The organism is Aeromonas sp. 600886 (assembly GCF_049174935.1).
Classification (GTDB): domain Bacteria; phylum Pseudomonadota; class Gammaproteobacteria; order Enterobacterales; family Aeromonadaceae; genus Aeromonas; species Aeromonas veronii_A.
In genome coordinates this window covers 56,718-102,354 of record NZ_JAAKUB010000018.1, presented here as the reverse complement: position 1 = coordinate 102,354, position 45,637 = coordinate 56,718, and the positions used below count along the sequence as shown (strand labels likewise).

The following is a 45,637-nucleotide window of genomic DNA, read 5'->3' as shown; positions in this document are numbered from 1 at the left end:
TCCCATGCCGAACTCAGAAGTGAAACGCGGTAGCGCCGATGGTAGTGTGGCATTCGCCATGCGAGAGTAGGACACTGTCAGGCACCTATTTAGAAGAGGCCTCCCATTCGGGAGGCCTTTTTGCATTTCTGCAATTCAAAAAACTGCCCTGCCGCCGGCATTTTAGTAAAAGTGCTGGGCTATCAAGGGATTGCCCGTTACTCTTTAGCCGTTGCCGATTAACACGTGATGCTGCCAGCGAGGTATTGATGGCTACGTTGAAGGAAATTGCACAGGAAGCGGGGGTTTCTCTCGCCACGGTATCCCGGGTACTGAACGAGGATCCCAGCCTGAGCGTCAAGGAAGAGACCAAGCAGCGGATCTTCGAGATTGCCGAACGGCTGGAGTACAAGACCAGCAGCGCCCGCAAGGGGGTACACAAGAGCAAGCTGCACTTTCTGGTGGTCTATGCCTATCCCCAGAGTACCGAGGTCAACGACCCTTACTATCTCGCTATCCGCTATGGCATCGAGACCCAGAGTGCCCGCCTCAATATCGAACTGACTCATCTCTACAACTGCGGTGAAGGGCGCGAACTGAGCTCCGTGGATGGCATTCTGGTGGTCGGCACCCTCACAGCCGAGCGTCTCGTCCAGCTAAGGGCTTGTTCCAGCCAGCTGGTGTTTGTTGACTGCCGTTCACAGGGAGAGTTTGACTCGGTCGATGTGGATCTCGCTCTGATCAGCCAGCAGGTCGTCGACTACTTTATTGCGCAGGGGCACCAGCGCATCGGTTATATCGGTGGCCAGGATGAGAATCCGGATCTGCGCGAACTGGCCTTCCGGGATTATGGCCAGCGGTTGGGGGTGGTGCAGGAGAGCGACCTCTATCGTGGGGATTTCTCCAGTGCCTCCGGCTACCAGTTGGCGAAGGAGATGCTGGCGGGTGACTGGCCCAAGGCGCTGTTCGTTGCCTCCGATTCCATCGCCATTGGTGTGCTGCGTGCCATTCATGAGAAGGGATTGGCGATTCCCCAGCAGATCGAGCTTATCAGCGTCAACGATATTCCGACCGCCAAGTTCACCTTCCCGCCGCTCTCTACGGTGCGGATCCACTCCGAGTTGATGGGCTCCCAGGGGGTCAATCTGCTGGTTGAGCGGCTGCGAGACGAGCGGGATATTCCCCTTCGGGTGCTGGTACCGAGCAAGTTGACCCTGCGTGGTACCACTCGCTGATTTTAGTAAAACATTCTGCTTTTTAGTCGTGCCATCTTGCGGTGGTGCGACACCTCTCCCAAGCAAACCTCTTTCCCATATCATCCAACAACTTCATATCATATTGTTTTATAGTTGATTTTATTGCTAATCAGCCAGCTGCCATCAACATCCATGCCACTCATCCATATCTTGCCTTCCTTTATCTCCCGCTTCTGATCTCGCTCACAAAACCATCTGTTCATTGTGATCAGGTTAAAACTTTACCAATCCAAAGCTGATATTTAGTAAATTTTTATCTAGAGTTTACCCAGTCAAAGTTGCCTTGTTCCGGGAGGACATGTGAATAACTGGGAAAACGTCCAATTCGTTGGTGAAAACAGGCTGGCCCCGCGCGCCTACTTCTTCTCTTATGCCGACCACGCGCTGGCGGCCACCATGCAGCGCGAGCTGAGCCGCCGTTTTCTGAGCCTTGGCGGCCAGTGGCAGTTCCACTACTTCGACCACCCCCTGCAGGTGCCGGAGGCCTTCTATCACAGCCCCATGAGCGAGTGGGGCCAGATCACCGTGCCCAACATGTGGCAGATGGAAGGGCACGGCCAGCTGCAGTACACCGACGAAGGCTTTCCCTTCCCCATCGACGTGCCCTTCGTGCCGACCCACAACCCCACCGGCGCCTATCAGCGCAGCTTCACGCTGAGCCCGGCCTGGGATGGGGAGCAGGTGATCATCAAGTTTGACGGGGTGGAAACCTACTTCGAGGTCTATGTGAACGGCCACTATGTCGGCTTCAGCAAGGGGAGCCGCCTCACCGCCGAGTTCGATATCAGTGCCTACGCCAACATTGGCGAGAACCTGCTGTCAGTGCGGGTGATGCAGTGGGCTGACTCCACCTATATCGAAGATCAGGACATGTGGTGGATGGCTGGGATCTTCCGCGACGTCTATCTGGTGGGCAAACCGGCCGCCCATGTGCAGGACTTCTTTATCCGCACCGCGCTGGCTGATGACAATCAAAGCGCCACCCTGAGCTGCGATATCCAGTTGGAAAATCTGGGGGCTCCCGCCCGTGATCACCGTCTGGTCTGGTCCCTGCTGGATCAGGGCAGTGAGATCGCCAGCGGCTCGCTCGACCATCTCGCCATCGATGGCAAGTGTGATTGCCACTTCACGCTGGATCTGGCCAACCCCCATCTGTGGAGCGCCGAAGACCCTTACCTCTATCAGCTGCAACTCTCCCTCTACAACGGTCAGGGCGAGCTGCTGGAAGTGATCCCGCAGCGGGTCGGGGTGCGTGAAATCAAGGTCAAGGATGGCCTCTTCTACGTCAACGGCCACTACCTCAAGCTGCACGGGGTGAACCGTCACGACAACGACCACCTCAAGAGCCGTGCGGTCGGCATGGACCGTGTTGAACGCGATATCGTGCTGATGAAGCAGCACAACCTCAACTCGGTGCGCACCGCCCACTACCCGAACGACCCGCGCTTCTACGAGCTGTGCGACCAGTACGGTCTGTTTGTGATGGCGGAGACCGACGTGGAGACCCACGGTTTTGCCAACGTCGGCGATCTCAGCCGCATCACCGACGACCCCTTCTGGGAGCCGGTGTTCGTGGATCGCATAGAGCGCCACGTGCACGCCCAGAAGAACCACCCCTCCATCATCATCTGGTCGCTCGGCAACGAGTCCGGCTACGGCTGCAACATCAGAGCCATGTACCAGCGCTGCAAGGCGATCGACCCGACCCGGCTGGTGCACTACGAAGAGGATCGCGATGCCGAGGTGGTGGATGTGGTGAGTACCATGTATTCGCGCGTATCCCAGATGAACTGCTTCGGCGAGTTCCCGATGGAGAAGCCACGCATCCTCTGTGAATACGCCCACGCCATGGGCAACGGCCCGGGTGGCCTCAGCGAATACCAGCAGGTGTTCGACCGCCATCCCCACATTCAGGGTCACTACATCTGGGAGTGGTGCGATCACGGCATTCTGGATCAGGACGAGCAGGGGCGCCCCGTCTACAAGTACGGCGGCGACTACGGCGACTACCCCAACAACTATAACTTCTGCATGGATGGCCTCATCTATCCGGATCAAACCCCTGGGCCGGGCCTGCGCGAATACAAGCAGGTGATCTGCCCGGTCAAGGTGCGCGCGCTGGATCTGGCGAGCGGCAAGCTGGCGGTGGAAAACCGCTACTGGTTCTCCACTCTCGACGACATCCGCCTGCTGGTTGAAGTGAAGGCCGAGGGCGAACTGCTGGCCAGTCAGCAAATCCGGCTGGAAGGGGTGGCTCCCGGTGCCATCACAGAGCTGCAACTCGAATTGCCCACGCTTGATGGGCGGGAAACCTTCGTTCAGCTGCGGGTCATCAAGGCCAGTGCCACCCGTTACAGCGCGGCGGAGCACGAGCTGGGCCAGTACCAGTTCCAGCTGAAAGAGTCGACTCGCCAGCTGCGACCCTTTGCCAACCCCAACGCCACTCCGTTGCATATCGCCGACGAGCGCCTCGACCTGACCCTGAGCGGAAGCGGCTTTGCCCTGCGCTTCTCACGCCTCGACGGCAAGCTGGTGAGCTGGCAGCAGGATGGCAATGAGCTCATCGAGCGCTCGCCGCGCCTCACCTTCTTCAAGCCGATGATCGACAACCACAAGCAGGAGTACGAGAGCCTGTGGCACCCGAACCACCTGCAGATCATGCAGGAGCACTTCCGCACTCTGAGCTGGCGCCAGCTGGGTGAGGCGGTCGAGGTGACGGTGGAGAGCCTGATCGCGCCGCCGGTGTTCGACTTCGGTATGCGCTGCCGCTACGTCTACACCCTGAGCCCGAACGGTCAGCTGCACGTGGCACTGTCCGGTCAGCCCTACGGCGGTTATGACGACATCATCCCCAAGATCGGCTTCGAGCTGGGCATTCGTCAGGATCTCGACCGGGTGCATTACTACGGCATGGGGCCGGGCGAAAACTATCAGGACAGCCGCCAGAGCAACTGGATCGACAGCTTCCAGAGCACAGTCGGCGAGATGTGGGAGCACTACCCCTTCCCGCAGGACAACGGCAACCGCCAGCAGGTGCGCTGGGCGACCCTGACCAACCGCCACGGCGCCGGTCTCTACGTGCGGCCTGATGCCCCCATCAACCTGAGCGTCTGGCCCTACAGCTGGGAGCATATCCACGCGGCGCAGCACATCAACGAGCTGGAACCGAGCGGTTATCTCACCCTCAATCTGGATCACAAGGTACTGGGGCTCGGCTCCAACTCCTGGGGCTCCGAGGTGCTGGACTCCTGGCGGGTGCGCTTCGAGCCGTTCTGCTTCGGCCTGACCCTGCTGCCCATCGCCCGTGGCAACCTCAATCCGGCTGCGCTGGCCGGGCTCGACCTCACCATCAACGGCGGGAGGAACCTCGCATGATCACCCTGGACAACCTGACCCTGTTCAAAAACATCTACCGGGAGGGCAAGAAGTGGGGCCGCTGCGTGGAGGCCATCAACAACCTGCCGAACCTCAAGCCCGGCATCTGCCACTCCATCGGTGACTCCCTCACCTACCGCTTGCAGGAGGGGGCCAGCCCGGCCACCTCACTGTTCGAGGGGCAGCGCCGCTACTTCGACGTCCACTACTACCTGGAAGGGGAAGAGACGGTGGAGTGGGCTGCCAAGCCGGATCTGCGGGTCGAGCAGGCCTATGACGACACCACCGACCGCGAGTGGCTGGCCGGCGAGGTGCGTGAGCGCCAGAAAGTCGGCAACGGTCAGGTGGTGATCTTCGAGAACGATGAAGCCTACCGGTTCGTCGGCGACGGGCCGGTGCGCAAAGTGATCATCAAGGTCACCGTCGAAGGCGGCTACTTCAAGAACAAATAACAAGCCGCCGGTTCTGCACTGACAAAAGCCGGAAGGGCGGGGCTCACCCTACAAATCATGCCCCGCCCTTTCGCGAGATAACTACAGGTCTGGAGATGCACCATGTCTGATTCCAAACGCAATACGATAGGCAAGTTTGGTCTGCTGTCGCTCACCTTCGCGGCGGTATTCAGCTTCAACAACGTCATCAACAACAACATCGAAATCGGTCTGGCCTCGGCCCCGATGTTCTTTCTGGCCACCATTTTTTACTTCATTCCGTTTTGTCTGATCATTGCGGAATTTGTGTCACTGAATAAGAACTCCGAAGCGGGGGTTTATGCCTGGGTGAAGAGCTCCCTCGGCGGTCGCTGGGCCTTCATCTCCGCCTACACCTACTGGTTCGTGAACCTGTTCTTCTTCACCTCGCTGCTGCCGCGGGTTATCGCCTACGCCTCCTATGCCTTCCTCGGCTACGAGTACATTCTCACCCCGGTGGCGACCACGGCGTTGAGCATGGTGCTGTTTGCCTTTGCCACCTACGTCTCCACCAACGGCGCCAAGATGCTCGGCCCCATCACCTCGGTGACCTCGTCCCTGATGCTGCTGCTGACCCTCTCCTACATTCTGCTGGCAGGTGCGGCTCTGGTGGGCGGTGTGCAACCGGCTGACCCCATCACGGTAGAGGCCATGGTCCCCGATTTCAGCTGGGCCTTCCTCGGTATCACCACCTGGATCTTTATGGCAGCCGGTGGCGCCGAGTCGGTGGCGGTCTACGTCAATGACGTGAAGGGGGGCTCCAAGTCATTCGTGAAGGTGATCATCATCGCCGGGATCTTTATCGGCGTGCTCTACTCCATCGCCTCCCTGCTGATCAACGTGTTCGTGCCGAGCGGTACCCTGAAATATACCGGCGGCTCGGTGCAGGTGTTTGAAGGGCTGGCAGCCTACTTCGGCCTGCCGGAGATCCTGATGAACCGCTTTGTCGGGCTGGTCTCCTTCACCGCCATGTTCGGCTCCCTGCTGATGTGGACCGCGACCCCGGTGAAGATCTTCTTCTCCGAAATCCCGGCCGGCATCTTTGGCAAGAAAACCGTCGAGCTGAACGAGAACGGCGTGCCCGCCCGTGCTGCCTGGATCCAGTACCTCATCGTGCTGCCGCTGATGGTGATCCCGACCCTGGGCTCCAACACAGCGCAGGATCTGATGAACACCGTCATCAACATGACCGCCGCCGCCTCCATGCTGCCGCCGCTGTTCATCATGCTGGCCTACCTCAATCTGCGTTTGAAGCTCGACCACCTGCCGCGGGAGTTCAGGATGGGTTCGCGCACCACCGGCATCGCCGTGGTCTCGGTGCTGATCGCCATCTTCTCGGTGGGCTTCCTCGCCTCCACCTTCCCGACCGGCGCCGACATCATGACCATCATCTTCTACAACGTCGGCGGGATCGTGATTTTCCTCGGCTTCGCCTGGTGGAAATACAACAGATACGAGGCCTCCCTCAGTGCCGAAGCGCGTGCCAAAGAGGCCGAGCCGACAGCGCAGGTTGCCATGCAGACGCCATAGCCACTGCATTGAATCCCAATCAAACCGGGTGGCCGTTGGCCACCCGCAAACCGTTGAACCAGAAAAGGAAAAGAGCATGAGCGAGACGATCGAGTTTGCCGAATTCAAACGGGTCGAGATGAAGGTGGGCAAGGTGCTGGAGGTGGTGCGTCACCCCGGGGCCGACAAACTCTACATCGTCCAGATCGACGTGGGTGGCGAGCGGCCGCTGCAGACCGTCACCAGTCTGGTGCCTTACTACAGCGAAGAGGAGCTGATGGGCAGCGAGGTGGTGGTACTGACCAACCTTAAGCCCACCAAAATGCGCGGTGAGCGATCCGAGTGCATGTTGCTCTGCGCCGAGACCCCGGACGAGAGCCAGAGCGTGCTGCTGCAACCGCGGGTGCCGATGGCGCCGGGCACTCCGATCGTCTGAATGGTATTGCGAGCCGGTGCGGGAGACGGCACCGGTTCACCAACGAGGCCGTCCTCGCGGCCCGATCATAACAAGAGAGTAAAGCGCGGGGCCGACAGACCCTTGCCGAACACATCACAGAGTCACAGCGTTACCCGCAGGGAGCGCGAGTCCACTGGAGGACACCATGTCTGAATCCGTACGCGGCACCATAGGCAAGTTTGCCCTGTTGTCGATGACCTTTGCCGCCGTGTTCAACGTGCGCAACATCGTCAACAACAACATCGAGCTGGGGCTCAGCTCCGCCCCCATCTTCCTGCTGGCGACCATCGTCTACTTCATCCCGTTCGTCTTCATCATCGCCGAGTTCGTCTCGGCCAATAAAAACTCCGAGTCGGGGATGTACGACTGGCTGAAAAAGCCGCTCGGCACCCGGATGGCCTATCTGGGCTCGTTTCTCTACTGGTTCGTGAACCTGTTCTGGTTCGTCTCCCTGCTGCCCAACGTCATCGCCTACGCCTCTTACGCCATGCTGGGCTATGAGTACAGCTTCTCGCCCATGGTCACCTCGATCATCTCCATCGTGCTGTTTGCGGCGGCGACTCACATCTCCACCAAGGGGGCGAGCTGGCTTGGCAAGATTGCCGAGATCGTGGCCTACGGGGTGTTTGCCCTGTTCGCCATCTATGTGCTGGGCGCCCTGATGGCTCTGAGTGGCGATCATGTGCCGGCCCAGCCCATCACGCTGGAGGCAATGACTCCCACCGTCAACTGGGCGACCCTCGGCATCATGTGCTGGATCTTCCAGGCGGCGGGCGGTGCCGAAACGGCAGCGGCCTACCTCAATGATGTGAAGGGGGGCCAGAAGTCCTTCATCAAGGTGATCATCAGTGCCGGTATCGTCATCGGTGCCATGTATGCGGTAGGTTCTCTGCTGGTGAACGTGTTCGTGCCGCGCGAGAGCCTCACCTATGCCGGCGGCATGGTGGAGATCTTCACCGGCATGGCCCAGTACTTCGGGCTCTCCGCGGCGCTGGTGGGCCGCTTCGTCGGCGTGGTGCTGTTTATCGCCATGTTCGGATCCATGATGATGTGGACCTCGGCACCGGTGAAGATCCACTTCTCCGAGATCCCGCAGGGGGTTTACGGCGAGAAGACCACCCAGCTCAACGAGCACGGCGTGCCGGTGCGCGCCGCCTGGTGGCAGTTTGTCTTCGTGTTCGCGATGCTGGTGGTCAACGGCTTCGGCTCCGAGTCGGTGCAGCAGATGATGAACACCGCCATCAACCTCACCGCCGGCACAGCCATGCTGCCGCCGATCTTCATCATGGTGGCCTACTTCGTGTTCCGCTGGAAACATGACGACACCCCCCGCGACTTCCGCATGGGGTCGCGCAAGTTCGGGATGGGCGTGGTGTCGGTGCTGATCGCCATCTTCGTGGTGAGCATGAGCGCCTCCGCCTTCCCGGCCGGGGTGGATCTGGTGCGCGCCTTCTTCATCAACGTCTTTATGACCGCGGTCTTTTCGGCGCTGGCCTACTGGTGGATCTCCCGCTTCGAGAAGCGGCAGGCTCGCAAGCTCGCCGGCAATGAGAAGAAAACCGGCAACGGCAAGCTGGCCAGCCAGCGCTGATCGGCTGAGCGAAAAAACGAGACGGGCGGCCTGGGTCGCCCGTTTTTTTATCCATTTCGCGCCGGTTTGGCGCTATCTGGCCGCGGCTCATCAACTTCCGCTATTCGACAAAGCAAAGGCGTTAAGCATTGATGAACAATTAACCGCTGCACAACGTTGCGCCTCTCCGTTATCGGGGTAAGCTGGAGGTTCGTTTTAGCGGGAGGTGCCAGACATCTCCCGCTCTGTTTCTTGTCCTCCCCAATCCTGACTGTCGCCACGGCAGCAGGATGCCCTTCTGATGGAGACCTTTCGTGCGTCTGGATCCCTTTACTGTTGTGTTGATTGCGGTGGTCACCCTGGCCTCCCTCTTTCCCTGCGAGGGGCAGGTGGCCGTCTGGTTCGGTCTGCTGACCAAGCTGGCGGTGGCGCTGCTGTTCTTCATGCATGGCGCCAAGCTGTCGCGCCAGAACCTGCTGGCGGGCCTCGGCCACTGGCGGCTCCATCTGGTGGTGATGCTCAGCACCTTCGTGCTGTTTCCGCTGCTCGGGCTGCTGCTCACCCCGCTGGTACCGGGCTGGCTGAGCCCGGCTATCAACCTCGGTTTCCTCTATCTCTGCGCTCTGCCTGCCACCGTGCAGTCGGCCATCGCCTTCACCTCGATGGCGGGGGGCAATGTGTCGGCGGCGGTGTGCAGCGCCTCGGCCTCTAGCATCCTCGGTATCTTTCTCTCACCGGTGCTGGTGGGGATGATGATCCATGTACAGGGGGAGGGGATCGACACCTGGCACTCCATCCAGTCCATCATGATGCAGCTGATGCTGCCGTTCGTGGTCGGCCACCTGTCGCGTCCGCTGATCGGTCGCTGGGTCGACAGCCACCGTCCGCTCATCGGCAAGCTGGATCAGAGCTCCATCCTGCTGGTGGTCTATGTCGCCTTCAGCGAGGCGGTGGTGCAGGGGATTTGGCACCAGGTCGGTTGGTACGATCTGGCCAGTATCGTGCTGCTGAGCTGCGTCTTGCTGGCGCTGGTGCTCTGCTGGAACGTCTGGATCAGCCGTCGCCTCGGCTTCGACAAGGCGGACGAGATCACCATCGTCTTCTGCGGCTCCAAGAAGAGTCTGGCCAACGGGGTGCCGATGGCCAACGTCATGTTCCCGGCCGCCAGCGTCGGGGTGATGGTGCTGCCGCTGATGATCTTCCACCAGATCCAGCTGATGGTCTGCGCCGTGCTGGCGCGCCGCTATCACGAGCAGGGGCATTGATACTCGCGCCGTTTTGACAGCCATAACAAGAGGGAGGCCCGTTGGCCTCCCTCTTCTCATCTGCATGTCGACCGGCGTGCTAGCGTTTGCGCCAGACGGTCAGCTGCGCCACCGTGTGCTGGTACTTGCGGGCGGTCTCGCGGATGACGAAAGGCACATCCCGGGGCGGGCAGTGCTCCTCGAACTCCGCCGCCAGCAGCCGTTGCAGCGCCTGATAGGTGGTGAGCGCCTCGCCGTTTTCGCGAATGCCGCCGAGCCAGTTGGCGGGCGGGGTATATTCCGCCAGCCAGGTATAGGGGCTGGTGAGCACCAGCAGGCCACCGCTGCGCAGCCGCGGGGCGATATCCCGCAGGAAGCGGGCGGGCTCCCGCAGCCGGTCGATCAGGTTGGAGGCGAGCACCAGATCGTAGTGGTCATATTTGGGCTTGAGGTTGCAGGCATCCCCCTGACTGAAGTGGATGCGCTCAGCCTGACTCGCCCCCAGCCCGTGGCTCGACAGGCGCGCCTCGCAATACTCCACCAGTTCACCCTCCAGCGGAATGGCGTAGCGGAAGCTGTCCTGGCTGGCGAGGGCCAGCGCCACATCGATGAAGCGGGCCGAGTAGTCCACCCCGTCCACATGCTGGAAGTAGCGGGCCAGTTCGAAGCTGGCGCGGCCGGTGGCGCAGCCGATATCCAGCGCCCGCTGGTGGTTGCTGCACAGCTCGCCAGCAAGATCAGCAAGCGTCTTGGCGTAGTTGGCGACCCCGAAGTGGCTCGGGCCGTACTGGAAGTCGAGGTACTGAGCGACCAGCGTGTCGGTTTCATAGGGATTCACGATAACGGGTTCCTGATAACGGGAGACCAGATAGCGGAAACCCGCATGCTGGAAGAAGTGACGCCGGAAGGCGTAACGGGATGATTTGAGCGCTTCGTTACCTGTGCTGATCCAGCTGCCGCCCTTGATCAGGGTGTGCTTGCCATCAAAGGTGGGGGTAGAGAAGTCGTCGTAGAGCGGGTGGATTTTAAAGCCGTCGAAACCATCGATGGCGGTGCTGGTCCACTGCCAGACATTGCCTACCAGATCGAAGAACTCCCCTTGCGGGCAGGCATCCACCGGGCAGGAGGAGGCAAAACGGGCCAGATTGATATTGCCGGGGGCTTGTGTCCAGTCCGGCTGATCGCCGGGTAGCTGCTCGCGCAGCAGCATCCACTCCGCCTCGCTCGGCAGCTGGATGGGGAGTCCGGTCCGGGCCGCCTTCCAGCGGCAGAAGGCAGCCGCCTCCAGCTGGTTTACCTCGACTGGCCAGTCCCAAGGCATGGCGACCAGCTCGGTCATCAGCCGCAGTTGCAATTGTTCGGGCTCGGCGGGGTCACCCACCCAGAAGGTGGGCATCTGCGCCTTGGCGTACTGGCACCAGCCCCACCCCTCCTCATCCCACCACTGTTGCTGGCCATAGCCCCCCGCCTGGACGAAGGCGAGGTACTCGGCATTGCTCACCAGCATGCGGCTGGCCTGAAACGGGGCCAGCTCGATGTTGCGCTCGCCATATTCGTTGTCCCAGCCGTAGGTGGCGTCCTGCTTGCCAAGGCTCACCTTGCCGCCAGCCACCGGCAGCAGGCTGTTGGCGGGCACCTGATCAATACGGTGGCGGGCTTCGGTACAGGCGGGCCAATAAGGCTGCGGCCGCACCCAGGCGAGCGGCAACTGGCGGATCAGCACGCTGGAGGTCTCGAGGTGGATGCGCTCGTGCTCTATCCCCATCAGGATCACCCAGGCCGGGCTCTGCCAGTCGATGGGCAGAGTGAGCGGCATCTGGCGAATAAAATCGCACACCAGCGAACGGACTTTGGCTCGATAGCTGCGCAGCTCGGTGACTTTTGGCCAGTCGTAGTGGGTCTCGTCCAGATCATCCCAGCTCATCTCGTCCACCCCGATGGCGACCATGGCCTCGATGCGGGCATCCAGCCGCTGATCGATCAGGCGTGCCGCTAGCAGCTTGTTGATAAAGAAGGCGGCGGTGTGGCCGTAGTAGAAGATGAGCGGGTGGCGCAGCGGGATCGCCTTGTTGAACCAGGCCCGCTCATCGATCAGACAGTCGAACAGCGAGTCGTAGAGATCGAAGGTCTGGCAGAAGTAGGCGAGCAGTTCGCGCCGTTTCTGCTCGGGATCGCTGCCGGTCAGCAGCGGGGTGCGAGTCGGTTCCGGCAGACCGGTGGCGGTGGCATAGAGAGGGCTTGCTTGGGTCACGCTCTGGCTCCTTGTTGGCAGTGAAGACTGACAAGACAGTGGTAATGACATTACCGCAATGGAGAGCTTGGTACGCACGAAGTACCACTATTGGCTCAACAGACCGGCAGGGCAATTAAAAACTTCCACGGGCTGTCAGCATAGTGACCGGCAAGGCGACCCGCCAATCAGCCACAATCATATCCGTTCGAGAATGGTTATTTTCACCAAAATATGGTCTAAATGGCTCTCCGAATTCTTCGGTTTGTTCTGGGTTTAATGGTTATTTCCTTTTGAATCATTAAGTTAATTTTTGGCTCACGCTTTGCAAAGCATGAAAACCAATTGGCCCTGGATGGCCAACACATAAGGAGGAGAGTAGCGATGAAATGGATGATGGTTGTCATGTTGATGGCGGGGCTCAGTGGGTGTCACTGGCTGGATCAGACCAGAGTGACCGGAACGGGGGCTGTGGTCGAGCGCCAGCAGGTGCTCGGTGACGGGGTGACCCGGGTGCTGGCGGGTGTGCCTGCCACCCTCCATCTGGTAGCGGGGGAGCCGCGCGGCATCCTGATCAAGGGGCAGGAGAACCTGCTGCCCTATCTGGTGCTGACCGAGAGCGGCGACAAGCTGGAGATCGAGGTGAAGGAGGGTTACCGGCTCGAGCCTACCGAGCCGCTGGAGCTGACCATCACCTTGCCGGTGTTGAACGAACTGGCATTGGCCGGGACCGGCAACGGCGATCTGAGCGGCTTCAAGGGGGATTCGCTGGTGCTGTCGGTGGCCGGTACCGGTGACATCGTCGCCAGTCAGCTGGAGCTGAAACGGCTGGAAGGGAATATCGCAGGCACCGGCAGTCTGGAGCTGGGCAGCGGTTCGGCACAGGCCATCGAGCTGAACATTGCCGGTGCTGGCGATGTGCTCGGGAGCGAGATGCGCGGCAAGGAGGTAGAGGTCAATATCGCCGGCAGCGGTGATGTGGCGGTGCGGGCGCAGGAGACGCTGAAAGTCGGCATCGCCGGCTCAGGTAACATCGCTTATTGGGGCGATCCCAAGGTGGAGCAGCAGATCGCAGGCTCCGGCGGCGTGACCCGAGCGGGCAGCTGATATCAACCGATCACCACAACTGAAACAGGCCCGCAACGGGCCTGTTTTGATCAGAGGTGGCGGGCGTGAAAGCGCAGGTGCGCCTCGATAAAGCTCGCCACGAAGTAGTAGCTGTGGTCATAGCCCTCGTGGCGGTTGAGCTCCAGCGGCCACTCCTTGCTGGCGGCCACTTCGGCCAGCGCATCGATATGCAGCTGCTCGGCGAGGAAGGGATCATCCAGCCCCACATCCACCAACGTTGGTAGCGGTGTAACCGGCTGGTGGCGCAGCAGCTGGCAGGCATCCCACTCCTGCCACAGCAGAGGATTGCTGCCGAGGTAGGCACCGAGCGCCTTCTGGCCCCAGGGGCAGCGGCTTGGATGGCAGATCGGGCTGAACGCCGACACCGAGCGGTAGCGACCGGGCTCTCGCAACGCGGCGATCAGCGCACCGTGACCGCCCATGGAGTGGCCGCTGATGGCGCGCCGGGTCGAGACCGGGAAGTGAGTCTCTATCAAGTCAGGCAGCTCGCGGGTGACGTAGTCATACATCTGGTAGTGCGCCTGCCAGGGGCTCTGGCTGGCATTGACGTAAAAACCTGCCCCCATGCCGAGGTCATAACCGGGATCGTCTGCCACCCCGTCGCCGCGGGGGCTGGTGTCCGGCGCCACCAGGGCGATGCCGAGCTCGGCGGCGATACGCTGGGCACCCGCCTTCTGCATGAAGTTCTCATCGGTGCAGGTGAGGCCGCTGAGCCAGTAGAGCACGGGCACCTTCTGGCCGGTGAGGGCCTGAGGCGGCAGATAGATGGCAAAATTCATCTCGCAGCCGAGCACGCTGGCGTGGTGGCGATAACGCTTGTGCCAGCCGCCGAAGCTCTTGTTGCTGCTGATAATCTCCAGATTCATCGAAGGACTCCTGCACCCCGCCCACGATGGCGGGCGGGGTGATCATGCTCAGTAGTGGATGACGGTGCGGATGCTCTTGCCTTCGTGCATCAGATCGAACGCCTCGTTGATCTGCTCAAGCCCCATGGTGTGGGTGATGAAGTCATCGAGGCGGAACTCACCCTGCATATAGCGCTGCACATAGCTCGGTAGCTCGCTGCGACCGCGAACCCCGCCGAAGGCGCTGCCGCGCCAGACCCGACCGGTCACCAGTTGGAACGGACGGGTGCTGATCTCCTGACCCGCTCCGGCGACGCCGATGATGACCGACTCGCCCCACCCCTTGTGGCAGCACTCCAGCGCCGCACGCATCACCTTGACGTTGCCGATGCACTCGAAGGAGAAGTCGACGCCGCCGTCGGTCAGCTCGACGATCACCTCCTGAATCGGTTTGTCGTAGTCGTTCGGGTTGATGCAGTCGGTGGCGCCCAGCTTGCGGGCCAGTTCGAACTTGCTCTCGTTGATGTCGATGGCGATGATGCGACCGGCCTTGGCCAGACGAGCCCCGATCACCGCCGAGAGGCCGATGCCACCCAGTCCGAAGATGGCTACGCTCTCACCCTCTTTCACCTTGGCGGTGTTCATCACGGCGCCTATGCCGGTGGTGACGCCGCAGCCGAGCAGGCAGACCTCTTCCAGCGGGGCGGCCGGGTCTACCTTGGCGATGGAGATCTCCGGCAGCACCGTGTATTCGCTGAAGGTGGAGGTGCCCATGTAGTGATAGATGGGCTGGCCATCTTTCGAGAAACGGGTGGTACCGTCCGGCATCAGCCCCTTGCCCTGGGTGGCGCGGATCTTCTGGCAGAGGTTGGTCTTGCCGGATTTGCAGAACTTGCACTCGCCGCACTCGGGGGTGTAGAGCGGGATTACATGATCCCCCACCTTGACGCTGGTGACGCCCTCGCCGACCGATTCGACGATGCCGCCCCCCTCGTGGCCGAGAATGCAGGGGAAGACCCCTTCCGGATCCTCACCGGAGAGGGTGAAGGCATCGGTGTGGCAGACGCCGGTCGCGACGATGCGCACCCGCACCTCGCCCGCTTGTGGCGGCATGACCTCGACCTCTTCGATAGAGAGGGGCTGACCCGGACCCCAGGCGATGGCGGCTTTACACTTGATGCTTTGAACCTGTGCCATGAATGACATCCTTCTTGTTGAGCAGGGTGAACAGAGATGAGTTCGGACAGTCAGTGTAGTTTCCCGCCGATTTGGTGATAATGAGGGCAAATCTCAAATCACTTTTACACATAGGTAATAATGTTCGGCTGGGAAGGGATCTGTGAATTTGTCAGCGTGGCGGAGCAGGGGGGCTTTACCCCGGCGGCGCGCAAGCTGGGAGTGTCGGTGGCGCAAGTGAGCCGTCAGGTGGCACAGCTGGAAGATCGGCTGCAGGCCAAGCTGCTGCTGCGCACCACCCGTCAGGTGCGGCTCACCGAGCTTGGCGAGATCTACTATCGCCACTGCCGTCAGCTGCTCGACAACCTCTATGAGGCGGAACTGGCGGTGGGGCGCCATCAGGCGGTACCGCAAGGCTCGCTGCGCATCACTCCGTCTCCTATGGCGAGAGCCGCATCGCCCCGCTGGTGAATGACTTCATGGTGCGTTTCCCCCAGCTGGAGGTGACCCTCAACCTCACCAACCAGCTGCTGGATCTGGTGCACGAAGGCTACGATCTGGCGCTGCGGCTCGGTCATCTCAAGGACTCGACGCTGGTAGCGCGCAAGCTGGCGCAGCGGGTGCCCTATGTCTGCGCCTCACCGGCTTACACCGCCCGCCACGGCATGCCCAACAGCCTCTCCGAGCTGACCCGCCACACCTGTCTGGTGGGCAACAGCGACGAGTGGCACTTCACCCTGGATGGCCGCCCCCACAGCGTGCGGGTGCGCGGCTTGCTGCAGTGCAACAGCGGCCACGCCCTGCTGGACGCGGCGCTCAAGGGGATCGGCATCATCCAGCTGCCGGACTACTACGTGAGCGACCATCTGGCCCGAGGGGAGCTGATCGAGTTGCTGCCTGAACTGCGGGCCCCGGCGGAGGGAATCTGGGCCCTCTATCCCCACAACCGCCACCTCTCCCCCAAGGTGCGGCTGCTGGTGGACTATCTGGCCGAGCGGCTGAGCGACCCTCACCAACCGGCGCTGGTGATGCCCATAGGCTAGGGCTCTCCCCAGCCGTTGACTCACCGGCGGCGGGCGACAGGTGCGATGGCCTGAAAATAAAAGAGCCCTTGAGGAATCAAGGGCTCTTTTGCAGGTAACAACCGGATAGTCAGCGACCCATCATTCGATGTTCTGGATTTGCTCGCGCATCTGCTCGATGAGGACTTTCAGCTCGACGGCGGACTGGGTCACTTCGGCGTTGATCGACTTTGAACCAAGCGTGTTCGACTCGCGGTTGAACTCCTGCATCATAAAGTCGAGACGACGGCCGCAGGCGCCACCCTTCTTCATGATCTTGTTGGTCTCGCTGATGTGCATCTCCAGACGATCCAGCTCTTCGGCTACGTCGATCTTCTGGGCCAGCAGCACGATCTCCTGCTCGATGCGGGCCGGATCCAGCTCCACCTTGGCTTCGGCCAGACGGTCGGTGAGCTTCTGGCGCTGCCACTCGATGATCTGCGGCAGGTGGACGCGCACCTTCTTCACTTCCACCTGAATACCGGCCAGACGCTGTTCGATCAGCGCCTTGAGGTTGGCCCCTTCGCTGGCGCGGGAGGCGAGAAAATCTTCCATGGTCTGGTCAAAACCGCCGAGCAGCTCGGTGGCGACCGCGTCCATGTCCTGCTCGGCGGCAGCCATGACGCCCGGCCAACGCAGTACGTCGACCGGATTGAGCTGGCCCTGACCCGCCTCTTTCATTACCCAGCTGGCGCTGTCGATGATGAGCTTGGCCAGCTCTTCATTGATATGGAGCTGGCTGGCTGCGGCCTGAGCGGCCTCGAAGCGCAGGTTGCACTCCACCTTGCCGCGCTGCAGTTTGGCGCGGAAACGCTCACGCAGAACCGGCTCCAGGCTGCGCAGTTGCTCCGGCAGGCGAATGTAGGTCTCCAGATAACGCTGGTTGACCGAACGGATTTCCCAAACGGCTGTGCCCCAGTCGCCCTTGAGTTCCTTGCGGGCGTAGGCGGTCATGCTGTGAATCATTGATTGTTCCGGGCTTGATGAAGTGTGCGGCCAGTATACTCAGCCCGGCCCTGCTCGTCAGCCGATGCCGTGGTTTTAGCGGCTGATATTTGGGGCGGGATCACTTATAATCCCCCGCCAATTTGAGCCAGCCCAGAGGTCCGTTCCATGTCACGTCCAAGCGATCGCAGTGCCGCGCAACTTCGCCCGGTTACCATTACCCGCAATTTCACCAAACATGCAGAAGGCTCAGTGCTGGTGGAGTTCGGTAACACTCGCGTGCTCTGCACCGCCAGCGTCGACACCAGCGTGCCGCGCTTCCTGAAAGGGAAGAATCAGGGCTGGGTCACCGCCGAGTACGGCATGCTGCCGCGCTCCACTCACTCCCGGATGAACCGCGAAGCGGCCTCCGGCAAGCAGAGTGGCCGCACTCTGGAGATCTCCCGTCTGATCGCCCGCTCCCTGCGCGCGGCGGTAGACCTGACTGCGCTGGGCGAGCACTCCATCACAGTTGACTGTGACGTGCTGCAAGCCGATGGCGGCACCCGCACCGCCTCCATTACCGGTGCCTGTGTGGCGCTGGTGGATGCGCTGAACTGGATGGTGGAGAAGGGCATGATCAAGCAGAGTCCGCTCAAGCAGATGATCGCCGCCGTTTCCGTCGGCATGTATCAGGGCGAAGCCATCTGCGATCTGGAGTACATCGAAGACTCCGCCGCCGAGACCGACATGAACGTGGTGATGACCGAAGATGGTCGCATCATCGAGGTGCAGGGCACCGCGGAGGCCGAGCCCTTCACCCATGAAGAGCTGCTGGAGATGCTGGCGCTCGCCAAGGGCGGCATCGCCGACATCATTGCGCTGCAGAAGCAGTCGCTCTCCTGATTTTAAAAACGCGGCATTGACCGCGTTTTTTTATACCCCCACACAAGACAACGACAAGCCAAGCAAGGAGCCAGAATGAAAGCCTACCAGCGTCAATTTATCGAGTTCGCCCTGGAGAAACAGGTCCTCAAATTCGGTGAATTTACCCTGAAATCCGGTCGTAAAAGCCCCTACTTCTTCAACGCCGGTCTGTTCAACAGCGGCCGCGATCTGGCCCGTCTCGGCCGCTTCTATGCCGCTGCTCTGATGGATGCCGGCATCGAGTTTGATGTGCTGTTTGGCCCGGCCTACAAGGGGATCCCCATCGCCTCCGCCACCGCCGTACAGCTGGTGGAGCAGCACGATGTGGATGTGCCCTGGTGCTTCAACCGCAAGGAGGCCAAGGATCACGGCGAGGGCGGCAATCTGGTGGGCAGCCCGCTCAAGGGGCGCATCATGCTGGTGGACGACGTTATCACCGCCGGCACCGCCATCCGTGAATCCATGGATCTGATCCAGGCCAACGGCGCCTCGCTGGCGGGCGTGCTGATCGCGCTGGACCGTCAGGAGAAGGGCAAGGGCGAGCTCTCCGCCATTCAGGAGGTGGAGCGTGACTACGGCGCCCACATCATCGCCATCATTCAGATGAGCGACCTGATTGCCTATCTGGAAGAGAAGCAGGCCGAGCAGCCGGAGCTGGCGGCGCAACTGGCTGCCATGAAGGCTTACCGCGCCCAGTACGGTATCTGAGTCGCAGTTCACACCGCACAATAGTTGAAGGCGGCGCCCGTTGGCTCTCTGGCAGCAAACGGGCGCCGTTTTTTTCATCTGCAAAAAGTGGATCATGTGGCTTGAGTTTACCCTTGCAGTAAAGGTTAGGGTTTGCCAGTCGGCGTTTTGTGGTGCCGACGGGTTCCGGGGAGGAACAACATGACCACTCATCTTCAATCACCCATTCATCTGCAATTGCCGCTCAGCGGCATGAGCTGCGCCAACTGCGCAGGCCGCATCGCAGCCAGTCTCAACAAACTCGACGGGGTATCGGCCACCGTCAACTTCGCGCTGGAGCAGGCTGCCATCGAGCTGGCCAGCCCCGATCGCCTGCCTGCGGTGCTCGACAGCATCAAGAGTCAGGGTTACGACTACGGAAGCGAGACCATCCAGTTTCAAATCACCGGCATGACCTGTGCCGGTTGCTCGGCTCGGCTGAACAAGATGCTGGCCGCGCTGCCCGGCGTTATCTCGGCCGAGGTCAACTTCTCTATCGAGCAGGCCCGGATCGTACTGGTCCCCGGGATGCAGACGCCCGCCGCTTTGCGCGAGCAGATCGAGGCGCTCGGCTTTGGCGCCCAGCTGGCACAAGGCTCGGCCAGCGGCCGCCGCCAACAGTTGCTGGAGCGGGAAGCGCAGGAAGCCGCCACAGCCCGTCAGGCGCAGACCCGGGTCATCATCTCGGCGCTGCTGACTCTGCCGCTGCTGGTGGGGATGCTGGCCATGGCCGGACTGTTCCCCTGGCATCTACCCGCCTGGCTGGAGCTGGTGCTCGCCACCCCGGTGCAGTTCTGGATCGGGGCCCGTTTCTATCGCGGCGCCTGGCTCGCCATCAAGAACCGCGCAGCCAATATGGATGTGCTGGTGGCCACCGGCACCAGTGCGGCCTACTTCTACAGCCTCTATCTGTTGTTGACGCTGGGGATGGCTGCCAGCGGCAAGCTCTATTTCGAGGCGAGCGCCATCATCATCACCCTGATTTCTCTCGGCAAGTTGCTGGAGGCACGGGCCAGACGCAGCACCCAGTCCGCCATTCGCGAACTGATGGCGCTGCGACCGGAAACTGCCACCGTCTGGCGTGGCGAGAGTTGGCAGAGCGTCGCTATCGACGAGGTGCTACGTGGCGATCGGCTGCGGGTGCTGGTGGGTGAGCGGGTGCCGGTGGATGGCAGAATCGTGAGCGGCGCCAGCGAACTGGACGAATCGATCCTCACCGGCGAGAGCCTGCCGGTGCCGCGCAGTGTGGGCGGCAAGGTGCTGGGCGGTGCCATCAACCGCTCCGGCGTGCTGGAGATCGAAGCCACGACAGTGGGGGAGGACTCCAGCCTCAACAAGATCATCGCGCTGGTGGAGAGCGCCCAGATGGGCAAGGCCCCGCTGCAACAGCTGGTGGACAAGGTCTCTGCCGTGTTCGTACCGGTGGTGATGGCCATCGCCTTTTTCACCCTGCTGGTGTGGTACGCCATCAGCAACGACTTTGCTCAGGCGCTGCTGGCAGCGGTGGCGGTGCTGGTGATCGCCTGTCCCTGCGCGCTGGGGCTGGCGACCCCTGCCGCCATCGTCACCGGCACCGGGGTGGCGGCCCGTCACGGCATCCTGATCAAGGATGTGGATACCCTGCAGAAGGCCCACGCCATCAAGGCGCTGATCTTCGACAAGACAGGCACTTTGACCCAAGGCAAGCCCGTGCTAGCCAGCTGGAGCGGCAACGACGAGCAACTGCGCCTCGCTGCCGCCCTGCAGCAGGCGAGCGAACACCCGCTGGCGCTGGCGATGCGCGAGGCAGTCGGCAAGGAGGCGATACTGCCTCAGCCCGATGAGGTAGAGGTGCGGGTCGGTGCCGGCATAGTCGGTCAGGTGGCGGGCCACAGGGTCGCCATCGGCAATGGTTCCCTGCTGGCCCAGCTCGGCATTGAACCGCCGCAACAGGATGAACAAGCCGCCGATGGGGCGACCCGGGTTTGGGTCGCCATCGACGGCGTGGTGGCCGGTATCGCGGCGCTGGCTGATACCCTGCGACCCGAGAGTCCGGAAGCCATCGCCACCCTGCGCCAGCGTGGCATTGCCAGCTGGCTGGTGAGTGGCGATGCACCGGCGCCGGTGGCCCATATCGCCGCCAAGCTGGGGCTGGACGGGGCCTTTGACTCCGTGTTGCCAGCGGGCAAGGTGGAGAAGGTCGCGGCGCTGCGGGCGCAAACCCGCGGGCTGGTGGCCATGGTGGGGGACGGGGTGAACGACGCCCCGGCGCTGGCGGCGGCGGATGTCGGTATTGCCATGGGCTCCGGCTCCGACGTGGCGATGGAGACCGCTTCCATCACCCTGATGCGATCTGACCCGCGGCTGGTGGCCGATGCCATCGACATCTCGGCGGCCACTTGGCGCACCATACAGCAGAATCTGTTCTGGGCCTTCGTGTTCAATATCATCGGCATTCCGCTGGCGGCGCTGGGCTACCTCAGCCCCGAGCTGGCGGGGGCGGCCATGGCCCTGAGCAGCATTACCGTTTTGAGCAATTCCCTGTTATTGAAACGCTGGCAGCCCAGGGCGGCGCACGGGCCAGCATCCAACCCGATCAGTAAGGAGGCATAAATGAACATCAGCAAGGTTGCCAAGGCCACTGGGCTGACCGCCAAGACCATCCGTTATTACGAGAGCATTGGCCTCATCACCGCCCCGGTACGCAGTGACAACGGCTATCGCAGTTACACCGAGGGGGCGTTGCGCGAGCTGCGTTTCGTCAAACGGGCGCGGGAGACCGGCTTCAATCTGGAGGAGTGTCAGGAGCTGCTGGCACTCTATCGGGACGAGCACAGAACCAGTGCCCAAGTGAAGAAGCTGGCGCAGGAGAAGATCGTCGATCTGCGCGCCCGCATTGCCGGCTTGCAGGCCATGCTTACCTCCCTGGAAGGGCTGGTCTGCTGCTGCCACGGGGATGAAAATCCAGAGTGCCCGATCCTCGACGAATTAGAGAAGGGGTGAGCAAGGACTCACCTGCCAGCGCAGAAGAAATCGTTGTTGATTGATTAACTTCTTAATAAGCGGCGCTTTATTGTTGCGGGTCAGGGGGTAATGGTAGACTGCTCGGCTCTTGTACAGGAGTACTCAGTTGACCCAGAGTGTGACACGCCAGGTTAAGCAGGCCATTATGGCCCAGCTCTATACCCATGCATCGTTCAGTCTCCCCTGTTTGGGCGTGTTGGCATTTGGCTGGAGTCTGCTGTTTCACGACTATCTACCCGCCATCGAAGCGCTCGGTTGGCTGGCTGGCACTTTCCTGTGGCTGCTGGGTCGGGGCTGGCACCTGCGCTGGCGCCGAACCCGCCTGCACCAGACGCCGTTGCCGGTGCTGGAGCGGGAGCTCTTTATCGGAGCCACTATCACCTCCATCATCTGGGCCCTCGGGGTGCTGCTCTACATGGACAAGCTGCCCGATACCTACCGGGCCGCCATGATGATGCTCTCCAGCCTCATTCTGACCGGCAGCGCCATCATGCTGTTTGGCAGCCGCCGTACCCTCTATGGTTCCGCCCTGCCGCTGGGCATGGCGATGCTGTTCGAGCTGGGCAATGGCAACGAGCAGGAGCGGATCGTCTCCTGCATGCTGGCGGGCTATCTGTTTGTCTTTCTGCCGACCCTGTTGCGCCGGATGCGGCGGGATCAGATCGCCTCGCTCCACCACCGTTTCTCCAACGCCGAGCTGGTGGCCGAGCTGAAGGCGGTCTCCGAGCATTTGCGTCTCACCTCTCGCCTCGACGGCCTGACCGGCATCGCCAACCGCGCCCATCTCGACGACTCTCTGGAGCGGGCCTGGCGGCGCTGTCACCGAGCCCGGGCGCCGTTGTCGCTGGTGCTGGTGGATGTGGATTACTTCAAGCAGTTCAACGATCTCTACGGTCATCAGCTGGGGGATGACTGCCTGCAACAGGTGGCGGGCTTGCTGGCCGAGGTGGAGCGGCGCGAGGATGATCTGGCGGCCCGTTACGGGGGCGAAGAGTTTGCCCTGCTGCTGCCCTGCACCGGCATGCAGGGGGCATTGCAGGTGGCCGACAATGTGCGGCAGGCACTCAAGGAGCTGGCCATCCCGCACCAGAAGTCACTGGTCTCCGGTCGGGTCACATGTAGTTTTGGTGTTGCGACACTGATACCGGACAACAGCATGAAAATCGCCGATTTGATCCAAAAAGCGGATGCGGCCCTGTATCAGGCCAAGCATAATGGGCGGGATCGAATCGAAGTAGCCTTGATGGGTAAGGTTGCCTGAATTTAACGTGACAGATTAAAGAGGTTGTCTATGCAATGTCATCGTATCGAAGAGCTGCTGGAGTTGTTGCAGCCTGCCTGGATCAAGGAACAGGATCTCAGCCTGGTGCAGTTTGTTGCCAAACTGGCCCAAGAAGCGGGATTTGAAGGGCCTCTGTCCGAGCTGACCGACGACATGCTGATCTATCACCTCAAGATGCGGGAATCCGATAAGCAGGCGATGATCCCCGGTCTGGCCAAGGATCATGTGCCCGATTTCAAAGAGGCACTGCTCAAGGCCCGCGGAATCAAGTGAATCTTTAGCGGAAGCGCATCACCTCGGGGTGATGCGCTTTTTTGTTGCCGAAAATTGCGATCCAACCCCAATATTAGATACATCTAATCCACACAATTAGCATGCTGTTTAAGATATAATCCGCTCCATAACAAATAAGGGAGCGATGTCTTGCAATGGCCGACCACGATAAAATCGATATCAAGGACGTCACCGACAAGGGCGTAACCGGGACCTTCAACCCCAATACGTTCAAAGCCAGCGACGACAGATTCAACCCGGGCAACCGCATCTATGTGCGGGCCCAGAAAGGGTATTGGCAGCGGATGCGCAAGGCCATGGGCTGGTTCTTTGTGGCGCTGTTCGTGCTGTTGCCCTGGCTGCGTTACGACGGGCGACAGGCGGTGCTGTTCGACCTCGGTCATCAGCAGTTCCATATCTTTGGCGCCACCATCTGGCCGCAGGATCTGACCCTGCTCGCCTGGCTCTTCATGATCGCCGCCTTCGGACTCTTCTTTATTACCACCTTCCTCGGTCGGGTCTGGTGTGGCTATCTCTGCCCGCAGACGGTCTGGACCTTCATGTTCATCTGGTTTGAAGAGAAGCTGGAAGGGCCCGCCAACAAACGGCGCAAGCTGGACGAGGCGCCCTGGAGCGGCGAGAAGCTGGCCCGCAAGGGGGCCAAGCATCTGGCCTGGCTGGCGATCTCGCTGGTAACCGGCCTGACCTTCGTCGCCTACTTCCAGGATGTAACTGAACTGGTGCCGGACCTCTTCACTCTGCAGGCCAGCGGATGGGTGCTGTTCTGGGTGATCTTCTTCACCATCATCACCTACGGCAACGCGGGCTGGATGCGTGCCATCATGTGTATCCACATGTGCCCCTATGCCCGCTTCCAGTCCGCCATGTTCGACAAGGACACCTTCATCGTCGGCTATGACACCAAGCGTGGCGAGACCCGTGGCGCCCGCTCCCGCAAGGCGGATCCCAAGGCGATGGGATTGGGTGACTGTATCGACTGCGATCTCTGCGTGCAGGTTTGCCCGACCGGTATCGATATCCGCGATGGCCTGCAGTATGAGTGCATCAACTGCGGTGCCTGCGTCGATGCCTGCGACCAGACCATGGAGCGGATGGGCTACCCGAAAGGGCTCATCAGTTACACCACCGAGCACAAGCTGGCCAACGACTCCACCCATGTGGCTCGGCCCAAGTTGATTGGTTACGGGCTGGTGATGGCGGTGATGCTGGGGGTCTTTGTCTACAACGCCATGTCCATCATGCCGATGGGGCTCGATATCCTGCGGGATCGCAACCAGCTGTTCCGCGAAAACAGCGAGGGGCTGATTGAGAACACCTACACCCTCAAGATCCTCAACAAGACCCTGCAGTCCCAGACCTACCAGCTGGATGTGGAGGGCTTGCCCGAGTATCAGTGGTTCGGCCCCCGTGAAGTGACCCTGAAGGCGGGCGAGATCTATACCCTGCCGGTCAGTCTGGCGGTCGACCCCTACAACCTGAAACGACCAACGCTGGATATCCAGTTCGTGCTGAAGCGGGAGGGAGCTGCCCCTGATGACAGCAAGGGCAACCTGCGCCAGGGCAGCAAGTTTATCAGTCGGCTGTAACTGCATGTGGTGGTGTGCCGGATGTGACACCAGTCCGGTCACCAGCGAGCACGGCAATGGCGGTCAGTAGTGATAGAATGGGGCGCAACGGCGCCCCTTTCTTATGGTGGATGACATGCGTTTCAACTATTCCGACCTCAATCCCGACCTCATCATGGATGCGCTCGATCTCAGTGGCCTGCGACTCGACTCCGGCCTTATCGAGCTCAACAGCTACGAAAACCGGGTCTATCAGTTTCAGGATGAGGATCGTCGCCGCTATGTGGTGAAGTTCTACCGTCCCGGCCGCTGGAGCCGGGCCCAGATCCTCGAAGAGCACGAGTTTGCCACCCGTCTCGCAGAGGCTGAGATCCCGGTCGCCGCGCCGCTCGCCTTCGCGGGCGAGACCCTGCTGGAGCACGAGGGTTACCCCTTTGCCATCTGGCAGAGCGTCGGTGGCCGCCAGTTCGAGGTGGATAATCTCGACCAGCTTGAGTGGGTGGGGCGTTTCCTCGGTCGCATTCATCAGATCGGCGCCAGCAAGCCGTTTCACCATCGGGTGCGGCTCGATGTGGAGAGCATGCTGCATGAACCGCGTCAGCTGCTGGCGTCTGGCGAGTGGCTGCCAAGCGGACTGGCGAAACAATTTTTCGGGGTGCTCGATGAGCTGATCAAACATGTCAGCGACGCCATGACCCTTGATGTGGCGCAGATCTCCCTGCATGGCGACTGCCACCCGGGCAACATCCTGTGGCGCGACGGCCCCATGTTTGTCGACCTCGATGATTGCCGAACCGGCCCAGCGATTCAGGATCTCTGGATGATGCTGAGCGGCGAGCGCCACGAGCAGCAGATCCAGCTTGACACTCTGCTGGCGGGTTACGAGGAGTTTATGGAGTTCGACTCGCGGGAGCTGGCGCTGATCGAGCCGCTGCGGGCGATGCGCATCGTTCACTACATGGCGTGGCTGGCGCGGCGCTGGGAAGATCCCGCCTTCCCCCGTCACTTCCCTTGGTTCAATACCGATCACTACTGGCGTCAACAGATTGCGACCCTGCACGATCAGCTGGAAACGCTGAAGGCACCGCCGTTGACCCTGATGCCGGGGTGGTAACTTATCCGGCGGCCAGCAGATAGCCCCACCTTTGGCACGATTAGCCGGAGGCACTCAAGGCACCACCGTTGAGCCTGATGCCAAACTGGTGAAATAGAAGGGATCTTGCGCGGCAAGGGGGACTCGATCTCCGGCCCTGACCATTGACGTCAGCATGGCGAAACAATAGGCTTGGCACTGCTTCGGTTCGCCGGGCGTGCCTCACAGTGATCCCTTAACAGGAAACATCATGAAAAAAGTTCTATTTTTCCTTGCTGCCATGCTGATGATCCCCATGGTTCACGCCGCCCCCGAGTTCAAGGAAGGCGTCAACTACGATGTGGTCAAACAGACTGGCAGTGCCCAGCCGGAAGTGATGGAGTTCTTCTCCTACTATTGCCCGCACTGCGCTACCTTCGAACCGATCGTTGAACAGTTGAAGGCCGGGTTGCCAGAGGGTGTGCCCCTCAAGAAGAACCCGGTTGCTTTCCTCGGTCGCGAGATGGGCCCCGAGATGCAGCGTGCCTATGCCGTTGCCAGCCTGCTCAATGCCGAAGCCAAGCTGACTCCGGCCATCTTCACCAAGATCCACACCCAGCGTCAGCCGCCGATGAGCCGAGACGATGTGAAGCAGATCTTCGTGGACAATGGCGTACCGGCTGAAGAGTTTGACGGCGCCGTCGACAGCTTCGCCGTCTCCGGCATGGTTTCCCAGTTCGATCGCAACACCGAGAGCTACAACATTCGCGGTGTACCGGCCTTCCTGGTGAACGGCAAGTACATGGTGAAGATTGAATCCATCACCTCTCAAGAGCAGTTCAACCAGCTGGTGCAGTTCCTGCTGGCCAAGAAAGACTGATACCTTTTGAGTCAATAAAAAAGCCCGCCAGTGCGAACCGGCGGGCTTTTTGTTTTCTGGCGATCTCGAAGATCAGACCCCGACGTGGAATGCCTGCTTGAGGTTGCGGATAAACTCCGCATCCCGGCAGAGGGTCTTGCCCGGGCTGTCGGAGATCTTGGCGACCGGGCCGCCATTGCACTCGATCAGCTTGAAGACGATGTTCATCGGGCTGACACCGGGCAGATCGCAGGTGAGCTTGGTGCCGATGCCGAAGCTGGTATTGATGCGGCCGCGGAAGTGACGGAACAGCTGCACCGCCTTGTCGAGGTTGAGCCCGTCGGAGAAGACCAGGGTCTTGTCGGTGGGGTCGATGCCGAGCCGCTGATAGTGGCTGATCGCCTTCTCGCCCCACACTACGGGATCGCCGGAGTCGTGGCGCAAGCCCTGATAGCTGCTGGCCAGCTCGAAGTCGAAGTCGCGCAGGAAGGCATCCATGGTGATGCAGTCGGTCAGGGCGATGCCGAGATGGTCGGTGAACTCGTCCAGCCAGCTGGTGAGGGCGGCGCGCTGGCTGTGTTCCAGCGGGAAACCGAGCTGCTGGTGCGCCTGGAACCACTCATGGGCCTGGGTGCCGACCGCGGGCAGCTTGTACTTCTGGGCCAGCATGTAGTTGCTGGTGCCGCGAAATGCCGGCAGCCGCTCCTTGAGGCGACCCACTACCGCATCCTGCACCGTGTGGGAGAAGCGGCGGCGGGTGCCGAAGTCGATGAGGTTGAACTCGCTCATCTCGTCGCTGCTCAGCTCCCGTTCCAGCTTGTCGATCTTCTGATCGAGCCGCTCCAGTGCGTGGCTGACGCCGAACTGGGGGTAGCGGAAGCGGTTGCGCATCTCGCTGATGATGGCGAGCACCGGGATCTCCCACAGGATCACATCCTGCCAGGGGCCCTCGACCCGCACATTGATGCGGCCATCCTGCTCGAACACCTTGAGCAGGGAGGCGTCGAGCGGCTTGCGGCGCAGGTGGTCGAGGTAGTCAGGGGTGAAGAAGGGGCGCTCGGCCAGAAAATCCAGTTCTGGCTTTGTCAGTCGCAGGGAGCCAGCGAGGCGCAGTTGCTCCTCGATCTGCCCCATCATGGGCAGCAGATCCTCTTCATTGCGGCTGTGAAACTCGGCCACCACCTCGGCATCCGGATAGCGATGGAACACCGCCTGCTGCATATGCAGCTTGTAGGCGTCGGTGTCGAGCAGGCTGGTAAGAATTGGAGGCATATCAGGCTCCCCGCAGACTGGTGAGCACGATGGAGCTCCCCTGCCGCATATGTAACGTGCAGGCGTCGGTGTCGAGCAGGCTGGTAAGAATCGGTGGCATATCAGGCGTCCAGCAGGCGTTGTACATCGATCAGGGTCTGGGCCAGTTCGGCGCCAGCCTCAATCATCTGGGTGTGGGCGCTGGCAACCGTCGCGGGGGCGATGCCACGGCAGGCATCGAGATGGACGATCACCCGGAAACCGGCGCGGCGCAGTTGCAGCACGCTGGTTTTGACACAGTAGTCGGTGGCGAGGCCGCCGACCAGTACGGTATCGACCTGGCGGGCTTGCAGGAATTCGATGAGTCCGGTGCTGCGCCGTTCAGCCAGGTCGTGGAAGCAGGTGCCGTAGGGATGGAGATCCGGCTCGACCCCCTTCCAGACGAAGAAGTCATAGTCGATGGGGGCGGGCAGGCCGTCGAGCAGCTCGAAGCCCTTGCTGCCCGGTACGCAGTGCACCGGCCAGGTGAGGTCGGCGTTGGGCAGATCCAGCGACAGCAGCATGCCTGCGGGGTCAGAAACGGCCCAGTCGGCATTGGCAGGGTGAGAGTCTTTGCTGCCGATCCGCAGCGTGGCGAGGGTGGCCTGAGCGTTTAGCGCAGCCACAATATCATCACCGCCCGCAACGGGCAGTTCGTTCGGGCAGAGGGGGGTAAAGCCCTTCTGCGCATCAATATCCAGGCTGGCGACGGTTCCCATGATTGGCTCCTGCACATACTATTCGTGTGATATTATCTACCAAACATTAATGGAAGGCGAGCAGGGCGATCGGCATGCTGAGAATGAGTCTGGATATGGTGGTGCTGCGGTTGCATGAGGAGCGGCTCGAGCTACTGCTCGAGACCCGCGATCGCCCCCCCTTTGCCCACTGCTGGCAACTGCCGGCGCTGCGCATCGACGAGACCCAGGATCGGGATCTGGATGCCGCCCAGCGCCGTCTGCTGGCGGAGTGGGGGCTCGGTCACTGCTACAGCGAGCAGGTCTGCACCCTCGGCAATCTGGAGCGGGATCCCCGCGGCTGGTCCACGACCCTGGTCTATCTCTGTCTGGTCGATCCGGAAGTGGAAGCGATCCACGGTTGCTGGCATCCGCTCGCCAACCTGCCGGGGCTGAGCCTCGCCTTCGACCATGTTCAGCTCATCGCCAAGGGGTTGGAGCGGCTGCGGATCAAGAGCCGCTACAGCACCCTGCCGCTGCAACTGCTGGGGCCCGAGTTCACCCTCTCCGAGGTGCAGCGCGCCTTCGAAATCATCCTGCAAACACCCATGAATACGGCGGCATTTCGCAAGCGGATCCATCGCGCCGACATTCTGGTTGATACCGGCCGCAAGCGCACCGGCAAACAGCGCCCCGCCATCCTCTACCGGCTGGAGAGCCCCTGCTGCGTGATGTTCGATCAGGTGATGCACGGAGCGGAAGCATGAGTGAGACCGGTGTGCACAAGGTGCTGGTGAGTGCCTGCCTGCTGGGTCAGCCGGTGCGCTACGATGGTCAATGCAAGGGGATTGTCAGCGACTGGCTGAGTGCGCTGGGAGCCGAAGGACGGGTGCTGGCCTTCTGCCCCGAAGTGGCTGGCGGTTTGCCGACCCCGCGCCCCCCTGCCGAGCGACAGGGCGAGCGCGTAGTGACGGCGAGCGGGATGGATGTGACCGCCGAGTTTGATCGCGGCGCCGAGCTGGCCCTCGCGCTCTGTCAGGCGCAGGGCATTCGCTTCGCCTTGCTGAAAGAGGGGAGCCCCTCATGTGGCAGCGGCCGTATCTATAACGGCCGCTTCGAAGGTGTTTCTGTGGCGGGCGAGGGCAAGACCACTGCTCTGCTGCGCCGCCACGGGATTGCAGTCTTTTCCGAAGATCAGTTGGCCGAGTTGGCTTCTGCGCTCTCTTTGGATTCCTCCCCGGATTTGGCGGCAACCGGCAGCGGTGACTGACCGCTCTGCCACCCCTCCAGCACCTCGTCCTTCTCCTGCCAGCGCTGGTTTAGCCACTCCTGAAAGCCGCGTTTGAACTGCTTGTCGTTGAAGTAATCTCCTATCAGCTGTTCATTCACCGGCAGCTCCTCAATCCGCACCTGAATGCGTTTTACCCGCCCCATCAGGAAGTCCTTGAACGGAGTCTCGGCGTTGTCCGGATAGCGGATGGTGACGTTGATCAGGCTGTCGAACTGTTCGCCCATGGCGGCCAGCGTGAAGGCCAGCCCCGCCGCCTTGGGCGGCATCAGGTGACGATAGCGGGAGCGTGATGCGTCCCGTTTCTGCTCGGTGAAGCGGGTCCCTTCCACAAAGTTGATGACGGTAGTGGGGATGTGGCGAAACTTCTCGCAGGCGTTGCGGGTGGTCTCGATATCCTTGCCGCGCAGGTGCGGGTTCTTCAGCAAAAACTCCCGTGAGTAGCGGCGCATAAAGGGCATATCGAGCCCCCAGCAGGCGAGCCCCAGCAGCGGGATGTAGATGAGCTCGTGCTTCATAAAGAACTTGGGCACCGGCAGCCGGTCGCGGAACAGGTGGCCGAGCACCACGATATCGGTCCAGCTCATGTGGTTGCTGATGATGAGATACCAGCCATCCTTGCGCAGCTTGGTATTGTCCTCCACCTGCCAGTCAATACGGGTGGTGAGGCGGATCACCAGCGCATTGCAGGCCAGCCACAGTCTCATGAAGCGGTTGTTGAGGCGGCTGCAGGCGCGGCCAAAGGCCGGGATCGGCAGTACTAGTTTGGCCAGCGACACCAGCAGGATCAGGCTGGCGCACAAGGCGGTGAAAAGGATGGTCAGGCCCGCGCTGATGATCAGCACCAGCGGGCCGGGAAGCAGGGATAGCATGAATGTTTACTGCGCCTTGGTTGCCAGCAGTTGGCTCAGGGTCTGGTCCTTTTCGTGCCAGATCCCGTTCAACCACTGTTGAAACTCTTGTTGGAACTCGGGGTCATTGAAGTAATCCCCCACCAGCTTGCGGTCGATCGGCAAATAGCGGACCTGAACCTTGATTTGCCCGACCCGGCCACACATGAAATCCCAGTAGCTGGGGATGCCGTCCGGATAGGCGATGGTGACATCCACCAGTTGATGCAACTGATCACCCATGGCGGCCAGAGTAAAGGCGATGCCCCCTGCTTTCGGGTGGAGCAGGTGACGATAGGGCGAACCCTGCTTCTGATGTTTGCCCTTGGTGAAGCGGGTGCCTTCGACGAAGTTCATCACACTCACCGGAATGTGGCGGAACCTGGCACAGGCTTTACGGGTTGTCTCTATGTCTTTTCCCTTCAGATGGGGATGCTTTTCCAGAAATTTCCTGGAATATCGCCGCATGAAGGGGAAGTCGAGCGCCCACCATGCCAGACCGAGAAAAGGTACCCAAATCAGCTCTTTCTTGAGGAAAAACTTCAGGAAGGGGATTTTTTGGTTAAAAACCCGCTGCAGTACCAGTATGTCGACCCAGGATTGATGGTTGGCAATCACCATATACCACTCATTCCGGCGCCCTTTGTCCACTCCGACCACCTCGAAAGGGGTTTTGATGATGGTTTTCTGGATCAGATTGTTGAAACCGATCCAGCAGCTGGCACAGCCATCGAGCAGCCAGTTGCAGAGGGTGCGCCACCCCTTGAGGGGGAGCAGGAGCTTGAGCAGACCCAGCGAGAAGATGGGGACAAACCAGAAGAGGGTGTTGAAAAAATAGAGCAGGGTGGAGAGGCTGCCGCGCAGTCGCTCTGTCAGCTTGTTGGGCATGAGTCGGGTCCGTCTTGCTGTCGATAAAGGGCCATCAAGTGGTCAGATCTGTGGCCATAATATCAGCCGATTGCCCGTGAGACCATTCAGAGCCGTTACGGGGTTGGACTCACCCTTTCCCTTCTGTCAGCTGCTGCGCAATCGCGACAGCAGCCTGTCCATGGCCCTGTAACCGAGTGCCTCGATAAGATGCTCCTTGCCGATGGCGGGTTGTCCGGCCAGATCGGCGATGGTGCGTGACACCCGCAGGATGCGATGCCAGGCCCGGATGCTGAGCCCCAGCTTCTGGATAGCATTCTCCAAAAATTCGGCATCTTGCGCTGATAAGCGGCAAATATCCTCTATCTCACGGCTATCCAGCAGGTTGTTGAGCTTGCCGTTACGGCTCAGCATGCGCTCTCGCGCCGCCAGTACCCGATCGCGGATCTGTTGACTAGACTCCCCCCGCTCCGCCTTGCCGGTCAGGCTCCCCTTGGGCAGCAGTGGCACCTCCACCGTCAGGTCAAAGCGGTCGAGAAAGGGGCCGGAGAGTTTGCCGAGGTAGCGCAGGATCTGATCCGGGCTGGAGCGGGTCTGGCCATCGCCATAGTGGCCGCAGGGGCTAGGATTCATTGCGCCCACCAGCTGGAAGCGGGCGGGGAAATCCACCTGACGGGCGGCCCGGCTGATGGTGATGTGGCCCGTCTCCAGCGGCTCGCGCAAGGAGTCGAGCACCTTGCGCTCGAATTCGGGCAGCTCGTCGAGAAACAGCACCCCGTTGTGGGCCAACGATATTTCGCCGGGCCTTGGGTGGCTGCCGCCGCCCACCAGCGCCACTGCCGAGGCGCTGTGGTGGGGTGTGCGATAGGGTCTGTGATGCCAGTGACCGGCGCGCGGAGTGAGGCCACCGATGGAGTGGATGGCGGCGGTCTGCTGCGCTTCCTGCTCGCTCAGCGGCGGCAGGATACCGGGCAGACGGCTCGCCAGCATGCTCTTGCCGGTGCCGGGCGGGCCGATGAACAACAGGTTGTGGCTGCCGGCGGCGGCAATCTCCAGCGCCCGTTTGGCCTGTGACTGGCCGATCACATCCTGCAGATCCGGTACATCGGGCAGGCTCTCTGCGCTTTGTTGATCCGGCAGTGGCAGCTCGTACTGGCCGGCCAGCCAGGCGGTGACGGCCAGCAGTTGGTGAGCGGTGCGCACCTCGGCATCCTGAATAAGGGAAGCTTCGGGGCCGTTCTCCCGCGGTACCAGCAGGGTGCGTCCCGCATCCCGGCAGGCGAGCACGGCGGGCAACACGCCGAGCACGGGGCGAATTTCGCCGGTCAGGGCCAATTCGCCTAAAAATTCGTGATCGAGCAGGTATTTTGCAGGTATTTGTTTTGAAGCTGCGAGAATTCCGATGGCGATGGCCAGATCGAAACGGCCCCCCTCCTTGGGCAGATCGGCGGGGGCCAGATTGACTGTGATGTGTTTGCTCGGGAACTCGAAATTGCCGTTGAGCAGAGCGCTGCGCACCCGATCCCGCGACTCCTTCACCGAGGTTTCCGGCAGGCCGACCATGTTGAAGGCGGGCAGGCCGTTGGAGAGGTGAACTTCCACTGTAACTTGCGGGGCCGCGATCCCGAGGCTGGCACGGCTATAAACCACAGCTAATGACATAAATCCCGTCCTTGAGTTGATATATGTTCTGACTAACTGCTTGTTGTTGGTTTTTTATTCCAGAGTTCCGGCTGGGGAATAGCCAAAATCAGTGGGTTGTCACAGAAAAAAGGCTTGCCCAATAAAAATCACCGTGCTAGTTCTAATAGCCATTCGCGGTAGAAACCGCCCCAATTTCACAGGATTTCCGGTTGTAACTATGAACATGGCCTCCCGTTTCGTCAGCATTATTGTGGTCCTAGTGGTGATTATTATCTCACCGCTCGGGGCTCGTTTAGCTGCACGGAACAAGGGATAGACCCACCACCGGACAGAACGAAACAAGCGACCCCCGAGCCTCACAGCTCGGGGGTTTTTTTTCGACCAAAGGACAGGATTTTCCACATGAACGGCGCGCAGTTTTTGGTACAGGCTCTCAAGAAACAGGGTGTGACCCAGGTGTTTGGTTACCCGGGCGGGGCCATCATGCCGGTCTACGATGCCCTGTATGACGGTGGTCTGGCCCATCAGCTCTGTCGCCACGAGCAGGGCGCCGCCATGGCGGCTGTGGGTTATGCCCGCGCCTCCGGTCAGGTGGGGGTCTGCATCGCCACCTCCGGCCCCGGCGCCACCAATCTGGTGACTGGTCTGGCGGAGGCGCTGCTCGATTCGGTGCCGCTGGTGGCCATCAGCGGTCAGGTGCCCTGTTCCGCCATCGGTACCGATGCGTTTCAGGAGGTCGACGTGCTCGGCATGTCCCTCTCCTGCACCAAGCACTCCTTCATGGTGACCGATGCCGCCGATCTGGGGCGCGTGCTGGCAGAAGCTTTCGCCATCGCCACCGAAGGGCGCCCCGGCCCTGTGCTGATCGATCTCCCCAAGGATGTGCAGTTGGCCGCGGTGCCTGCCCAGAGCCCGCTGTTTGCAGTGGAAGAGCCGGAGGTGCTCAACCCCTCGGAGTTGACTGCTGCCCGCTCCCTGCTAGCCGCCGCCGAGCGCCCGGTGCTCTACGTCGGTGGCGGAGTGGGCATGGCCAATGCCGAGCAGCAGCTGCGTGACTTTGCTGCCGCAACCGGCATGCCTGCGGTCACCACCCTCAAGGGGATCGGCGCACTCGACCCCGACAGCCCCGTTTATCTCGGCATGCTCGGCATGCACGGCACCAAGGCTGCCAACTATGCGGTGCAGCAGTGCGACTTGCTGCTGGTGGTGGGCGCCCGTTTCGACGACAGGGTGACCGGCAAGCTGGAAGAGTTCGCCCCCGAGGCCAAGGTGATCCATCTCGATGTGGACGCCGCCGAATTCGGCAAGCGCCGCGCCGCCGAGGTGGGGATTTCCACGGATCTCAAACAGGTGCTGCCGCGCCTCGCTATGTCCCTCTCCATCGACCCCTGGCGTGAACACTGCGAGAACATGGCCCGCGAGTATGCGTTCCGCTACGACCATCCCGGCCAGCCCATCTACGCCCCGGCCCTGCTCAAGCAGCTCTCTGCCCGGCTGCCGGAGAGCAGCGTGGTGGCCTGCGACGTGGGTCAGCATCAGATGTGGGTGGCCCAGCACATGCGTTTCACCAGCCCGCGCAACCACCTCTCCAGCGCCGGTCTCGGCACCATGGGTTTCGGCCTGCCTGCCGCCATCGGGGCCAAGATGTCGCGCCCGGAGGATGAAGTGGTACTGGTGAGCGGTGATGGCTCCTTCATGATGAACGTGCAGGAACTCGGCACCATCCGCCGCGCCCAGCTCAAGGTGAAGATGGTGCTGCTGGATAACCAGCGCCTCGGTATGGTGCGCCAGTGGCAGGAGCTGTTCTTCGACGGCCGCTACAGCGAGACCATCCTCTCCGACAACCCCGATTTCGTCGCCCTGGCTGCCGCTTTCGGCATTCCGGGCGAGACCATCACATGCAAGGAACAGATAGCCGGCTCCCTCGATCGCCTGCTGGCAAGCGAGAGTGCCTACCTGTTGCATGTGGCCATTTCAGAGGAAGAAAACGTCTGGCCCCTGGTTCCGCCGGGAGTCGCCAACCACCAGATGATGGAGCAACGCCCATGAACCAGCACACCCTTGCCCAGCCAGCATTTGCACAACACACCCTGCATATCCACGCCCAGCCCAGACCGGAAGTGATGGAGCGGGTGCTGCGGGTGGTACGTCACCGCGGCTTCAATCTCTGTGCCTTGAATATGGAGCAGGATTGCCAACAGCTGCGGATCACGGTTACTGTCGAGTCGGTGCGTCCCATCCAGCAGTTGTGGAGCCAGCTGGTGAAGCTGGTGGACGTCTCCCGGGTCGATGCACTGGAACAGCAACCCCGGATCAGAGCTTAAGGAGCCAAGCCAATGTCACAGTCTTCCCAATCCGCCACTCACCCCCAATACATCTGGTTCAACGGCAAACTGGTGCCCTGGCTGGATGCCCAGGTGCACGTGATGAGCCACGCCCTGCACTACGGCTCCTCGGTGTTTGAGGGGGTGCGCGCCTACGATACCCCCAAAGGCACCTGCATCTTCCGTCTGCAGGAGCACACCCGCCGCCTGTTTGACTCCGCCAAGATCTACTGGATGGACGTCCCCTACAGCGAGTCCGAAGTGAATGAAGCCTGTCGCACCGTGGTGCGCGAGAACGGCCTGAAGAGCGGCTACCTGCGCCCGCTGGCCTTTGTCGGCAACGTGGGGCTGGGGCTGCATCCGCCGCTGGATGCCAAGGCTGATCTGATGGTGGCTGCCCTGCCTTGGGGCGCTTATCTGGGGGAAGAGGGGCTGAAAAACGGGGTGGATGTGTGCGTCACCTCATGGAACCGGCTCGCGCCCAACACCATTCCCACTGGCGCCAAGGCGGGCGGCAACTATTTGTCATCCCAGCTGATCAGCCGCGAAGCCAAGCGCAACGGCTTCGCCGAGGGGCTGGCGCTGGATGTGAACGGCTACCTGAGCGAAGGGGCGGGGGAGAACCTGTTCCTGGTGAAGAACGGCGTGCTGTTCACCCCGCCTGCTACCGCCGCCATCCTGCCCGGCATTACCCGTGACACCATCATGACGCTCGCGCGTGACTTGGGTTACGAGGTACGCGAGCAGGCGCTGCCCCGAGAGGCGCTCTATGTTGCAGACGAGATCTTCATGACCGGCACCGCCGCCGAGGTGACCCCGGTGCGCTCCGTTGATCGGATGAAGGTGGGCGCTGGCAGCCGTGGCCCGGTGACCGAGCAGCTGCAGAACGCCTTCTTCGGCCTGTTCAATGGCCAGACCGAGGACAAGTGGGGTTGGCTGACGCCCGTCAACGACTGATGAGAGAGGGGAGGCGCTGTGCCTCCCCGAGTCGCTTCCGGTGAGCGCTTCCCAGAGGAGTGCTCACCAGGATCGATTCCGATCCACTCGTATCATCACCGCATAACGCATCGAGCCCATATGGGCATTCAGGGAGTAGAGACAATGCCGAAGTTGAGATCCGCCACCACCACCCACGGACGTAACATGGCCGGGGCCCGTGCCCTGTGGCGTGCCACCGGAATGACCGATCAGGATTTCGGCAAACCCATCATCGCCGTGGTCAACTCCTTCACCCAGTTCGTACCGGGCCACGTCCACCTCAAGGATCTGGGGCAACTGGTGGCCCGCGAGATCGAAGCCGCGGGCGGCGTCGCCAAGGAGTTCAACACTATCGCCGTGGATGACGGCATCGCCATGGGCCATGGCGGCATGCTCTACTCCCTGCCGTCGCGCGAACTCATCGCCGACTCGGTGGAGTACATGGTCAACGCCCACTGCGCCGACGCCATGGTCTGCATCTCCAACTGCGACAAGATCACCCCGGGGATGCTGATGGCCGCCCTGCGCATCAACATCCCAGTAATCTTCGTCTCCGGCGGCCCGATGGAAGCGGGCAAGACCAAGCTCTCCGACCAGATCATCAAGCTGGATCTGGTGGACGCCATGATCCAGGGGGCCGATCCCAAGGTGTCGGACGCCCAGAGCGAACAGGTGGAGCGCAGCGCCTGCCCCACCTGCGGCTCCTGTTCCGGCATGTTTACCGCCAACTCCATGAACTGCCTGACCGAGGCGCTCGGCCTCTCCCAGCCGGGCAACGGCTCCATGCTGGCGACCCACGCCGATCGCGAGCAGCTGTTCAAGCTGGCGGGCCAGCGCATCGTGACTTTGGCCAAGCGCTGGTATGAGCAGGACGATGCCTCGGCACTGCCGCGCAATATCGCCACCAAGGCGGCGTTCGAGAACGCCATGGCCCTCGATATCGCCATGGGCGGCTCTACCAATACCGTGCTGCACCTGCTGGCGGCGGCGCAGGAGGCCGGGGTGGACTTCACCATGGCCGATATCGACCGCATGTCCCGCAAGGTGCCGCAGCTCTGCAAGGTGGCGCCCTCCACTCAGAAGTACCATATGGAAGATGTGCACCGCGCCGGTGGCGTGGTCGCCATTCTGGGCCAGCTGGAAAAAGCGGGTCTGGTGCATGGAGATACCCGTACCGTGCTGGGTTGCTCCCTTGTCGAACAGCTCAATGAATATGACGTCAGCCGCCAGCCGAGTCAGGAGGTGGTGGACTTCTACCGCGCCGGCCCTGCCGGCATCCGCACCACCAAGGCGTTCAGTCAGGATTGCCGCTGGCCGGAGCTGGATCTGGACCGCGCCGAAGGGTGCATCCGCTCGCTGGATAACGCCTACAGCCAGGAGGGCGGTCTGGCGGTGCTCTCAGGCAACCTCGCGGTTAATGGTGCCATCGTCAAGACTGCCGGGGTGGATGAGGAGAACCTCACCTTCCGTGGCCCGGCCCGGGTATTCGAGAGTCAGGAGAGCGCGGTGAGCGGCATCCTCGACGGTACCGTGAAAGCAGGCGAGGTAGTGGTGATCCGCTACGAAGGGCCGAAAGGGGGTCCGGGCATGCAGGAGATGCTCTACCCCACCACTTATCTCAAGTCCATGGGGCTCGGCAAGGCGTGCGCCCTCATCACCGACGGCCGCTTCTCCGGCGGCACTTCAGGTCTCTCCATCGGCCACGTCTCGCCGGAGGCAGCTTCTGGCGGCACCATAGGTCTGGTGGAGGATGGCGACATCATCAGCATCAACATCCCGGCCCGCAGCATGGTGCTGGAGGTGGCCGACAGCGTGCTGGCTGCCCGCCGCGTTGCCGTCGAGGCTCGGGGCTGGAAGCCGCTCGATCGTCAGCGTCAGGTCTCCTTTGCCCTGCGCGCCTACGCCATGTTCGCCACCAGCGCCGATAAAGGCGCGGTGCGAGATCGCTCAATGCTGGGGGAATAAATCATGGTCTCTGCGGCGGATTATCTACGCAAGGTGCTGCTCTCACCCGTCTACGAGGCGGCGCGGGTGACCCCCTTGCAAACCCTGAAGAAACTTTCCGAGCGGCTCGGTAACCATGTCAGCCTGAAGCGGGAGGATCTGCAACCGGTCCACTCCTTCAAGCTGCGCGGCGCCTACCACAAGATTGCCACCCTGACCGAGGAGCAGAAGGCGCGCGGCGTCATCGCCGCCTCTGCTGGCAACCACGCGCAGGGGGTCGCCCTGTCGGCCGCCAAGCTCGGCATCAAGGCGATCATCGTGATGCCCAAGACCACGCCGGATATCAAGATCGATGCGGTACGCCGTCAGGGCGGCAACGTCATGCTGTTCGGCAACAGCTTCGACGAGGCCTATGGCGAGAGTCGCCGTCTCGCCACGCTTGAGGGCTACACCCTGATCCCGCCGTTTGACGACGTCGAGGTGATCGCCGGGCAGGGCACTATCGGCAAGGAGCTGCTGGAGCAGGATACCCACCTCACCCACGTGTTCGTGCCGGTGGGCGGTGGCGGTCTGGCCGCCGGGGTGGCGGTCTATATCAAGCAGCTGCTGCCGGATGTGAAGGTGATCGGGGTGGAGGCGGAGGGTTCTGCCTGCCTCAAGGCGGCCATGGCGGCTGGCGAGCCGGTCAATCTGGAGCGAGTCTCCCTGTTTGCCGACGGGGTGGCGGTCAAGCGCATCGGCGAGGAGACCTTCCGCCTCTGCAACCAGTATCTGGACGAGGTAGTGACCGTCTCCAACGACCAGATCTGCGCCGCGCTGAAAGATATCTTCGACGACTGCCGCGCCATTGCCGAGCCGTCAGGCGCCCTGTCGTTGGCGGGCCTCAAGGCCTACAGCGAGCGGGAGCAGGTCAAGGGTGGCCGGATGGCGGCCATTTTGTCCGGTGCCAACGTCAACTTCCACAGCCTGCGCTACGTGTCGGAGCGCTGCGAGATTGGCGAGAAGCGCGAGGGCATGCTGGCGGTGACTATCCCCGAGCGCAAAGGGGCCTTCCTCGACTTCTGCCGTCAGCTGGGGCCCCGTATGGTGACCGAGTTCAACTATCGCTACGCCGATGCCGAGCAGGCGTCGCTGTTCGTCTCGGTGCGCCTCACCGGCGGTGACGAGGAACTGGGCCAGATCATCGATCAGCTCGGCGGCAACGGCTATCCGGTGGTCAACATGACCGAGAGCGAGCTGGCCAAGAACCACGTGCGCTATATGATTGGCGGCCGCCCGGCCCGGCCCCTCGGTGAACGGCTCTACAGCTTCAAGTTTCCGGAGCAGCCGGGCGCCCTGATGCGCTTTCTGGAGACCCTCGGCTGTCGCTGGAACATCAGCCTGTTCCACTACCGCAACCACGGCGCCGACTACGGCCGGGTGCTCTGTGCGTTCGAGCTGCCGGACGAGGACGTGGCCGCCTTCCACGACTACCTGCGCGAGATTGGCTACGGCTGGAAAGAGGTGAGCGACGACCCCGCCTACCGGTTGTTCCTGGCCAGTTGATGCTGCGATGAGGAGAGAGGGAGGCGTTGGCCTCCCTCTGTTTTTAGGCTGTAATTGGCCACTTCTGTCTGAGCCATTGAAATCCGTAGGCCAGCGCCATCAACAGCAGAGTGCCGGGTAGCACCGTTTGCCACAGGAAGGCTGGCTCTTGTCCTGTCATCAGGATCAGCAAGGGATTGGCGCCCGCTGGAGGGTGGAGGATATTTAGTCCCTGCATCAGGGCGATGGCCAGCCCGGTTGCCAGCGCCATCTGCACTTCTGCGGGGAGGGGAAGCAGGCCGATCACCAGTCCGACGCAGGCCGTCAGCAGGTGTCCACCCAGCACGTTTTTGGGGCGCGCCAGCGGACTATCTGGCAGGGAAAACAACAACACACAGCTGGCCCCGAAAGGTGCCATGACTAGCGCGACATGCCAGCTCAGATTGAGCCATCCCAATATGCCGATGGTGAGTGCGGCGCCCACACCTGCCCATAACGGGCCATACCATTTTGTCATCATGCTTTCCTCTTGGTTTGCCAGAACTGATTAGGCACATTAGGTAGACAGATCGGTGTACTTCAAGAGGCAAATCATGAGTGAGAAGCGTCAACAACTGGTGGCGACGGCCTACCGTCTGTTCAACCGTCATGGCTTTCATGCCACCGGCATAGATCGCATCTGGGCCGAGGCGGGGAGTACCAAGCGCACCCTCTATCGCCACTTCCCGACCAAGGATGCCTTGATTGAGGAGGTGCTGCTCGCTCGTGACCGGGAGTTCTTCGCCTTGCTTGACCAGCGGCTGGCCGGTGTGAGCGGACGTGAAGCTCGCCTCCAGGCGCTGTTCGATGGTTTCGCGGCGTGGTTTGGCCGCTCTGATTTCTATGGCTGCAACTTTATCAACGCCAGCGCCGAGTTTGCCGACCCACGCCATCCGGTGCGCAAGCTGGTGATGGCCCACAAGCAGGCGTTATTGGGCTGGGTGATAAACCAGCTCAACTGTTCTCTGGCACAGGCCACCGAGCTTTGCCTGTTGCTGGAGGGGGCGATCGTGATGGCTCACAGCTATCAGCAGCCACTGGCGTTGGAGCAGGCCAGAATGCTGGCAAAGACCATTTTGGCCGACGATGGCGCGATAATGCAGGCCGCTTCACACTCCTGAGATGCTGGTCATTTGAGGCTGCGTTCGGATGGGATACCCTGAATAGCGGAGAGGCCGCCTGACGGCTTCACACAGGGAAGAGTGCGCACTCAGGCGCCCATAACGACTTATTGCAGAGGCGAAAATATGAATAAATCCATGCTTGCCGTATTGGTCAGTGGTTTGCTGGCGGCCGGAGCCGTGCAGGCCGCTGCTCAGGACAATACCTGGTATGTCGGTGGCAAGGCCGGTTGGTCCAATTACTATGGCGTTGACCACAACCAGTATGCCGAGTCGATTGCCCAGACGTTGGGTAATACCAGCGAGAACACGGATGATCTGGGTCTGGGTCTGTTCGCCGGTTACCAGCTCAACCCCAACCTGGGGTTCGAGCTGGGTTATGACTGGCTTGGCAAATACGACACCACCTCGGGCACCGGCGCCAATACCCTCAATACCGAAGCCAAGAGCCAGATGATTCAGGCCACCATGAAGATCAGCTTCCCGGCAACGAATGTGCTCGATCTTTATGGCCGGCTCGGCGGTGCCTATGCCTGGACGGATAGCGAGATCAGCTTCGCCAATAGCAGCGAGACCGGTAAAAAGCATGGCGCCGCATTTGTCGGGGCGCTGGGTGCCGAGTACGCCATCGATCGTGACTGGGCCGCCCGTCTGGAGTACCAGTACACTACGCCGCTGGGAGATGCCTCTCTCGATCGCTCAGGCATCGAGCTGGATAACGGCCTGATCTCGTTCGGCATGCTCTATCGTTTCGGTCAGCAAGGTGGTGAGGTTGCTGTGCCGGCGCCAGCTCCGGCAGCCGAGCCTGCCCCGGCTGTGGTGGTGGAGCCCAAGACCTTCAGCCTTAGTTCCGATGTGCTGTTCGAGTTCAACAAGGCGACCCTGAAACCGGCTGCCAATCAGGCGCTCGATGCCCTGTTCAGCCAGATTGTGGCGGCCAATCCGAAGGATGGCGTCGCGACCGTGGTCGGTTATACCGACCGGATCGGTTCCGACAACTACAACCTGGCCCTCTCCGAGAAGCGGGCTCAGAGCGTGGCCAGCTATCTGGTATCCAAAGGCTTGTATGCCGACAAGGTACGGGTCGAGGGGCGTGGCAAGGCCAATCCGGTCACTGGCAACAGCTGTGCCAGCCGCTCCAAGCAGGAGCTGATCGCCTGTCTGGCACCGGATCGCCGGGTGGAAATCCATCTGGAGGGGGTTTCCCAGCCGGCGCAGTGATGCTGCGGCTAGAGATGGGATTCGAGAAGAACGGGAGGCCAGGCCTCCCGTTTTCTGTGGTCAGCGTGATCGGATGGTGGTGCAGACCTGATTTGCCAACATCATGAGTTATCGAATCTTTTCCTAATAGGAATAGTTATTATATTTCCAGGAAATTACAGGGTAAAAAAATAGAATTAAACTTTGCGCCTGAAGATCCTTTTGGTTAGAATCTCTGCGTGTTATCAATAGACAGGTAAATATTATGGACTGCGACAGTTGTAGCCGATTGCAAATCGCGATGCGGGTTTACCAGAGCTGAGGCCGAATATTTTATCTTCTCTCTCACTCTGATTGCTCGAATCACAAGCATAGAGTGCAGCATCTATATGAGTCAGCATCGACTCTCACAACCTCTTTATCCCGCCTTCATCAGGGATTCCGGTTGTAAATCTGGATCGTTCCGCTCATCTGCGAGCCATGCGCGCCTCGCGACCCCTGCAATTGAACGCTTCATCATGCATCCCGGTACTGCCCGTCAGGGCCGTCACAGCGTCGGAACCATGCATCCGTGCCGTGGTCGGGAAGGGATCAAGCGTAAAATAACAAGATGGATAATCTCATATTGAAAACTATTTCGTTTTCGATATGGCAGGTTGCACATTAAAATAAATGATGTGATTGATTAATATATTTCGGCGGTGGCAAGGGTCGCGCTGTAATATTTCTATAGGCGTGGTTTTCTCCGATGTTCTTACCCGCCAGATATCACTGATACTATTTCCTGCCCGCATCCAGTTATTTCAAACTGTCGTAATCCTGATTTTCTTTATGGGTGATGCCGCTCTAGTTGCGGGATCACCGGATTGGTCCGCTGATAATGCAGACTCGCGGCCATGCCTGCCAACGACAGTGTGTATCGCTGTCCATGGTTCGTCCGGCCCTCTCTCCACCCCACTCGGAGGATATCGTATGACCGAAGAGCCCAAACCTCGACCCTCGGGGTTCACGCCTCCCCACTCCTGATCCCCCCTGCGGGGACGGGATGCGGTGTTCTGACCCCTGATCTGACCCAACCATGCTGGTTAGCTCGACGGCAGACATTTGTCTGACGAGCCGCCCCGTGCGCACCAGTTGAGCGTGCCGGCAACGAGTCGGGTTCACAGCTTTCGATATCAGTACTGACGCCTGGCCTGGCCCGCGACAGGGCCCTTCTGCAAGCGAAAATCAGGATTTAAAGTTATGAAGCAACAACATACTGCCAGCCGGCACAAGCAACAGGGGTTCGTCGCCCCGGGCCGTGCCAATGAGAAGCTCTCCTCCCGGGTGCTCGACGAGGCCGACAAGTCCCTCGAATACACCCTCACTGCCGTGCGCGGCAATATCGACGGCCTGACCGCGACCGAGGCGGCCAATCGTCTGGTCCAGTTTGGCCCCAACGAGGTGACCCACGACAAACCGCCTCATCCATTGATCCAGCTGCTGCACGCGTTCAAGAACCCCTTCGTGATGGTGCTGATCGTGCTCGGGCTGGTCAGTTACGTGATGGACGTACTGATGGCTGAGCCCGGCGACGAGGACTGGGTCAAGGTGATCATCCTCGGTGTCATGGTGGGCTTGAGCGGTCTGCTGCGCTTCTGGCAGGAGTACCGTTCCGCCAAGGCGGCCGAGGCGCTCAAGTCGCTGGTGCGCAATACCGCCACCGTACAGCGTCGTCCCTCGCCGGGCGCCACCCCCCAGCGCAAGGAAGTGGCAATGACCGAGCTGGTGGCCGGAGACATAGTGCACTTGCAGGCGGGGGACATGATCCCCGCCGACATCAAGCTGATCGAATCTCGCGATCTCTTTATCAGCCAGGCGGTGCTGACCGGTGAAGCGTTGCCGGTGGAGAAGTACGACACCCTGGGCGCAGTGGCCGAGAAGTCGGCAGACGGCAACAGCACAGGGGACGTGGGGTTGCTCGACCAGCCCAACATCTGCTTCATGGGCACCAATGTGGTGAGCGGTACAGCCAAGGCTGTGGTGGTGGCCACCGGCAGCGACACCTACTTCGGTTCGCTGGCCCGCAACGTGGTGAGCCACAAGCGCATCGAGACCAGTTTCGATCGCGGCGTCAATAGCGTTACCAGGTTGCTGATCCGCTTCATGCTGGTGATGGTGCCCATCGTCTTTATGCTGAGTGGCATCAGCAGTGGTGACTGGATGTCGGCGCTCACCTTCGCGCTGGCGGTGGCGGTAGGGCTCACCCCCGAGATGTTGCCGATGATCGTCTCCGCCAACCTGGCGCGAGGGGCGGTGGCCATGGCCAAGCGCAAGGTGGTGGTCAAACGGCTCAACTCGGTGCAGAACTTCGGTGCCATGGACGTGCTCTGCACCGACAAGACAGGTACCCTGACCCAAGACAAGATCATCCTCGAGCACCACTACGACGTGCGTGGCAACCGGGACGACCGGATCCTGCAGCTGGCCTGGCTCAACAGTTATCATCAGAGCGGCATGAAGAACCTGATGGACATCGCGGTGATCGAGCATGCCGATGTGCTGGGAGCTGGCTGCAAGCCGGCTGGTTACAGCAAGGTGGATGAGTTGCCATTCGACTTCGTGCGCCGCCGTCTGTCGGTGATCGTACAGGATGAGCGTGGCCAGCAGCTGATGGTCTCCAAGGGGGCGGTGGAAGAGATGCTGGCCGTCTCCAGCCAGATCGCCGATGGCCAGGAGGTGCGGGATCTGACCGACGCCGATCGCCTTGCCCTGCTGCGCCAGAGCGAGGAGTTCAATGCCGAGGGCTATCGGGTACTGATCGTGGCGACCCGCGAGATCCCGGCAGGCGAGTGCAAGCAGAGCTATCGTACCAGTGATGAGGTCAATCTGGTGGTGCGCGGCTTCCTCACCTTCTTCG

The 45,637-nt window shown here is 61.2% G+C and carries 37 protein-coding genes and 1 pseudogene (1 of these 38 running past the window's edge); 28 read left to right on the top strand and 10 right to left on the bottom strand.

Annotated elements, in window-relative coordinates; all coding sequences use genetic code 11:
• Positions 1–248 precede the first annotated feature (248 nt).
• From ebgR to G5179_RS14570, 7 genes are all read left to right on the top strand, one after another.
• Positions 249–1,214 carry a transcriptional regulator EbgR gene (gene ebgR / locus G5179_RS14600; RefSeq protein ID WP_265783721.1) on the top strand — a complete coding sequence of 322 codons (966 nt, stop codon included), beginning with the start codon at positions 249–251 and terminating at the stop codon, positions 1,212–1,214.
• A gap of 321 nt (positions 1,215–1,535) precedes the next feature.
• Positions 1,536–4,610 carry a beta-galactosidase subunit alpha gene (gene ebgA / locus G5179_RS14595; RefSeq protein ID WP_421258609.1) on the top strand — a complete coding sequence of 1,025 codons (3,075 nt, stop codon included), beginning with the start codon at positions 1,536–1,538 and terminating at the stop codon, positions 4,608–4,610.
• Positions 4,607–5,062 (top strand): beta-galactosidase subunit beta, encoded by a 456-nt coding sequence (locus G5179_RS14590; RefSeq protein WP_149153830.1) that lies wholly within the window; start codon positions 4,607–4,609, stop codon positions 5,060–5,062. The genes ebgA and G5179_RS14590 overlap by 4 nt, the downstream gene beginning before the upstream one ends.
• A gap of 102 nt (positions 5,063–5,164) precedes the next feature.
• Positions 5,165–6,610, top strand: coding sequence for an amino acid permease (locus G5179_RS14585; protein ID WP_421255723.1), 1,446 nt, complete (start codon positions 5,165–5,167; stop codon positions 6,608–6,610).
• Positions 6,611–6,686: 76 nt separating this feature from the next.
• Entirely contained in the window at positions 6,687–7,025 is a 339-nt protein-coding gene (locus tag G5179_RS14580) for a tRNA-binding protein (protein WP_005342042.1), read from the top strand.
• A gap of 166 nt (positions 7,026–7,191) precedes the next feature.
• A complete protein-coding gene (locus G5179_RS14575; protein WP_421258608.1) occupies positions 7,192–8,637 on the top strand; it encodes an amino acid permease in 1,446 nt (481 codons plus the stop codon).
• A 293-nt stretch (positions 8,638–8,930) separates the two neighbouring features.
• Positions 8,931–9,881 carry a bile acid:sodium symporter family protein gene (locus tag G5179_RS14570; protein ID WP_421258607.1) on the top strand — a complete coding sequence of 317 codons (951 nt, stop codon included), beginning with the start codon at positions 8,931–8,933 and terminating at the stop codon, positions 9,879–9,881.
• Between the two features lie 79 nt (positions 9,882–9,960).
• On the opposite strand, the gene ovoA is transcribed toward G5179_RS14570, so the two are convergent.
• Positions 9,961–12,111 carry a 5-histidylcysteine sulfoxide synthase gene (gene ovoA / locus G5179_RS14565; RefSeq protein WP_421258606.1) on the bottom strand — a complete coding sequence of 717 codons (2,151 nt, stop codon included), beginning with the start codon at positions 12,109–12,111 and terminating at the stop codon, positions 9,961–9,963.
• Positions 12,112–12,474: 363 nt separating this feature from the next.
• On the opposite strand from ovoA, the gene G5179_RS14560 reads away from it, so the two are divergent.
• A complete protein-coding gene (locus G5179_RS14560) occupies positions 12,475–13,197 on the top strand; it encodes a head GIN domain-containing protein (RefSeq protein WP_421254331.1) in 723 nt (240 codons plus the stop codon).
• 50 nt (positions 13,198–13,247) lie between these two features.
• On the opposite strand, the gene fghA is transcribed toward G5179_RS14560, so the two are convergent.
• Together fghA and G5179_RS14550 are read right to left on the bottom strand one after the other, a co-directional pair.
• The gene (gene fghA / locus G5179_RS14555) at positions 13,248–14,084 is read right to left on the bottom strand and encodes an S-formylglutathione hydrolase (protein WP_139494387.1); all 837 of its coding nucleotides are present in this window, start codon (positions 14,082–14,084) and stop codon (positions 13,248–13,250) included.
• Positions 14,085–14,132: 48 nt separating this feature from the next.
• Positions 14,133–15,260 carry an S-(hydroxymethyl)glutathione dehydrogenase/class III alcohol dehydrogenase gene (locus tag G5179_RS14550; RefSeq protein ID WP_167570651.1) on the bottom strand — a complete coding sequence of 376 codons (1,128 nt, stop codon included), beginning with the start codon at positions 15,258–15,260 and terminating at the stop codon, positions 14,133–14,135.
• Between the two features lie 120 nt (positions 15,261–15,380).
• On the opposite strand from G5179_RS14550, the pseudogene G5179_RS14545 reads away from it, so the two are divergent.
• Positions 15,381–16,282: pseudogene (locus G5179_RS14545) on the top strand (LysR substrate-binding domain-containing protein).
• 120 nt (positions 16,283–16,402) lie between these two features.
• Here the strand turns inward: G5179_RS14545 and G5179_RS14540 are convergent.
• Complete coding sequence (locus tag G5179_RS14540) at positions 16,403–17,266, bottom strand: YicC/YloC family endoribonuclease (protein ID WP_042031958.1); 864 nt, start codon at positions 17,264–17,266, stop codon at positions 16,403–16,405.
• Positions 17,267–17,413: 147 nt separating this feature from the next.
• On the opposite strand from G5179_RS14540, the gene rph reads away from it, so the two are divergent.
• The 9 genes from rph to G5179_RS14495 all read left to right on the top strand — a co-directional run bounded on the left by rph (position 17,414) and on the right by G5179_RS14495 (position 26,973).
• The gene (gene rph, locus G5179_RS14535; protein WP_005339589.1) at positions 17,414–18,130 is read left to right on the top strand and encodes a ribonuclease PH; all 717 of its coding nucleotides are present in this window, start codon (positions 17,414–17,416) and stop codon (positions 18,128–18,130) included.
• A 75-nt stretch (positions 18,131–18,205) separates the two neighbouring features.
• Positions 18,206–18,859: an orotate phosphoribosyltransferase gene (gene pyrE / locus G5179_RS14530; protein WP_005356114.1), complete on the top strand. Its 654-nt coding sequence runs from the start codon at positions 18,206–18,208 to the stop codon at positions 18,857–18,859.
• 180 nt (positions 18,860–19,039) lie between these two features.
• Positions 19,040–21,469 carry a heavy metal translocating P-type ATPase gene (locus tag G5179_RS14525; protein ID WP_421258605.1) on the top strand — a complete coding sequence of 810 codons (2,430 nt, stop codon included), beginning with the start codon at positions 19,040–19,042 and terminating at the stop codon, positions 21,467–21,469.
• On the top strand, positions 21,470–21,859 hold the full coding sequence (gene cueR / locus G5179_RS14520) for a Cu(I)-responsive transcriptional regulator (protein ID WP_005356117.1): 390 nt from the start codon (positions 21,470–21,472) through the stop codon (positions 21,857–21,859).
• Positions 21,860–21,986: 127 nt separating this feature from the next.
• Positions 21,987–23,141, top strand: coding sequence for a GGDEF domain-containing protein (locus G5179_RS14515; RefSeq protein WP_319919244.1), 1,155 nt, complete (start codon positions 21,987–21,989; stop codon positions 23,139–23,141).
• A 30-nt stretch (positions 23,142–23,171) separates the two neighbouring features.
• Entirely contained in the window at positions 23,172–23,435 is a 264-nt protein-coding gene (locus tag G5179_RS14510) for a YihD family protein (RefSeq protein WP_005339598.1), read from the top strand.
• A 155-nt stretch (positions 23,436–23,590) separates the two neighbouring features.
• Positions 23,591–25,042: a cytochrome c oxidase accessory protein CcoG gene (ccoG, locus tag G5179_RS14505; RefSeq protein ID WP_204384697.1), complete on the top strand. Its 1,452-nt coding sequence runs from the start codon at positions 23,591–23,593 to the stop codon at positions 25,040–25,042.
• Between the two features lie 103 nt (positions 25,043–25,145).
• The gene (locus tag G5179_RS14500) at positions 25,146–26,135 is read left to right on the top strand and encodes a serine/threonine protein kinase (protein ID WP_139438151.1); all 990 of its coding nucleotides are present in this window, start codon (positions 25,146–25,148) and stop codon (positions 26,133–26,135) included.
• Between the two features lie 229 nt (positions 26,136–26,364).
• On the top strand, positions 26,365–26,973 hold the full coding sequence (locus G5179_RS14495) for a thiol:disulfide interchange protein DsbA/DsbL (RefSeq protein ID WP_421258604.1): 609 nt from the start codon (positions 26,365–26,367) through the stop codon (positions 26,971–26,973).
• Between the two features lie 72 nt (positions 26,974–27,045).
• On the opposite strand, the gene pncB is transcribed toward G5179_RS14495, so the two are convergent.
• A complete protein-coding gene (gene pncB / locus G5179_RS14490) occupies positions 27,046–28,224 on the bottom strand; it encodes a nicotinate phosphoribosyltransferase (RefSeq protein WP_421258603.1) in 1,179 nt (392 codons plus the stop codon).
• Positions 28,225–28,325: 101 nt separating this feature from the next.
• Positions 28,326–28,961 carry a nicotinamidase gene (locus tag G5179_RS14485; RefSeq protein ID WP_421258602.1) on the bottom strand — a complete coding sequence of 212 codons (636 nt, stop codon included), beginning with the start codon at positions 28,959–28,961 and terminating at the stop codon, positions 28,326–28,328.
• Between the two features lie 74 nt (positions 28,962–29,035).
• Here G5179_RS14485 and G5179_RS14480 point away from each other — a divergent pair, with 74 nt between their 5' ends.
• Together G5179_RS14480 and G5179_RS14475 are read left to right on the top strand one after the other, a co-directional pair.
• The gene (locus G5179_RS14480; RefSeq protein WP_201953894.1) at positions 29,036–29,686 is read left to right on the top strand and encodes an NUDIX hydrolase; all 651 of its coding nucleotides are present in this window, start codon (positions 29,036–29,038) and stop codon (positions 29,684–29,686) included.
• Positions 29,683–30,189, top strand: coding sequence for a DUF523 domain-containing protein (locus tag G5179_RS14475; RefSeq protein WP_421258601.1), 507 nt, complete (start codon positions 29,683–29,685; stop codon positions 30,187–30,189). The genes G5179_RS14480 and G5179_RS14475 overlap by 4 nt, the downstream gene beginning before the upstream one ends.
• Here G5179_RS14475 and G5179_RS14470 read toward each other — a convergent pair.
• The 3 genes from G5179_RS14470 to G5179_RS14460 all read right to left on the bottom strand — a co-directional run bounded on the left by G5179_RS14470 (position 30,114) and on the right by G5179_RS14460 (position 33,626).
• Positions 30,114–31,079 carry an acyltransferase gene (locus tag G5179_RS14470; protein WP_421258600.1) on the bottom strand — a complete coding sequence of 322 codons (966 nt, stop codon included), beginning with the start codon at positions 31,077–31,079 and terminating at the stop codon, positions 30,114–30,116. The genes G5179_RS14475 and G5179_RS14470 overlap by 76 nt on opposite strands.
• A 6-nt stretch (positions 31,080–31,085) precedes the next feature.
• Positions 31,086–31,985 (bottom strand): acyltransferase, encoded by a 900-nt coding sequence (locus G5179_RS14465; protein ID WP_005339610.1) that lies wholly within the window; start codon positions 31,983–31,985, stop codon positions 31,086–31,088.
• Between the two features lie 126 nt (positions 31,986–32,111).
• Positions 32,112–33,626, bottom strand: a complete 1,515-nt coding sequence (locus G5179_RS14460) for a YifB family Mg chelatase-like AAA ATPase (protein WP_139742473.1) — start codon at positions 33,624–33,626, stop codon at positions 32,112–32,114.
• A gap of 384 nt (positions 33,627–34,010) precedes the next feature.
• Here G5179_RS14460 and ilvG point away from each other — a divergent pair, with 384 nt between their 5' ends.
• From ilvG to ilvA, 5 genes are all read left to right on the top strand, one after another.
• Positions 34,011–35,657, top strand: coding sequence for an acetolactate synthase 2 catalytic subunit (ilvG, locus tag G5179_RS14455; protein WP_421258599.1), 1,647 nt, complete (start codon positions 34,011–34,013; stop codon positions 35,655–35,657).
• On the top strand, positions 35,654–35,932 hold the full coding sequence (ilvM, locus tag G5179_RS14450) for an acetolactate synthase 2 small subunit (protein ID WP_323896701.1): 279 nt from the start codon (positions 35,654–35,656) through the stop codon (positions 35,930–35,932). The genes ilvG and ilvM overlap by 4 nt, the downstream gene beginning before the upstream one ends.
• Positions 35,933–35,944: 12 nt before the next feature.
• Entirely contained in the window at positions 35,945–36,889 is a 945-nt protein-coding gene (locus G5179_RS14445) for a branched-chain amino acid transaminase (protein WP_421258598.1), read from the top strand.
• A 144-nt stretch (positions 36,890–37,033) separates the two neighbouring features.
• Positions 37,034–38,875: a dihydroxy-acid dehydratase gene (ilvD, locus tag G5179_RS14440; RefSeq protein ID WP_139741313.1), complete on the top strand. Its 1,842-nt coding sequence runs from the start codon at positions 37,034–37,036 to the stop codon at positions 38,873–38,875.
• Positions 38,876–38,878: 3 nt separating this feature from the next.
• Positions 38,879–40,399: a threonine ammonia-lyase, biosynthetic gene (gene ilvA, locus G5179_RS14435; protein WP_106844317.1), complete on the top strand. Its 1,521-nt coding sequence runs from the start codon at positions 38,879–38,881 to the stop codon at positions 40,397–40,399.
• Between the two features lie 43 nt (positions 40,400–40,442).
• Here the strand turns inward: ilvA and G5179_RS14430 are convergent, their stop codons facing one another.
• A complete protein-coding gene (locus G5179_RS14430; protein WP_421258610.1) occupies positions 40,443–40,895 on the bottom strand; it encodes an HPP family protein in 453 nt (150 codons plus the stop codon).
• 76 nt (positions 40,896–40,971) lie between these two features.
• On the opposite strand from G5179_RS14430, the gene G5179_RS14425 reads away from it, so the two are divergent.
• The 3 genes from G5179_RS14425 to mgtA all read left to right on the top strand — a co-directional run.
• Entirely contained in the window at positions 40,972–41,538 is a 567-nt protein-coding gene (locus tag G5179_RS14425; RefSeq protein WP_182963048.1) for a TetR/AcrR family transcriptional regulator, read from the top strand.
• Positions 41,539–41,664: 126 nt separating this feature from the next.
• On the top strand, positions 41,665–42,759 hold the full coding sequence (gene ompA / locus G5179_RS14420; RefSeq protein ID WP_421258597.1) for a porin OmpA: 1,095 nt from the start codon (positions 41,665–41,667) through the stop codon (positions 42,757–42,759).
• 1,221 nt (positions 42,760–43,980) lie between these two features.
• On the top strand, positions 43,981–45,637 hold the 5' portion of the coding sequence (gene mgtA, locus G5179_RS14415; RefSeq protein ID WP_421258596.1) for a magnesium-translocating P-type ATPase. It continues 1,106 nt past the right edge of the window; only the first 1,657 of its 2,763 coding nucleotides appear in the window; it begins with the start codon at positions 43,981–43,983; its stop codon lies off the right edge, out of view.

What these genes read in the sequence shown, in the direction of transcription:
- G5179_RS14510 (WP_005339598.1), top strand. Translation starts at nt 23,172, where the DNA reads ATGCAATGTCATCGTATCGAAGAGCTGCTGGAGTTGTTGCAGCCTGCC.
- G5179_RS14480 (WP_201953894.1), top strand. Translation starts at nt 29,036, where the DNA reads ATGCTGAGAATGAGTCTGGATATGGTGGTGCTGCGGTTGCATGAGGAG.
- rph (WP_005339589.1), top strand. Translation starts at nt 17,414, where the DNA reads ATGTCACGTCCAAGCGATCGCAGTGCCGCGCAACTTCGCCCGGTTACC.
- G5179_RS14470 (WP_421258600.1), bottom strand. Translation starts at nt 31,079, where the DNA reads ATGCTATCCCTGCTTCCCGGCCCGCTGGTGCTGATCATCAGCGCGGGC.
- G5179_RS14540 (WP_042031958.1), bottom strand. Translation starts at nt 17,266, where the DNA reads ATGATTCACAGCATGACCGCCTACGCCCGCAAGGAACTCAAGGGCGAC.
- ompA (WP_421258597.1), top strand. Translation starts at nt 41,665, where the DNA reads ATGAATAAATCCATGCTTGCCGTATTGGTCAGTGGTTTGCTGGCGGCC.
- fghA (WP_139494387.1), bottom strand. Translation starts at nt 14,084, where the DNA reads ATGAATCTGGAGATTATCAGCAGCAACAAGAGCTTCGGCGGCTGGCAC.
- G5179_RS14580 (WP_005342042.1), top strand. Translation starts at nt 6,687, where the DNA reads ATGAGCGAGACGATCGAGTTTGCCGAATTCAAACGGGTCGAGATGAAG.
- ebgR (WP_265783721.1), top strand. Translation starts at nt 249, where the DNA reads ATGGCTACGTTGAAGGAAATTGCACAGGAAGCGGGGGTTTCTCTCGCC.
- G5179_RS14575 (WP_421258608.1), top strand. Translation starts at nt 7,192, where the DNA reads ATGTCTGAATCCGTACGCGGCACCATAGGCAAGTTTGCCCTGTTGTCG.
- ccoG (WP_204384697.1), top strand. Translation starts at nt 23,591, where the DNA reads ATGGCCGACCACGATAAAATCGATATCAAGGACGTCACCGACAAGGGC.
- G5179_RS14590 (WP_149153830.1), top strand. Translation starts at nt 4,607, where the DNA reads ATGATCACCCTGGACAACCTGACCCTGTTCAAAAACATCTACCGGGAG.
- G5179_RS14460 (WP_139742473.1), bottom strand. Translation starts at nt 33,626, where the DNA reads ATGTCATTAGCTGTGGTTTATAGCCGTGCCAGCCTCGGGATCGCGGCC.
- ilvA (WP_106844317.1), top strand. Translation starts at nt 38,879, where the DNA reads ATGGTCTCTGCGGCGGATTATCTACGCAAGGTGCTGCTCTCACCCGTC.
- G5179_RS14425 (WP_182963048.1), top strand. Translation starts at nt 40,972, where the DNA reads ATGAGTGAGAAGCGTCAACAACTGGTGGCGACGGCCTACCGTCTGTTC.
- G5179_RS14475 (WP_421258601.1), top strand. Translation starts at nt 29,683, where the DNA reads ATGAGTGAGACCGGTGTGCACAAGGTGCTGGTGAGTGCCTGCCTGCTG.
- G5179_RS14495 (WP_421258604.1), top strand. Translation starts at nt 26,365, where the DNA reads ATGAAAAAAGTTCTATTTTTCCTTGCTGCCATGCTGATGATCCCCATG.
- G5179_RS14485 (WP_421258602.1), bottom strand. Translation starts at nt 28,961, where the DNA reads ATGGGAACCGTCGCCAGCCTGGATATTGATGCGCAGAAGGGCTTTACC.
- G5179_RS14465 (WP_005339610.1), bottom strand. Translation starts at nt 31,985, where the DNA reads ATGCCCAACAAGCTGACAGAGCGACTGCGCGGCAGCCTCTCCACCCTG.
- ilvD (WP_139741313.1), top strand. Translation starts at nt 37,034, where the DNA reads ATGCCGAAGTTGAGATCCGCCACCACCACCCACGGACGTAACATGGCC.
- ilvG (WP_421258599.1), top strand. Translation starts at nt 34,011, where the DNA reads ATGAACGGCGCGCAGTTTTTGGTACAGGCTCTCAAGAAACAGGGTGTG.
- G5179_RS14445 (WP_421258598.1), top strand. Translation starts at nt 35,945, where the DNA reads ATGTCACAGTCTTCCCAATCCGCCACTCACCCCCAATACATCTGGTTC.
- pncB (WP_421258603.1), bottom strand. Translation starts at nt 28,224, where the DNA reads ATGCCTCCAATTCTTACCAGCCTGCTCGACACCGACGCCTACAAGCTG.
- G5179_RS14500 (WP_139438151.1), top strand. Translation starts at nt 25,146, where the DNA reads ATGGTGGATGACATGCGTTTCAACTATTCCGACCTCAATCCCGACCTC.
- G5179_RS14585 (WP_421255723.1), top strand. Translation starts at nt 5,165, where the DNA reads ATGTCTGATTCCAAACGCAATACGATAGGCAAGTTTGGTCTGCTGTCG.
- pyrE (WP_005356114.1), top strand. Translation starts at nt 18,206, where the DNA reads ATGAAAGCCTACCAGCGTCAATTTATCGAGTTCGCCCTGGAGAAACAG.
- G5179_RS14550 (WP_167570651.1), bottom strand. Translation starts at nt 15,260, where the DNA reads ATGGCACAGGTTCAAAGCATCAAGTGTAAAGCCGCCATCGCCTGGGGT.
- G5179_RS14560 (WP_421254331.1), top strand. Translation starts at nt 12,475, where the DNA reads ATGAAATGGATGATGGTTGTCATGTTGATGGCGGGGCTCAGTGGGTGT.
- ilvM (WP_323896701.1), top strand. Translation starts at nt 35,654, where the DNA reads ATGAACCAGCACACCCTTGCCCAGCCAGCATTTGCACAACACACCCTG.
- cueR (WP_005356117.1), top strand. Translation starts at nt 21,470, where the DNA reads ATGAACATCAGCAAGGTTGCCAAGGCCACTGGGCTGACCGCCAAGACC.
- G5179_RS14525 (WP_421258605.1), top strand. Translation starts at nt 19,040, where the DNA reads ATGACCACTCATCTTCAATCACCCATTCATCTGCAATTGCCGCTCAGC.
- G5179_RS14430 (WP_421258610.1), bottom strand. Translation starts at nt 40,895, where the DNA reads ATGACAAAATGGTATGGCCCGTTATGGGCAGGTGTGGGCGCCGCACTC.